Here is a 57,159-nt window from a genome sequence, read left to right as displayed (position 1 = left end):
GCCGTCGCCGGGTGGTCGACCCGCCAGGCGGCCGTGAAGAAGCCGCCGTGCTGCTGCGCGAGGCCCTCGACCAGGGCGTGCAGTTCCTCGGAGTCGCCCTCGGCGGCGAGCTGTGCGGCGAGGGTGTCGACGGTCAGCCAGAAGACCAGTTCCTCGGAGGGTGCGGGAACGTCCGGGAAACCGTGCTCGGTGAGCCAGACGCGGGCCAGTCCGCCGAGTTCGGGGTCGTCGAGCACCTCGCGCAGCGCCGGTTCGGCGTCGGGGCCGACCAGGGACAGGGCCTGCTGGCAGCGCAGCCGGCGCAGCGGGGCCCCGGCGTCCTGGCCGCGGGCGGCGGCGAGCAGTTCACGCGCCGCGGCGAGGCCCTCCCGGCGGGCCAGCCACTGCTCGGTCTCGGCCTGGGCGGCGCCCGGCGGGTATCCGGCCGTGCCGTCGAGCAGCGCGTCCGCGCCCTTGTCCGCGAGATCGCCGACCACGGGCGCCGTGAACCCGGCCTCCAGCAGCCGCGCCCGCAGCCCGTACAGGCCGAGCGGCGTGAGCCGGACCATGCCGTAGCGGGCGACGTCGGCGTCGTCCAGCGGCGCGGCGGGCTCCACCGGGTCGTCGTCGGCCGCGGCCTCGGCCAGCAGGGCCTCGTCCACCGGCCGGTACTCGACCAGGCCGATCGGTTCCAGCGTCCGGAACTGCTCGTCCAGCCGGACCATCGCCTCCGACACCTCACGGAGCACGGCGTCGGTGGGCTCGGCCATGTCGCCGGGCACGAGCACGGAGGCGGCGAGCGCGGGCAGCGGCACGGGGGCGGTGCCGGCGGGACCGTCCTCGCCCGCGGTCAGGGCGTAGAGGCTGCCGAGCACTCCGTCGAGGAACTCCGCCTCGGCCTGCGGGTTCCAGTCCAGGGCGGCCGGGTCGATCCGGCCGCCGTCGTCCAGCGCGTCGGCCAGGCCGTCCAGGTCGGGCACGCTCGCGTCGGCGAGGACCGCCTCCAGGGCGGCGAGCCAGACGCCGAGCACGTCGTGCGGTGAGCCACCGGTGACCAGGGCGAGGTCCTCGCCGGCCGCGACGGTGCCGGCGTCCGCGTCGGCGAGGTCGACCAGTCCGGCGTCCACCGCCACCCGCCAGGCCTCGCTCGCGAGCGCGGCGGCGTCGTCCCCGGCCAGCCCGAGCGCGCCGGCCGCGGCCGGCAGCTGCTCGTCGGCCAGCGCGCCCCCGGCGTCCACGCGGGTGTCCGGGCCGGCCCAGCGGGCGAGCCGGACGGCCCGGGACAGCAGGGGCGTGGACAGCGCGTCGCGCGCCAGCTCCGCTGCGGAGGTCAGCCGCACGGGCGGCAGGGAGGGGCTGTCTGACATCGGCGGGTTCTCCTAGGACGCCTGGAAGGCCGTACGAAGGGCTCGGCGGCTCAGCCTAGACGGATTTCCACCCATGCCGCCCGGTTCATCTCTCCTCCGCCGGACGTACATGGCCGAAACCCGGACAAGTGGCTGAACCTCATGCCGCCCGGCCCCGACCTCGACGTGACCTCACGTCCACCCTTTCGCTCTGCTTATCGATATCCCTAAGCAGAATTAAGTGGAGCTTCACGATCACTGCGCCGAGACTACCCGCATGACGAACCCCGCCTCCCCTCCCCTCGGCCGCGTCCTGTGCGCCATGGTCACGCCCTTCACCCCCTCCGGCGCGCTGGACGCGGAGGGCGCGCAGCGGCTCGCCGTTCGGCTGGTGGAGGAGGGCTGCGACGGTCTGGTGCTCAACGGCACCACGGGCGAGTCGCCGACCACGTCCGACGCGGAGAAGTCGGCGCTGATCGCGGCGGTGGCGGAGGCGGTCGGCGGCCGGGCCCCGGTGATCGCGGGCGTGGGCACCGCCGACACCCGGCACACCCTCGAACTGGCCCGGGCCGCGCGGAAGTCCGGCGCGGACGCGGTGCTGGTGGTGGCGCCGTACTACAGCAGGCCCCCGCAGGACGCGGTGGAGGCGCACTTCCGGGCGGTCGCGGACGGCTGCGGGCTGCCGGTGATGCTGTACGACATCCCGGCCCGCACCGGGGTGCGCATCGAGCCGGAGACGCTGCTCCGGCTCGCCGGGCATCCGGGGATCGTGGCGGTGAAGGACTGCTCCAACGACTTCCTGGCCGCCCAGAAGGTGCTCGCCCGCACGGACCTCGCGTACTACGCGGGCTGCGACGAGCACAACCTCGCCCTGTACGCGGTGGGGGCGACGGGTTGCGTCAGCACGGTCGCCAACGTTCTCCCGCGCCGGACGCGGGAGGTGCTGGACGCCTTCGACGCGGGCGACACCCGGCGGGCGGCGCGACTCCAGCAGGGGGCCACCGCTCTGATCGAGGCGATGATGGCGGCGGGCCTGCCCGGCAGCGTGACGGCGAAGGCCCTGCTGGGAGCGCTGGACCTGCCCGCGGGCCCGGTCCGCGCCCCCCTGCGGCCCGCCGACCGCGCGACGGTCGACGGGCTGCTGACGGCGTACGAGAGCGTCCCGGCCTGACGCCGGGGACCGCTCAGCCCGTCACGTCGCCGAGACCCAGGACGCGGACGTGCTGGAGCACGTCCTCCATCGGGTCGTCGACCTGCCCGAAGTTGATCAGGCCGATGCGGGGGCCGTTGTGCGAGTCCGCGTTGGTCTCGTCGGCGTGCGCGGCGCCCGCCGGGAGCCAGCACACCGTCACCACCCCGGCCGTCACGCCCAGCCGGCGTACGGCGGTCCTCGCCCACTCGTTCTTCATCACTGCTCAGCCCTCGTCCTCGCGTTCCGGCGCCCGGTCGGACGCCGTGTTCACCCGTTCATCGCCGAAACGGGCCCGAGGACACGGCGGGTCATCCCTTCAAGTGATCAGTTGTGGCTGTGCAGGACGTCGTTCAGCCCGCCCCACTCGGCGTTGTTCGGCCGGGCCTCGACCGTGCCGGTGACCGAGTTGCGGCGGAAGAGGATGTTGGACGCGCCGGACAGCTCGCGCGCCTTGACGATCTGGCCGTCGGGCAGCGTGACGCGGGTCCCGGCGGTGAGGTAGAGGCCCGCCTCGACCACGCAGTCGTCACCGAGGGCGATGCCGATGCCGGCCTCGGCGCCGACCAGGGAGCGCTCGCCGATGGCCACCCGCTCCTTGCCGCCGCCGGACAGGGTGCCCATGGTGGAGGCGCCGCCGCCGATGTCGGAGCCGTCGCCGACGACGACGCCCTGCGAGATGCGGCCCTCGACCATGGAGGTGCCGAGGGTGCCGGCGTTGAAGTTGACGAAGCCCTCGTGCATGACCGTGGTGCCCGCGGCGAGATGGGCGCCGAGGCGGACGCGGTCGGCGTCGGCGATGCGCACGCCCGCCGGGGCGACGTAGTCGGTCATGCGCGGGAACTTGTCGACGCCGAAGACGCTCAGGTGCAGTCCCCGGGCGCGGGCGGCCAGGCGCACGGTCTCCAGGGTGTCGACGGCGACCGGGCCCAGCGAGGTCCAGGCGACGTTGGGCAGCAGGCCGAAGATGCCGTCGAGGTTCTGCCCGTTCGGCCTGACCAGCCGGTGCGAGAGCAGGTGCAGGCGCAGATACGCGTCGTGCGTGTCGAGCGGCTTGTCCTCCAGGGAGGAGATGACCGTGCGGACCGCGACGATCTCCACGCCGCGCACCTCGTCCTTGCCGAGGGCGGCCGCGCCGTGCTCGCCCAGCAGCTCGGCGGTGCGGCCGGCGTCCAGGCGCTCGGTGCCGGCCGGGCCGGGCTCGCCGGTCAGCTCGGGGGCGGGGAACCAGGTGTCGAGAACGGTGCCGTCGGCGGCGATCGTGGCGAGGCCGGCGGCCACGGCGCCGGTGGTGCGGGGAGCAGTCGTGTCGGTCATGAGGGCAACCTAACGTGACCGGCCCCGCCCGGGCGAACCGGTGTCGGGGCCGTCTCAGGAAACGGAAAACGGCGCCGCCCGCGGGCGTCGCCGTTCCCCTCGTCCTGCCGTGACCCGGCTGCTCGAACCGGTCGGCCGGGGCTGCTCAGACGTTGAAGCCGAGCGCCCGGAGCTGGTCGCGGCCGTCGTCCGTGATCTTGTCGGGGCCCCACGGCGGCATCCAGACCCAGTTGATCCGCAGCTCGCTGACGAGGCCGTCCGTGGCGGACCTGGCCTGGTCCTCGATGACGTCCGTCAGCGGGCAGGCCGCGGAGGTCAGGGTCATGTCGACGGTCGCCACATTGGAGTCGTCGATGTGGATGCCGTAGATCAGTCCGAGGTTGACGACGTCGATGCCCAGCTCGGGGTCGACGACGTCCATCAGGGCCTCGCGGAGCTCTTCCTCCGAGGCCGGTTGCATCTCCACGGTCTCGCTCATGCCGTCTTCCTTTCGGCGTCGGCGCCCAGCGCCTGGGCCGTCGCGTCCTTCCACGCCATCCAGCTCAGGAGGGCGCACTTGACCCGGGCGGGGTACTTGGAGACCCCGGCGAACGCCACGGCGTCCTCCAGGACCTCCTCCATCGCGTCGTCCGGCTCGATCCGGCCCTTGGACTGCATCAGTTCCAGGAAGGTCTCCTGGATCCGCTGCGCGTCGGCCAGGTCCCTGCCGACCAGCAGTTCGTTCAGCACGGAGGCGCTGGCCTGGCTGATCGAGCAGCCCTGGCCCTCGTACGAGACGTCGCTGACGGTCGTGCCGTCGTACTTCACGCGCAGCGTGATCTCGTCGCCGCACGTGGGGTTCACGTGGTGCACCTCGGCGTCACCGTCCCGCAAGCCCCGTCCGTGCGGGTTCTTGTAGTGGTCCAGGATGACGTCCTGGTACATCGAATCCAGCTTCACGTCTGTGCACGCCCCTCAGCCGAAGAAGTTCCGTACGTGCTCCAGGCCGTCGACCAGAGCGTCGATCTCGGCCGGCGTGGAGTACAGATAGAACGACGCTCGCGTGGTCGCGGGAATTCCGTACCGCAGGCAGACCGGCCGCGCGCAGTGGTGGCCGACGCGGACGGCGATGCCCTGCTCGTCGAGGACCTGGCCCACGTCGTGCGGGTGGACGTCGCCGAGCGTGAAGGAGATCGCGGCGCCGCGGTCCTCGGCCGTGGTGGGGCCGATGATCCGCAGGTCGGGGACCTCGGCCAGCCGGCGCACCGCGTACTCGGTGAGCGCGTGCTCGTGGGCGAGGATCTTGTCCATGCCGATCGAGTTGAGGTAGTCGATCGCCGCGCCGAGACCGACCGCCTGGGCGATCGGCGGGGTGCCCGCCTCGAACTTGTGCGGGGCGGGGGCGTACGTCGACGAGTGCATCGACACGGTCTCGATCATCTCGCCGCCGCCGAGGAACGGAGGCAGGTCCTCCAGCAGTTCCTGGCGGCCCCACAGGACGCCGATGCCGGTCGGGCCGCACATCTTGTGGCCGGTGAAGGCCACGAAGTCGGCCTGGAGGGCCTGTACGTCCAGCGGCATGTGCGGCGCGGCCTGGGAGGCGTCGACGCAGACCAGCGCGCCGACCTCCTGGGCGCGGCGGACGATCGCCTCGACCGGGTTGACGGTGCCGAGGATGTTGGAGACCAGCACGAAGGAGACGATCTTCGTCTTCTCGGTGATGATCTCCTCGATGTTCGACAGGTCGAGGCGGCCGTCGTCGGTGAGGCCGAACCACTTCAGCTTCGCGCCGGTGCGCTGCGCGAGCAGCTGCCACGGCACGATGTTGGAGTGGTGCTCCATCTCCGTGATGACGATCTCGGTGTCGGCGTCCACCCGGTAGGGCTCGTCGGCCCAGCCGAGCATGTTCGCCACGAGGTTGAGCGACTCGGAGGCGTTCTTGGTGAAGATCACCTCGTCGCGGCTGGGCGCGTTGACGAACTCGGCGACCTTGTCGCGCGCGCCCTCGTACAGCGCCGTGGCCTCCTCGGCGAGCACATGCACACCGCGGTGGACGTTGGCGTTGTAGCGCTCGTAGTACTCACTCAGGGCGTCCAGCACCTGCCGCGGCTTCTGCGAGGTCGCCGCGTTGTCCAGGTACACGAGCTTCCGGTCGTCGTGGACCAGACGGTCCAGGATCGGGAAGTCCTTACGGATCGCCTCGGTGTCGAGGAGGCCCGGCAGCTGTGTCACGCGGATGCCCCACCCTTCGTGTATGCCTCGTAGCCCTCGTTCTCCAGCTTGTCGGCCAGCTCGGGGCCGCCCGACTCGACGATCCGGCCGCCCGCGAAGACGTGGACGTGGTCGGGCTTGATGTAGCGCAGGATCCGCGTGTAGTGCGTGATCAGCAGGGTGCCGGACTCGCCGGACTCGCGGACGCGGTTGACGCCCTCGGAGACGACGCGCAGGGCGTCGACGTCGAGGCCGGAGTCGGTCTCGTCGAGGATCGCGACCTTCGGCTTGAGCAGCTCCAGCTGAAGGATCTCGTGGCGCTTCTTCTCACCGCCGGAGAAGCCCTCGTTGACGTTGCGCTCGGCGAAGGCGGGGTCCATGTTGAGGCGCTCCATGGCCTCCTTGACCTCCTTCACCCAGGTGCGCAGCTTGGGGGCCTCGCCGCGGATGGCGGTGGCGGAGGTGCGCAGGAAGTTGGAGACGGACACGCCGGGGACCTCGACCGGGTACTGCATGGCGAGGAACAGGCCGGCGCGGGCGCGCTCGTCGACGGACATCTCCAGGACGTCCTCGCCGTCGAGGGTGACGGTGCCGCCGGTGATCGTGTACTTCGGGTGACCCGCGAGGGAGTAGGCGAGGGTCGACTTGCCGGAGCCGTTGGGGCCCATGATGGCGTGCGTCTCGCCCTGCTTCACGGTGAGGTCGACACCCTTGAGGATTTCCTTCGTGCCGTTCTCGACCTCGACGGTGACGTGCAGGTCTCGGATTTCAAGCGTTGCCATGGGTGCCTCAGGACTCCTGGGTGAGGGAGACGAGAACGTCGTCCCCTTCGATCTTTACGGGATATACGGGGACGGGGCGCGTCGCGGGGAGGCCGGACGGCTTGCCGGTGCGGAGGTCGAACGCGGAGCCGTGCAGCCAGCACTCGATCTGGCAGTCCTCCACCTCGCCCTCGGACAGCGAGACGTTCGCGTGGGAGCAGATGTCGTGGATGGCGAACACCTCTCCCCCGGTACGGACGACCGAGACCGGCGTGCCGTCGAGTTCCACCCGTTTGGGGGTGTCCTCCGCCAGCTCGCTCAGCCCACAGGCGCGTACGTAGGTCATGCGACCGACGCCTCCAGCTCCTCGTCGATCTTGGTGAGGAGGCGCTCCTCGATGTCGTCGACGCCGATCTGCTGGACCAGCTCGGCGAAGAAGCCGCGGACCACCAGACGGCGGGCCTCGTACTCCGGGATGCCGCGGGCCATCAGGTAGAACAGCTGCTCGTCGTCGAAGCGGCCGGTGGCGGAGGCGTGGCCGGCGCCGACGATCTCGCCGGTCTCGATCTCCAGGTTCGGCACCGAGTCGACCCGCGCGCCGTCCGTGAGGACGAGGTTGCGGTTCATCTCGTAGGTGTCGGTGCCCTCGGCCTTGGCCTCGATCAGCACGTCGCCGATCCACACGGCGTGCGCGTCGTTGCCCTGGAGCGCGCCCTTGTAGACGACGTTCGACTTGCAGTGCGGGGTGTTGTGGTCGACCAGCAGGCGGTGCTCCTGGTGCTGGCCGGCGTCGGTGAAGTACAGACCGAACAGCTCGGCCTCGCCGCCGGTGCCGGCGTAGGCGACGCGCGGGTGCAGCCGGACGACGTCGCCGCCGAAGGTGACGACGACCGACTTGAAGGTGGCGTCGCGGCCGACGAGGGCGTTGTGCTGGGCCACGTGCACGGCCTTGTCGTCCCAGTCCTGGACGGAGACGACGGTCAGCTTGGCGCCGTCGCCGAGGACGTAGTCGACGTTGGCGGCGAGCACCGCGTCACCGGAGTGGTCGATGACGACGACGGCCTCGGCGAAGGCTCCGAGCTCCACGACCTGGTGCCCGTAGGCGACCCCGCCCCGGCCCTGCACGGCGATGCGGATGGGCTCGGTGAGCGCCGTCTCCTTGGGGACGGTGATCACCGAGGCCTTCTCGAACGCCGAGTACGCCTGGGCGGCGACGCGGTCGACGGGCGTGCCGGCCCGGCCGAGCCGCGCGTCGTCGCGTCCGACGGTCTCGACGGTGACGCCCTCGGGGGCCTCCACCTCGATCCGGACGCCCTCGCCGGTGGCGACGGCGGTGCCGTCGTGCAGGCCGCGCAGGCGCTCCAGCGGGGTGAACCGCCACTCCTCCTCGCGGCCGTGGGGGACCGGGAAGTCCGCCACGTCGAAGGACGGGGGCGCGCTCATGCGCGTGGCGACGGTGGACTCGGCGGCCACCGCGATGGCGCCGGCGGTGGTGGAGGAGCCCACCGGGGAGTTCTGAGCCTCAGCCATGGCTGTCGTAGTGCTCGCTTTCCTGTGCGTGAGTGGCTTGGCGGGGCGGCGGGGACGGTCAGCCGACCGCGCCCTCCATCTGCAGCTCGATCAGCCGGTTGAGCTCCAGCGCGTACTCCATGGGCAGTTCCTTGGCGATCGGCTCGACGAAGCCGCGCACGATCATCGCCATCGCCTCGTCCTCGGACAGACCGCGGCTCATCAGGTAGAAGAGCTGGTCGTCGGAGACCTTGGAGACGGTCGCCTCGTGGCCCATGGAGACGTCGTCCTCGCGGACGTCCACGTACGGGTAGGTGTCCGAGCGGGAGATGGTGTCGACGAGCAGCGCGTCGCACAGCACGTTCGACTTGGAGCCCGGGGCGCCCTCGCCGATCTCGATGAGACCGCGGTAGGAGGTGCGGCCGCCGCCTCGCGCCACCGACTTGGAGACGATGTTGGAGGAGGTGTTGGGCGCCATGTGGACCATCTTCGCGCCGGCGTCCTGGTGCTGGCCCTCGCCCGCGAAGGCGATGGAGAGCGTCTCGCCCTTGGCGTGCTCGCCCATCAGGTAGACGGCCGGGTACTTCATCGTCACCTTGGAGCCGATGTTGCCGTCGATCCACTCCATGGTCGCGCCCTCGTAGGCGACGGCGCGCTTGGTGACCAGGTTGTAGACGTTGTTCGACCAGTTCTGGATGGTCGTGTAGCGGCAGCGGGCGTTCTTCTTGACGATGATCTCGACGACCGCGGAGTGCAGCGAGTCCGACTTGTAGATCGGCGCCGTGCAGCCCTCGACGTAGTGCACGTAGGCGCCCTCGTCGACGATGATCAGGGTCCGCTCGAACTGGCCCATGTTCTCCGTGTTGATGCGGAAGTAGGCCTGGAGCGGGATCTCGACGTGCACGCCCGGCGGGACGTAGATGAAGGAGCCGCCGGACCACACGGCGGTGTTCAGCGCGGCGAACTTGTTGTCGCCGGCCGGGATCACCGTGCCGAAGTACTCCTTGAACAGCTCCGGGTGCTGCTTGAGCGCGGTGTCCGTGTCGAGGAAGATGACGCCCTGCTCCTCCAGGTCCTCGCGGATCTGGTGGTAGACGACCTCCGACTCGTACTGCGCGGCGACGCCCGCGACGAGGCGCTGCTTCTCCGCCTCGGGGATGCCGAGCTTGTCGTAGGTGTTCTTGATGTCCTCGGGCAGGTCCTCCCAGGACTCCGCCTGCTTCTCCGTGGAGCGCACGAAGTACTTGATGTTGTCGAAGTCGATGCCCGACAGGTCCGAGCCCCAGTTGGGCATGGGCTTCTTCTCGAACAGCTTCAGGCCCTTGAGGCGGAGCTTGGTCATCCACTCCGGCTCGGACTTCTTCCCGGAGATGTCCTTGACGACGTCCTCGTTGATGCCGCGCCTGGCGGAGGCGCCGGCCGTGTCGGAGTCGGCCCAGCCGTATTCGTACTTGCCCAGGCCCTCGAGTTCGGGGTGGGCAGTCTCCGTGGGGAGCGTCATGCGGGGTTCCTCCCGGCCGTGCTTGCAGATGCGGTGTGGGAAATCTTGGGGATGAACGTCGTGCAGACGCCGTCGCCGTGCGCGATGGTCGCCAGCCGCTGTACGTGCGTACCGAGAATCTCGGCGAAAAATTCCGTCTCGGCCTCGCACAGCTGGGGGAACTGCTCGGCGACGTGGGCGACCGGGCAGTGGTGCTGGCACAGCTGCTCGCCGGTGGGCGCGCTGCGCGCGGTAGCAGCGTACCCGTCCGCGCTGAGGGCCTTGGCGAGGGCTTCCGTGCGCTCCTCGGGGGTCGCCGTCTCGACGGCCCGGCGGTACGCGCCGCTCTGGGCGGCGATCCGGGCGCGGGCGAAGGCGGCGATCGCCTCCGACCCGCCCTCGCGGTCGGCGATCCAGCGCAGCGCGTCGGCGGCCAGCTTGTCGTACGACTGGTCGAACGCCTCGCGGCCGTGGTCGGTCAGCGCGAAGACCTTGGCGGGGCGCCCGCGCGTGCGCGCGCCGTACACCCGCTGCTCGCGCGCCTCGACCACGTCGTCGGCGACCAGGGCGTCCAGGTGCCGGCGGACGGCGGCCTGGGTGAGACCCAGCCGCCCGGCCAGTTCGGCGACGGTCGACGGGCCGTGGTCCAGGACGGACCGCGCGACGCGGTTGCGGGTGGACCGCTCACCGGTCGCGAGTTCCTCGTGGGGGACCTCGCCGACGTTTTTCACAACACCATTGTTGCGTAATTCGCGAGAGGGTGACAAGCCGCGCCCGGTCCGGCGAATGGTGCGCTGCGTCACTTAGGCATACCTAATGACCTGCGGAAACGATCATTGGCCGATCGTACGGCGATCCTCCCGCACCCCTGGCGCCGGGGAGGGCCGCGGCGAACCTAGACTCTGGACCCATGCGAAGCGAGCCCGTGGTCCAGGTGCAGGCCCTGGTGAAGCGGTACGGCGACAAGACCGCGGTGAACGGCCTGGACCTGGTGGCCCGAACGGGTGTCACCGCGGTCCTCGGTCCCAACGGCGCCGGCAAGACGACCACGGTCGAGACGTGCGAGGGGTACCGCAGGCCCGACTCCGGGACCGTGCGGGTACTGGGCCTGGACCCGGTGCGCCAGTCGCGCGAGCTGCGGCCCCGGATCGGGGTGATGCTCCAGTCGGGCGGCGTCTACTCCGGCGCCCGTGCGGACGAGATGCTGCGCCACGTGGCCCGGCTGCACGCCCACCCCCTCGACGTCGACGCCCTGATCGAGCGCCTCGGCCTCGGCTCCTGCGGCCGGACGGCGTACCGGCGGCTGTCCGGCGGCCAGCAGCAGCGGCTCGCGCTGGCCATGGCCGTGGTGGGCCGGCCCGAGCTGGTGTTCCTGGACGAGCCGACGGCCGGCCTCGACCCGCAGGCCCGCCGCGCCACCTGGGACCTGGTCCGCGACCTGCGCGCCGACGGCGTCGCCGTGATCCTCACCACCCACTTCATGGACGAGGCCGAGCAGCTCGCCGACGACGTGGCCATCATCGACGCCGGACGGGTCGTCGCCCAGGGCTCCCCCGAGGAGCTGTGCCGCGGCGGCGCCGAGAACACCCTGCGCTTCACCGGCCGCCCCGGACTCGACGTCGGCTCGCTGCTCAAGGCGCTGCCCGCGGACTGCACGGCGGCCGAGCCGACGCCGGGCTCGTACCGGGTCGTCGGCAAGATCGACCCGCAGCTGCTGGCCACGGTGACGTCGTGGTGCGCGCAGCACGGCGTGATGCCGGACCGCATCTCGGTGGAACGGCACACGCTGGAGGACGTCTTCCTGGAACTGACGGGGAAGGAGCTGCGCTCGTGACCGCGGCCCGCACGACGAACGGCAGGGGATCCGGGGGTCGTCCTCCGGGGGGGCACGGCCCGGAACCGACGGGGAAGGAGCCGCGCCCGTGACCACCGGCGCCTACGCACCGAGGCCGGGCGCGGCCCCGCTGCCCCGCATGATCGCCGCGCAGGCCGTCCTGGAGACGCGGATGCTGCTGCGCAACGGCGAGCAGCTGCTGCTGACGGTGGTCATCCCGACGCTGCTGCTGGTCCTCTTCAGCACCGTGGACGTCGTCGACACCGGCGAGGGCGAGGCCGTCGACTTCCTCGCCCCCGGCGTCCTCGCGCTCGCCGTGATGTCGACCGCGTTCACCGGCCAGGCCATCGCGACGGGCTTCGAGCGCCGCTACGGCGTGCTGAAGAGGCTCGCCTCCTCACCGCTGCCGCGCTGGGGCCTGATGACCGCCAAGACGGTGTCGGTGCTGGTCACCGAGGTCCTCCAGGTGCTGCTCGTCACCGTGATCGCCCTGGCGCTCGGCTGGGACCCGCACGGCAACCCGCTGACCGTGCTGCTCCTGCTGGTCCTCGGCACGGCCGCCTTCTCCGGGCTCGGCCTGCTCATGGCGGGCACCCTGAAGGCCGAGGCGACGCTCGCCGCGGCCAACCTCGTCTTCCTGCTGCTGCTCGTGGGCGGCGGGGTGATCGTGCCGCTGGAGAAGTTCCCGGACGCCGCCCAGCAGGTGCTGGGGCTGCTGCCGATCGCGGCGCTGTCGGACGGTCTGCGGGACGTGCTCCGGCACGGCGCGGGCGTGCCCTGGGGGGACCTCGGCATTCTCGCCGCCTGGTCGGTGGCGGGCCTGGCCGCGGCCGGACGGTTCTTCCGCTGGGAGTGAGACCGGCCGGGCCGACCCCTCGTGAAAGCGTGCACAAACCCCGGCCTACGATGGTTCCCGTGCTGAACGTGACCCGTGCCGATGCGGCAGCCGCCGTGCGCAACCCCCTCGCCTTCGTCGCCGCGCGCTGGACCCCCGACCCCCGGACGGTCCAGCGGGCGGCCCTCGCCGCGCTCGTCATGTCGGTGGTCATCGTGGGCACCGGCGGCGCCGTACGGCTGACCGGCTCCGGTCTCGGCTGCCCGACCTGGCCGAAGTGCACCGACGAGTCCCTCACCGCGACCAGCGCGATGGGGCTGCACGGCGCCATCGAGTTCGGCAACCGGATGCTGACCTACGTGCTGTGCGCGGCGGTCGGCTGGGCCATCGTCGCCGCCCGCTCGCAGAAGCCGTTCCGGCGCGGGCTGACCCGGCTGGGCTGGGCCCAGTTCTGGGTGGTGATGGGCAACGCGGTCCTCGGCGGCATCGTCGTCCTGGTGGGCCTGAACCCGTACACGGTCGCGGCGCACTTCCTGCTCTCCTCCGCGCTGATCGCCGTCGCCACGGTCATGTGGCAGCGCACTCGCGAGGGCGACGGCGCCCCGCGTCCGCTGGTCGGCGCGGTGGTGCGGCAGCTGGTCCGGATCCTGGTCGGGGTCACGGTCGCGCTGATCGCGGTCGGCACGGTCGTCACCGGCATGGGCCCGCACGCGGGCGACTCCAGCGACGTGCCGCGCATGGAGATGCCGCTGGGCATCCTGTGGGAGGACGTGACCCGGCTGCACGCCGTCCTCGCGTGGATCGTGGTGACGCTGGTCTTCGCCCTGTGGTTCGTGCTGCGGGCGGTCGACGCCCCGAGCGGGCCGCTGCGCCGGACGCGTGACCTGTTCCTGGTACTGCTGGCGCAGGGCGGCATCGGCTACGTCCAGTACTTCACGGATCTGCCCGAGGTCCTGGTCGGCCTGCACATGGTGGGGTCCTGCCTGGTGTGGATCGCGACGCTGCGGGTGCTGCTGTCGCTGCGCGAGCGGGCCGGCGGCAAGCCGCCCGTCCCGGAGGTTCAGCCGGCCGGCGCGTACGAGGCGACCACCGCGTCGATGGCCGGGCCGAGGTAGCCGCTCACCGGCTCGGGGCGCCGGCGCGTCCACCCTTGCGTGGCCGGGGCGTGATCGCCGTGGCGCCGGACGCGGACGTCCTCGACGACCTCGGCGGGCGCCCCGAGCCGCCCCGGTTCGTCCAGCGCCTCCCGCTTGGTGATCAGACGGCCGTCCCGGAGGACGCCCTGCGCGGCCGAACGCGTGCGGCTCGCGCCCGGCGACCGGGGTGACCGGCCGCCGGAACAGCTGCCGGTGCGCCCAGGCGGGGTGCGGGCGCCCGGGGTCGGCCAGTGCACCGGCCGTCGCCGTCGCTCAGTCGTTGGAAGGGCCGCCGACCTGGATGCCCGCCATGCGCGACCACTCGTACGGTCCGGTTTTCACCTTGGCGGCGAACTCGCCGTCGAAGGATTCGTGAGTGGTGATGCCGGCCTTCTCGACCGCCTTCTCGGCGACGGCGACCGAGGGGGCCACCAGGTCGCCCCAGCCGCCGTCCTCGCCGACGAGGACGATCCGCGCGCCGAGCTGCCCGAGGTGGGCGACGTGACCCTCGGCCCCGCCGTGCTGCTTGGCGAAGGCGCCGATCTGCCGGGCGAGCCGGGCGGCCTTGTGCTCGGCCCTGCGCTCGGCCTTCGCGTCAACCTGCTGCGTGTCTGCCATGCCAGGATGCTACCGACGGGTAGATCGAACGGCGACGGGCGGGGTGCGTGGCCTTGACCACGCACCCCGCCCGCTACGGCCGGAAAAGTCCCGCTGCGCGGGAGGTCAGCGCAGGAAGGGGTCCACCGCGATCGCCACGAACAGCAGCGACACATAGGTGATGGACCAGTGGAACAGCCGCATCTCCTTCAGCTTCGCGCCCGTGGCCTCGGCCTTCGCCCGGTTCATCAGGGCGTGCGCCTCCCACAGCCACCAGCCGCCGGAGGCCAGCGCGACCAGCGTGTAGAACCAGCCGGTGTAGCCGAGCGGGGTCAGCAGCAGCGAGACCGCGACCATCACCCAGCTGTACACGACGATCTGCTTCGCGACCGTCTTGTTGGAGGCGATGACCGGCAGCATCGGCACGCCCACGCGCGCGTAGTCCTCCTTGACCTTCATGGACAGCGGCCAGTAGTGCGGCGGCGTCCAGAAGAAGATGACCAGGAAGAGGATGAGCGGCGCCCACGACAGCGAGTTCGTCACCGCGGACCAGCCGATCAGCACCGGCATGCAGCCCGCGATGCCGCCCCAGACGATGTTCTGCGAGGTGCGGCGCTTGAGGATCATCGTGTAGACGACGACGTAGAACAGCAGCGCGCCGAGCGCGAGCCAGGCCGACAGCCAGTTCACGGCGAGGCCGAACAGCAGCGTGGAGGCGACCGCGAGGGCGATGCCGAAGGCGAGGCACTCGCGCGGGCTCACCATCCCGGTGACCAGCGGCCGCTGCGAGGTGCGGTCCATCAGCGCGTCGATGTCGCGGTCGATGTACATGTTCAGCGCGTTCGCGCCGCCCGCGGACAGATAGCCCGCGAGGCAGGTGACGAGCACCAGCCCGAGGTCCGGGACACCCTGCTCGGCGAGGAACATCACCGGAACGGTGGTGATGAGCAGCAGTTCGATGATCCGCGGCTTGGTCAGAGCCACGAACGCCCCGACACGGGCTCCGAACGGCCGGCGGGCCGGGCTTTGGTTCGTCCCGAGGACCCCCGCAGGACGGGATTCAACGGCCGTCACGCACACCCCTGACAGAGACATCCCAGCAAGCCCCGCCGTGTGAAGTCCGGGTAAAGGCTCGCGCGTACCACGCCACTGTAGACGTTGCCCAGAGCGCGGCATTCGCGGGGGTCGGCTCGTGTTGGACGGAGCGCTCCGAGGTGCGGCCGGACCCTCATCTGAACGGTCAGATGAGCAAGCCCGTATTCACTTGCCCGAGTGGGAAAAGCGCCGGTCGGGGGCATGATGCGCGGGAGCGACCCGCACTGTGGAACGGCTCGGAAAAAGGCGCGTTGCTGGGGGTAGGCTCGGCAGCGTCCGGTGGGCTTTCCAGGTGCACCGGCAGCCGGTGTACGCCCCAGGACACCGGCCTTCGACTTGTGGAGAGGAGCCCTGACTCAGGGTGAGCACCAAGCCGACCACCACAGACCTCGAGTGGACCGAGCTGGACCAGCGGGCCGTCGACACCGCCCGCGTCCTTGCCGCCGATGCCGTACAGAAGGTCGGCAACGGCCATCCGGGCACGGCGATGAGCCTGGCGCCCGCCGCGTACACCCTCTTCCAGAAGGTGATGCGGCACGACCCGGCGGATCCCGACTGGGTCGCCCGCGACCGCTTCGTGCTGTCCGCGGGGCATTCGTCCCTGACCCTCTACACCCAGCTCTACCTGGCCGGCTTCGGCCTGGAGCTGGACGACCTGAAGGCCTTCCGGACCTGGGGCTCCAAGACCCCGGGCCACCCGGAGTACGGGCACACCAAGGGCGTGGAGACGACGACCGGGCCGCTCGGCCAGGGTGTCGCCAACGCCGTGGGCATGGCGATGGCCGCCCGCTACGAGCGCGGCCTGTTCGACCCCGAGGCCCCGGTGGGCGAGTCGCCCTTCGACCACTTCGTCTACTGCATCGCCGGCGACGGCTGCCTCCAGGAGGGCATCTCCGCCGAGGCGTCCTCGCTGGCCGGTCACCAGAAGCTCGGCAACCTGATCCTGCTGTGGGACGACAACCACATCTCGATCGAGGGCGACACCGAGACGGCCGTCTCCGAGGACACCGTCAAGCGGTACGAGTCCTACGGCTGGCACGTGCAGCGCGTTGAGCCGCAGGCCAACGGCGACCTGGACCCGGCCGCGATCTTCGCCGCGATCGAGGAGGCCAAGGCCGTCACCGACCGGCCGTCGTTCATCGCGATGCGCTCCATCATCGCCTGGCCGGCCCCGAACGCGCAGAACACCGAGGCCGCCCACGGCTCGGCGCTCGGCGACGAGGAGGTCGCGGCCACCAAGCGCGTCCTCGGCTTCGACCCGGAGCAGTCCTTCGAGGTCGCCGACGAGGTCATCGCCCACACGCGCAAGGCGCTGGAGCGCGGGCGCGAGGCGAAGGCCGCCTGGGAGAAGTCGTTCCAGCAGTGGCGCGACGCCAACCCGGAGCGGGCCGCCGAGTTCGACCGCATCGCGGCGGGCGAGCTGCCCGCGGGCTGGGAGGAGAAGCTCCCCGTCTTCGAGCCGGGCAAGGCGGTCGCCACCCGTGCCGCGTCCGGCAAGGTGCTCCAGGCGCTCGGCCCGGTCGTCCCCGAGCTGTGGGGCGGCTCCGCCGACCTGGCGGGCTCCAACAACACGACGATCGACAAGACGTCGTCGTTCCTGCCCGAGGGCAACCCGCTGCCGGAGGCCGACCCATACGGCCGCACGATCCACTTCGGCATCCGCGAGCACTCCATGGCCGCGGAGATGAACGGCATCGCGCTGCACGGCAACACCCGTGTCTACGGCGGCACCTTCCTGGTGTTCTCCGACTACATGCGCAACGCGGTGCGCCTGTCCGCGCTGATGCACCTGCCGGTGACCTACGTGTGGACGCACGACTCCATCGGCCTCGGCGAGGACGGCCCGACCCACCAGCCGGTGGAGCACCTGGCCTCGCTGCGCGCGATCCCGGGCCTGAACGTGGTCCGTCCGGCCGACGCCAACGAGACGGCGATCGCCTGGCGCGAGATCCTGCGCCGGTGGACCAAGGAGTTCGGCAAGGGCCAGCCGCACGGCCTGGCGCTCACCCGTCAGGGCGTGCCGACGTACGAGCCCAACGAGGACGCGGCCAAGGGCGGCTACGTGCTGTTCGAGGCCGAGGGCGGCGAGCCGCAGGTCGTGCTGATCGCGACCGGTTCCGAGGTTCACGTGGCCGTCGAGGCGCGCGAGCGGCTCCAGGCGGACGGCGTGCCGACCCGCGTGGTGTCGATGCCGTCCGTGGAGTGGTTCGAGCAGCAGGACCAGGGGTACCGGGACAGCGTCCTGCCTCCGTCCGTGAAGGCTCGGGTCGCGGTCGAGGCCGGCATCGGTCTGACCTGGCACAAGTACGTCGGGGACGCCGGCCGCATCGTCTCGCTGGAGCACTTCGGCGCTTCCGCGGACGGCAAGGTCCTCTTCCGCGAGTTCGGCTTCACCGCCGAGAACGTGGCCGCCGTGGCGCGGGAATCCCTCGCCGCGACCCAGCGCTGACGCTCACACACGACACGTAGGAGATGCAATTTCCATGACAGACGCACTCAAGCGCCTCTCCGAAGAAGGCGTCGCGATCTGGCTGGACGACCTGTCGCGCAAGCGGATCACGTCCGGCAACCTCGCCGAGCTGATCGACCAGCAGCACGTCGTGGGCGTCACCACCAATCCGACGATCTTCCAGAAGGCGATCTCCGAGGGCGACGGCTACGACCAGCAGCTGTCGGACCTGGCCGCCCGCAAGGTCACCGTCGAGGAGGCCATCCGGATGATCACCACGGCGGACGTCCGCGACGCCGCCGACATCCTGCGCCCGGTCTACGACGCGACGAACGGCCAGGACGGCCGGGTGTCCATCGAGGTCGACCCGCGCCTCGCGCACGACACCCGGGCCACCGTCGCCGAGGCCAAGCAGCTGGCCTGGCTGGTGGACCGTCCCAACACGCTGATCAAGATCCCGGCGACCGAGGCGGGCATCCCGGCCATCGCCGAGGTCATCGGCCTGGGCATCAGCGTCAACGTCACGCTGATCTTCTCCCTGGAGCGCTACCGCAAGGTCATGGACGCGTTCCTGACCGGCCTGGAGAAGGCCAAGGAGCGGGGCCTGGACCTCTCGCAGATCCACTCGGTGGCGTCCTTCTTCGTCTCCCGCGTCGACACCGAGATCGACAAGCGGATCGACGCGCTGGGCACCGACGAGGCCAAGGCGCTGCGCGGCAAGGCCGCCGTCGCCAACGCGCGCCTCGCCTACCAGGCGTACGAGGAGGTCTTCTCCTCGGACCGCTGGGCCGCGCTGGAGCGGGCGGGCGCCAACAAGCAGCGTCCGCTGTGGGCGTCGACGGGCGTCAAGGACAAGGCGTACAGCGACACCATGTACGTCACCGACCTGGTCGCGCCGAACACGGTCAACACCATGCCGGAGGCCACGCTGCTGGCCACCGAGGACCACGGCGAGATCACCGGCGACACCGTCGCCGGGACGTACGAGCAGGCCCGCGCCGACCTGGACGCGGTCGAGCGGCTCGGCATCAAGTACGACGACGTGGTGCAGCTGCTCGAGGACGAGGGCGTCGAGAAGTTCGAGGCGTCCTGGAACGACCTGCTGGCGTCGACCGAGGCCGAGCTGAAGCGTCTCGCCCCCTCGGAGGGCTGAGACCTTGGCTCCCCTTCCCGGTTCCGGAGCGAACCCGCTCCGTGATCCCGCGGACCGACGGCTCCCGCGCATCGCGGGGCCGTCGGGCCTGGTCATCTTCGGCGTCACGGGCGACCTGTCGCGCAAGAAGCTGATGCCCGCGGTGTACGACCTCGCCAACCGGGGTCTGCTGCCGCCGGGCTTCTCGCTCGTCGGGTTCGCCCGCCGCGAGTGGGCCGACGAGGACTTCGCCCAGGAGGTCCACGACGCCGTCAAGGAGCACGCCCGCACCCCCTTCCGTGAGGAGGTCTGGCAGCAGCTCGTCCAGGGCATGCGCTTCGTCCAGGGCACCTTCGACGACGACTCCGCCTTCGAGCGGCTGCGGGCCACCATCGAGGAGCTGGACAAGGCGCAGGGCACGGGCGGCAACTTCGCCTTCTACCTGTCGGTGCCGCCGCGGTCCTTCCCGGTGGTCATCCAGCAGCTGAAGAAGCACGGCCTCGCCGACCAGACGGGCGGCTCCTGGCGCCGCGCGGTCATCGAGAAGCCGTTCGGGCACGACCTGAAGTCGGCCGAGGAACTCAACGCGATCGTGCACGAGGTCTTCGCCCCCGACCAGGTCTTCCGCATCGACCACTACCTCGGCAAGGAGACGGTCCAGAACATCCTGGCGCTGCGCTTCGCCAACACGATGTTCGAGCCGATCTGGAACCGGTCGTTCGTGGACCACGTGCAGATCACGATGGCCGAGGACATCGGCATCGGCGGCCGGGCCGGCTACTACGACGGCATCGGCGCCGCCCGTGACGTCATCCAGAACCACCTGCTCCAGCTGCTCGCGCTGACCGCGATGGAGGAGCCCGCCTCCTTCGACGCCGACGCGCTGGCCGCGGAGAAGACCAAGGTGCTCGGCGCGGTCAGACTGCCCCGGGACCTGGGCCGGGACACCGTGCGCGGTCAGTACGCGGCCGGCTGGCAGGGCGGCGCCAAGGTGATCGGCTACCTCCAGGAGGAGGGCATCGACGGCGCGTCGAAGACCGACACCTACGCCGCGATCAAGCTGGGCATCGACAACCGCCGCTGGGCGGGCGTCCCCTTCTACCTGCGCACCGGCAAGCGGCTCGGCCGGCGCGTGACGGAGATCGCGGTCGTCTTCCAGCGCGCCCCGCACTCCCCCTTCGACACGACGGCCACCGAGGAGCTGGGCTCCAACGCGATCGTCATCAGGGTCCAGCCCGACGAGGGCGTGACCGTCCGCTTCGGCTCGAAGGTGCCGGGCACGTCGATGGAGATCCGGGACGTGTCGATGGACTTCGCGTACGGCGAGTCCTTCACGGAGTCGAGCCCGGAGGCGTACGAGCGGCTGATCCTGGACGTGCTGCTCGGGGACTCCAACCTGTTCCCGCGCACCGAGGAGGTCGAGCTGTCCTGGAAGATCCTCGACCCGATCGAGGAGTACTGGGACACGCACGGCAGGCCCGCGCAGTACCCGGCCGGGACGTGGGGACCCGTCGAGGCGGACGAGATGCTCGAACGAGACGGACGGAGCTGGCGCCGGCCATGAAGATAGACCTCACCGACACCACGGCCGGCAAGGTCAACAAGGCGCTCGTGCAGGGCCGCCGGGCCATCGGCACGCCGGCCGTCGGCATGGTCCTCACCCTCGTCATCGTCACCGACGAGGAGAACGCCTACGACGCCCTGAAGGCCGCCAACGCCGCCTCGCACGAGCACCCCTCGCGCACCCTGGTCGTCATCAAGCGCGTCTCGCGCACCCCCCGGGACCGCACCCAGTCCCGGCTCGACGCCGAGGTGCGGGTGGGCGCCGACGCGGGCACCGGCGAGACGGTGGTGCTGCGGCTTTACGGCGACGTGGCGGAGCACGCCCAGTCGGTGGTGCTGCCGCTGCTGCTGCCGGACGCCCCCGTGGTCGTCTGGTGGCCGGTGGACGCGCCGCTCGACGCGGCCGGCGACCCGCTGGGCGCGCTGGGCCAGCGCCGGGTCACCGACACGTACGCCTGCGAGCAGCCGGTGTCGGCGCTGGCCGAGCGGGCCGCCGCCTACACGCCGGGCGACACGGACCTGTCGTGGACCCGCATCACGCCCTGGCGCTCGATGCTGGCCGCGGCCCTGGACCAGGTCGCCTGCGAGGTGCGGTCGGTGGACGTGGAGGGCGAGGAGTTCAACCCGAGCTGCGAGCTGCTGGCGATGTGGCTCGCGGACCGGCTGGGCGTCCCCGTCCGGCGCTCGCCGTCGACCGGTCCGGGCCTGACGGCGGTGCGGATGGAGACCGACTGCGGGCCGATCGTGCTGGACCGGGCCGACGGTTCGCTGGCCACGCTGTCGATCGAGGGGCAGCCGGACCGTGCGGTGGCGCTCAAGCGCCGGGACACCGCCGAGCTGCTCGCGGAGGAGCTGCGGCGGCTGGACCCGGACGACACCTACGCGTCGGCGCTGCGCTACGGCGTGGACCGGCTCCAGGCGGCGGACGCCGCGCCCGCCAAAGGGGGCGGCGAGGGCGAGGGGCCGGTCGCGGTCCGCACCCCCGTCGAGGACGCCGCGAAGGCTCCCGCCAAGGACGCGGCGGCGCCGGCGCCGGTGAAGAGGGCGGCGGCGAAGTGAGCACTCCCCAGCTGGTCGTGCACCGCGACAAGGAGCTGATGGCGCAGGCCGCCGCGGCCCGGCTGATCACGAGGATCGTGGACGCGCAGGCCTCGCGCGGCTCCGCGTCGATCGTGCTGACGGGCGGCCGCAACGGCAACGGGCTGCTCGCCGCGCTGGCCGCGGCGCCGGCCCGGGACGCGGTCGACTGGTCGCGCCTGGACCTGTGGTGGGGCGACGAGCGCTTCGTGCCCGAGGGCGACCCCGAGCGCAACGTCACCCAGGCCCGGAAGGCGCTGCTGGACTCGGTGCCGGTGGATCCGGAGCGGGTGCACGCGATGCCCGCGTCGGACGGCCCGCACGGCTCCGACGTGGACGCGGCGGCCGCCGCCTACGCCGAGGAGCTGGCCCGCGCGGCCGGCCCCGGCGACCACGGCGGCGTCCCGGCGTTCGACGTGCTGATGCTGGGCGTCGGCCCGGACACCCACGTGGCCTCGCTCTTCCCGGAGCTGCCGGCCGTACGGGAGACCGAGCGCACGGTCGTCGGCGTTCACGGCGCGCCCAAGCCGCCGCCGACCCGGATCACCCTGACCCTCCCGGCGATCCGGTCGGCCCGGGAGGTCTGGCTGCTGGCGGCCGGCGAGGACAAGGCGACGGCGGCAAGGATCGCCCTGTCCGGCGCGGGCGAGATCCAGGCCCCGGCGTCCGGCGCGAAGGGCCTCTCCCGCACCCTGTGGCTCCTGGACTCCGCGGCAGCGTCCCGGCTGCCGCGGTCGCTGTATCCTCCGGCGACGTCCTGAACAGGAGCGTCGGGCCCCGGGCCCCGCTGCCGCCGCAGCGGGGCCCGACGCGTTCAAGGGGGGCCTACTTGACCGACCCCGCCATCACCCCCTGCACGAAGTGCCGCTGGAAGGCGAAGAAGACCACCACCGGCACCACCAGGGACAGGAACGCGCCCGGGGCGAGGACGTCGATGTTGCTGCCGAACTGGCGGATCTGGGACTGGAGTTCCACGGTCAGCGGCTGGGAGGCGCTGTCGGCGAAGAGGAGGGCCACCAGCATGTCGTTCCACACCCACAGGAACTGGAAGATGGCGAGCGAGGCGATCGCCGGCCGGCCCACGGGCAGGACGAGGCTGACGAAGACGCGCCATTCGCTGCCGCCGTCCATGCGAGCGGCCTCCAGCATCTCCTTGGGCATCTCGGCGAAGTAGTTCCGCAGCAGGAACACCGCGAACGGCAGCCCGTACGCGACGTGGAAGAGGACCACGCCCGGAATCGTGCCGAACAGGCCGAGCTGGCCGAAGAGTTTGGCGACGGGGAGCAGGCCGATCTGGACGGGGACGACCAGCAGGGCCACGACCACGAGGAAGACGGCGTCGCGGCCGGGGAAGTCCAGCCAGGCGAAGGCGTATCCGGCGAGCGCGGCGATGACGACGACCAGGACCGTGGTGGGCACCGAGATCAGGACGGTGTTCCAGAACGCCTGGGTCATGCCGGAGTTCTCCAGCAGGGCCGAGTAGTTGTCGAAGGACAGCTGGCCGGGGCTGGTGAACACGGTCCACCAGCCGCCCTTCGCGGTGTCCTCGGCGGACCGCAGCGACGACAGGAACAGACCGGCCAGCGGTGTCACCCACACCAGGGCGACGACCACGAGGAATGCCTGCACGACCCCGCTGCCCAGGTGGCGCCGGACGGCGTTCATCGCTGACTCCTTTTGAAGCGGCGGACGTTGAACACCATCGCGGGGACGACGAGCAGGAGCAGCAGCACGCCGAGGGCGCTGCCGAGGCCCTGGTTGTTGCCGCCGCCGAACGACACCAGCCACATCTGCGTCGCCAGCACGGTCGCGTCCTCCTGCACGGGTCCGGGCGCGATGATGTAGACGAGGTCGAAGACCTTCATCACGTTGATCACCAGGGTCACGAAGACCACGGTCAGCACGGGCGCCAGCAGCGGGACGGTGATCCGCCGGAAGATCTGCCACTCGTTGGCTCCGTCCATGCGCGCCGCCTCCAGCGCGTCCCGGGGCAGCGTGGACAGCCCGGCGCCGATGAGGACCATGGCGAACCCGGTCCAGATCCACAGGTACGCCCCGATGATCGCGGGCGTGACCAGCGCCGGCCCGAGCCAGGAGACGCCCTCGTAGGGCGGCGCGAAGTTCGCGGCGGGGAGCTTCACGGTGTACGGGCCCGGGTCGAGGCCGGGGAAGCGGAAGGAGCCGTCGGCGGCGGTGGTCGTGGAGGCGACCTTCTTGCCGTCGCGCAGCGCCTCGACCGTCATCTCGGGCAGCCCGCTCTCCTTCGGGTCGACCCTGCCCTGCTCCCCTCCCCCGCCGGGGGTGAAGTCGAGGTAGACGACGCCGCTCAGTTCGTCGGGTCCCGTCTGGCGCCCGGCCGCGGGGAGGGCAGGCCGGGCGCCGTCGGGCAGGTCGGCGGGGAGGACGCCGACCATGCCGAGCGTCAGCGCGTCCCCGGGGGCCGCGCTCGCGCTCGTCCGGTAGGAGCCGTCCGGCTCCTTGGTGAGGCCGTGGCCGTCGCGGGCCCGGGCCGTCGGATAGGTGGAGGTGCCCTCGAAGGCGTCGTGCACGGCGACGACGGCCGCGTTCAGCACGCCCTTGTCGGGGTCCTCGTCGTAGGCGAGGCGGAAGATGATGCCGGCGGCGAGGAAGGACACCGCCATGGGCATGAACAGCAGCAGCTTGAAGGCGGTGGCCCAGCGGACCTTCTCCACCAGCACGGCGAGGATCAGGCCGAGGCCGGTGAGCAGGGTCGGCGCGACGACGACCCAGATCGCGGTGTTGCGGATGGCCTTCACGGTGGCCGGGTCGCGGAACATCTCGGTGTAGTTCTCGCCGCCCACGAACTCGGTGCCGGAGGCGTCGAAGAAGCTGCGGCCGACGGAGTACAGCACCGGGTAGACGACGAGCGCGCCGAGCAGGAGCAGTGCGGGCAGTACGAAGAGCGCGGCGACGATCCGCCCGCGCCGCCGCGGGCGCCGGACGGGACCGGCGCCGGCGGCGGACGGGGGGCTCGCCTCTTTGACGAGCGTGGCGGTCACGGCCGTCAGCCCTTGTAGGCCTTGGCCGCGGCGGCCTCGAGCTTGGCGGCGGTGCCCTCGGGGTCGGACGGGTCGCGCAGGAAGTCCTGGAGCAGCTTCCATTCGCCGGCGCCCTTGGTGCCGCCGAACGCGGCCGGGGCCTGGTCGGACATGTCGAAGCGGACCGAGTCGCCGGCGTTGACGAGCGACTCGGCGGTGGCGCGGGTGACGTCGTCGCCGTAGGCGGCGAGGTCGAGCTTCTTGTTCGGGGACAGGAAGCCGCCGGCCTCCGCCCACACGGCCGCGGCCTCCGGCGTGGCCAGGTACTCCACGAGCGCCTGGCCGGCCTTGCGGTTCTTGCCGTCCTTGAGCACCACGGCCGCGTCGCCGCCGCTGACCACGGGCGCCTCGCCGTCGCCGACGGGCGGGAAGGGGAAGAAGTCGGCGTCCTTGCCGATGGTCCGGCCGAACTGGTCCTTGGCGACGCCGGCGACGAAGTCGCCCTCGTAGACCATGCCGGCCTCGGGCTCGGGTCCGAAGACCTTCTCCACGGAGCCGGGGAAGTCGGTGTTCAGGGCCTCCTGCTGCCCGCCCGAGATCAGCTGCTTGTCCTTGAACAGCTTGCCGAGGGTGGTGAGCGCCTCGACCACGCTGTCGTCGGTCCACTTCAGCTCGTGCGCGGCGAGGGCGTCGTACTTCTCGGGGCCGGCCTGGGACAGGTAGATGTTCTCGAACCAGTCGGTGAGGGTCCAGCCGTCCTGACCGGCGACCGAGAAGGCGGCGAGCCCGGAGTCGGAGATGGTCTGCCCGGCCTCCAGCATCTCGTCGTACGTCTTCGGCGGCTCGACGCCGGCCTGCGCGAGGGCGTCGGGGCTGTACCAGACGGTGGACTTGTGGGCGGCCTTGAAGTAGAGGCCGTACAGGGTGCCGTCGACGCTGCCGTAGTCCTTCCAGACGCCGGCGAAGTTGGCGGCCACGGACTGCTGGGCCGTCTTCGACAGCGGCTCCAGCCAGCCGCTCTTGGCGAACTGCTGGAGGACGCCGACCTGCGGGACCATCACGACGTCGGGGGCGTTGCCGCCCTCGATCTTGCTGCCGACGACGGTGGAGACGTTGTCGCCGGTGGAGACGAACTGCGTCTTGGCGCCGGTCTTCTCGGTGAAGGCGTCCAGCACCTTCTGGAAGTTCTTCTGCTCGGTGCCGGACCACACGCCGGCGACGGTGACCGTCTGGCCGCTGAACGCCTGGTCGCCGCCGCCGGCGGAGACGGGCTCGCTGTCGCCGCAGGCGGTCGCGCCGAGCGCGAGGACGAGGGCGGTGCAGCCGGCGAGCAGGGTGGTACGTCGTCGCATCATCGTCGATGTCCCTTCGGAGGTGGGGCGGTTCGGGTCTGGTGGGGCCGGGCGGCTCACAGGTCGGTGATCCACCAGGCGGCCGTGGAGCCGGGGAGCACGCCGGGCGGGCAGGGGGCGCTGGCGAGCAGCGGGGTGCCGGGGACCGGGGCGGGGGTGGGGGCGGTGCCGAAGTTGACGGCGCAGACCAGGCCGTCGCCGCGGGTGAAGGCGAGCACGCCGGGCGGGGTGTCCATCCAGCGCAGCGTTCCGTCGCCCAACTGCGGGAGCTGGGCACGCAGTTGCAGGCCGTCGCGGTAGAGGTGCCAGAAGGAGCGGGTGTCGGCGAGGGCGCGTTCGGTGACGTACTCGGCGAAGTACGAGGGCTGCGGCAGCCACGGCTTGGCGCTGTCGGTTCCGGAGGTGAAGCCGAACGGGGAGGCCTGTCCCGACCAGGGCAGCGGGACCCGGCAGCCGTCGCGGATGCGGGCGCGGCTGCCGGTGCGGCGGTAGATCGGGTCGGTGAGGACGTCGTCGGGCAGGTCGACGACCTCGGGCAGGCCCAGTTCCTCGCCCTGGTAGATGTACGCCGAGCCGGGCAGCGCCAGCATCAGCAGGGCGGCGGCGCGGGCACGGGCGGCGCCGAGGCCGCTGCCGTGCGGGGCGGGTTCGCCGTAGCGGGTGACGGTGCGGACCTGGTCGTGGTTGTTGAGCACCCAGGTGACCGTGGAGCCGGTGCCCGCGATGTCCTGCATGGCCTCGGAGATGACCTTGCGGAAGGCGTCGGGGTCCCAGGGGGCGCCGAGCAGGTCGAAGAAGAAGGCCTGGTGGAGTTCGTCGGGGCGGACGTAGTGGGCGTGTTCGCGGGCGGTGGGCACGGACACCTCGCCGACGAGGAGGCGTTCGCGGCCGTCGCGCGCCGTGTACTCCTCGCACACCGCCCGCCAGTGCCGCCACACGTCGTGCACCTCGGGCCGGTTCCAGGCGAGCGGGTTGACCGAGTCGCGGGTGCGGGCGTCGGCCTCCGGGTCGGGCGAGTCGGGCAGCTGAGGGTGCTTGAAGAGGCCGGCGGCGACGTCGATGCGGAAGCCGTCGACGCCCCGGTCGAGCCAGAACCGCAGGACGCGGTCGAACTCGGCGGCGACCTGCGGCTCGCGCCAGTTCCAGTCGGGCTGTTCGGGCGTGAACATGTGCAGGTACCACTGGCCGGGGCGGCCGTCCGGCTCGGTGATCCGGGTCCAGGCGGGGCCGCCGAACATGGCGTGCCAGTTGTTGGGCGGCTCGTCGCCGCCGGGGCCGCGTCCGTCGGCGAAGTGGAAGCGGGCACGGGCCGGGCTGCCGGGCGGCGAGGCCAGCGCCTCGCGGAACCAGGGATGCTCGCTGGAGCAGTGGTTGGGGACGATGTCGAGCAGCACCTTCACGCCGAGCCGCCGGGCGGCGGTGACCAGCCGGTCGAACTCGTCGAGGTCGCCGAAGAGCGGGTCCACGTCGCAGTAGTCGGCCACGTCGTAGCCGTGGTCGTGCTGCGGGGACGGATAGAAGGGGCTCAGCCAGATGCCGTCCACCCCGAGCTTCTTGAGGTACGGCAGCCCGGCCCGGACGCCGGCGAGATCGCCGACCCCGTCCCCGGTGCTGTCCAGGAAGCTGCGGACGTACACCTGGTAGATCACCGCGTCCCGCCACCAGTGGTGCTGCTTGCTCGACATGCATGCATGTTAGGTAGCGACGCTGGGAGGGTGTCAACGAAGTGAACAGAACATCCCGGCCAGTTGACCGAATAAAGCGGGCATTATCCGGACACGCCGAGGGCAGTTGGAATATCGCCGTTACCTAACGAGTAACTATCCGCTGCTGTCAGCGGGAGACGGCCGCCAGCTCACGCGCCAGCCGGCGCACCGCGTCCTCGGGCGTCTGGCGCCCGTTCATCGCGTCGTGCACGACCGCCTGCACGGCCAGGCTCACCTGGTCGTAGCGCGGGCTCTTGGGCCGCGGCGCGGCGGCGAGCACGCTCGCCCGCAGGGTCGGCAGGTAGGGGAACGACCGGATCAGCGCCGGGTCCTCGTACAGCTCGGCGCGCACCGGCGGCAGCGCGCCGCGCGTGAGGACCTGCCGCTGGACCCGTTCCCCGGTGAGGTACGCGATCAGCCGCGCGGCCGAGTCGGGGTGCCGGGCATGGGTGCTGACGGCCAGGTTGGAGCCGCCGAGGACACTCGTCCCCGGCCCGTCCGGACCGGGCAGCGGCACGGCGCCGACCTTCCCGGCGACCCGGGAGCCCTCGGCGGACGCGGCGACGTACGCGTAGGGCCAGTTGCGCAGGAAGAGGAGCCGGCCGTCCTGGAAGGCCTGCTTGGACTCCTCCTCCTTGTACGTCAGCGCCTCCTCGGGGATCCATCCCTCGCGCACGCCCCGGGCGAGGAAGCCGACGCCCTCGCGGGCCGCCGCGGAGTCCACGGTGACCCGCGCGCCCTCGTCGCCGAGGATCGTCCCGCCCGCGGAGTACACGGCCTCCGCCACGTTGACGGTGAGGCCCTCGTAGGGCAGGAACTGGCCCGCGTAACCGTCGAGTCCGTGCCGCGGCGCGAGGGTGCGCGCGTACCGCTCGAGCTCGGCCCAGGTGCGCGGCGGCGGAACGCCCTCCGCTTCGAGGACGTCCTTGCGGTAGAGCAGCAGCCCGGCGTTGGTGACGTACGGGACGGCGTACAGCCGGCCGTCGTAGGTCGCGGTGTCCACGACCGGCGGCAGGAACGTCCGCAGCGGGAAGCGGTCGGGCGGCAGCGGGCGGATCCAGCCGGCTGCGGCGAACTCCGAGGTCCAGTTGACGTCGATGTTGAGCACGTCGAACCGGCTGCGGTCGCCGGAGCGCAGGTCGGTCGCCATCTGCGCGCGGGTCTCGTCGGCGGAGTCGGGCAGCTCGACCAGGGTGACCCGCTCGCCCGGGTGGGTGCGGTTCCAGCCCTCCAGCAGGGGGCCGAGATAACCGGTGAGGTCCCCGGCGGTGGCCAGGGTGAGCGGGCCGCGCCCGCCGTCCGCCGCGTCCTGGGCCCGCGCCCCGGAGGCGGCGTAGCCGGTCAGGACCACGAGGAGGACGAGGAGGCCCCTACCGGCGGCACGCATCCACCGCATAGGTTCCTCCCTGTACCACCGGCGCCGGGCCCCGTCGCCCGGCGTCAGAGGCATGTATACCTGTTAGGCAATGGGCGATACTAGGGCCTTGGCACACCTCACGCGGCGGACAGGAGGACTGCACGAGTGCGCCTCCCCCTCCTGGCACTCCTCGCACGCGGCCCGGCCCACGGCTACGAACTGAAGCAGGACCTTGAGCAACTGCTGGGCTCCGCGTACCCTCAGCCGAACGTCGGCCAGATCTACGTCACCCTCGGCCGCCTCGAGAAGTCCGGACTGATCGAGGGCGAGGACGTCGAGCAGTCGAGCCGGCCCAACAAGAAGGTCTACCACCTCACCGACGCCGGGCGGGAGGAACTGCGCGCCTGGTACGCGGAGCCCTCGGACGAGCCCCGGGTGCGGGACGAGTTCTTCATGAAGCTGGCGCTCGCCCCGCAGACCGGTCTCGCCGACCAGATCGCCCTGATCAACAAGCAGCGGCGCCAGTACCTCAACACCATGCGCAGTCTCTCCAAGCTCGCCGCCGCCGAGGACCGCGACAACCGCATCGCGCATCTTCTGATCGAGGGCGCGATGCTGCATCTGCAGGCCGACCTCGACTGGCTGGAGCGGTGCCAGGAAGAGCTGGAGGAGCTGGAGTGAGCGAGGGTTCCGCTCCCGCGCCGCGCGCCGGGACGCCCGTGGTCCGCGCCGGAGCGCCCGAGGCGCGCGCCGGGACGCCGGCGGCGCATGCCGAGGCGCCCGTGCTGCGCGCCGAAGGGCTGGCCAAGACGCACCACGGGGAGGGCGCCCCGGCGCACGCCGTGCGCGGCGTCGACCTGAGCGTGCGCCGCGGCGAGTTCGTGGCGATCACCGGCCCGTCCGGCGCCGGCAAGTCGACGCTGCTGCATCTGCTCGGCGGCCTGCAGCGGCCGGACGCCGGCAGCATCTGGCTGGACGGCGAGTGCACCGACTCCTACGGCGAGGCCCGCTGGGCGGTGGAGCGCAGGAAGCGCATCGGCATCGTCTTCCAGTTCTTCAACCTGGTGTCGAACCTGTCCGTCGCCGACAACGTCGAACTGCCCGCGCTGCTCGCGGGCGCCTCCCCGAAGCGGGCACGCGCCGAGCGGGAACGGCTGCTGGCCGAGCTGGGCCTCGCGGGCAAGGGGCGCAGCATGCCGGGCGAGCTGTCCGGCGGCGAGCAGCAGCGGGTGGCGCTGGCCCGGGCGCTGGTCAACCATCCGCCGCTGCTGCTCGCCGACGAACCCGCGGGCAGCCTGGACAGCCGGGGCACCCGCGAGGTGATGCGGCTGCTGTCCCGTTTCCACCAGCGCGGGCAGACCATCCTGCTCGTCACGCACGACGCCCGGCTGGCCAGTGCGGCGGACCGGGTGATCAGCTTCTTCGACGGGCGGATCGTGGACGACGCCGAGCTGGACGCCGCCCCGCCGCCGCGCCGCCGCGGCATATCCGGGGTGCTGGAGCTCAAGGACTGAGATGCGCGAGAAGGACTGACATGCGCGAGTACGACGTCCGCGGCCGGGAGGGCTGACCGTGCGAGCCACCCTGCGCTGGGCGCACTCCGATCTGCGCGCGCACCGCGGCGAGGCGCTGTTCCTGGTGCTCGCCACCGCGGGCATCGTCGCCTCCCTGCTGCTGGCCGCCGCGCTCTTCGGCTATGCCACCAACCCCTGGCAGCGGGTCTTCAGCCAGTCCCGCGGCGCCCATGTCTGGCTGCACACCGACGCCGCCGCCGACACCGGGAAGCTGGCCTCGCTGGACGGCGTGGAGTCCGTCGCCGGGCCCTACCCGACCGCCTCCGCCACCGTCGCCGCCCGGGGCACCCGCGCCTCCGTGCAGCTGCGGGGCACCGCCGACCGGCCGGACGCCGTCCGCCCGCCGCTCGTGGCCGGCGACTGGCTCGACCCGGCCCGGCCCGACGGGGTGGTCCTGGAGAGCCGTCTCGCCCGCGCCCTGCTCGCCGAGCCCGGCGACACCCTCGCGCTGACCGCCGAGGGCCGCCGGCTGACCGTGCTGGGCATCGCCGACAGCGCCGAGCCGGGGTACCGGCCGGGCGAGCGGCCGGGTCTGGTGTGGGCGCCGCCGGCCGCCGTGGGCGACCCGGACGGGCAGGTGGTCGGACTGCGGCTGACGGATCCGCAGGACACGGACTACGCCGTCCAGCGGGCGGTGACCGTGCTGGGCGCCGGGGCGATCGGCGAGGTCTCCACCTGGCGGCAGGCGCGGGCCGAGGCGCAGGGCGACGACCGGCTGCTCGGCCAGGTGCTCGGGCTGTTCGGGCTCGGGGCGCTGGTCGCCGCCGGGTTCGCCGTGCACGGGGCGATCGGCACCCGTATCCGCGGTCATCTGCGGGACATCTCCGTGCTGAAGGCGATCGGCTTCACGCCGGCCCAGGTCGTCCGGGTCTTCCTGCTCCAGCACCTGGCCTACGCGCTGCTGGGCGCGGTGGCCGCGGCGGCGCTGACCGAGGCGCTGGGGAGCCGGGTGCCGGGGCGGCTCGGGGACGCGGTCGGGGTGTGGCAGGGCCTGCCGGGACACACCCTGGCGCTGTCCGGGGTGCCGGTGGCCGCGGTGCTGTTCATCGGCGCGACGACGGGGCTGGCGGCGTGGCGGGCGGGGCGGGTGCCGCCGGTGCCGGTGCCGCGGCCGGCGGCGCCGCTGGGCGGGCGGCTGTCCGGGGTGGCCCGGCGGGCGCTCGGGGTGCGGGTGCCGCCCGCGCTGGTGCTGGGCCTGCACCGGGCCTTCGCCCGGCGTCCGCGATCCCTGGCGGCGGTGGCCCGGCTGGGGCTGCCGCTGCTGCTGATCGTGGTGGCGATGAGCGCGTGGACCACGCTGGACCGGGTGCACCACAGCCCCGAGCGGATCGGCCTGCCGGCCGCGCTCACCGTCCGCGCCGACGCCGGCCTCGGCGACCGGGACGCCCGCGCCCTGCTGGCCCGCGACCCGGGGGTCGCCGCCGCCTACCCGGGCGTGGAGGTGGCGGCGCTGGTGCCGGGCCAGACGGCGACCATCGCCCTGCGGGGCCTCGGCACCCACCGTGAGCCCTACCCTTACGCCCTCGCCGAGGGCCGCCCGGCCCACGGCCCGGACGAGGCGGTGGCCGGGCAGGGCCTGCTGGACCTCCTGGACGTGCGGGTGGGCGACTGGGTGCGGATGACCGTCGGCGACCAGCCGCAGATCCTGCACATCGTCGGCCGCAGCATCGAGCCGGAGAACGCCGGCCGGGTCATCTCGACCTCGCTGGACACCCTGCGCGCCAACGACCCGGGCCTGCGCCCGACCCTGTACCAGCTGCGCCTGAAGCCGGACGCCTCCCCCGAGGAGGTCACCGCCCGCCTGACCGGTGCGGGCGAGGGCCGGCTGGACGTGCACGCCGTGACCAACCCGGCGGACGGCCTGTCCCCGCTGCGCGGGGTGGTGCTGGGGCTGATCGCCGTGCTGGCCCTGATCGGGCTGATCGAGTTGCTCACCGCGATCAGCGGCACGGTCCGCGAGGGCGAACGGGACCTGCTGGCGCTGAAGGCCATCGGTCTGTCACCGCGCCAGATCACCGCGATCACGGTCACGGCCACCGCCTGCACGACCCTGACCGCCGTCGCCCTCGCCACGGCCCTGGGCCTGCCGCTCGCCCGCTGGCTGATCGACGCCCAGGGCAGATCGAGCGGCATCGGCGCGGGCATCGCCCAACTCCCCTCCCCCGCGCTCCTGTTGGCCCTGGCGGCGGCGGCCGTGGCGGGAGCGGCGGCCCTGGCGGCGGTCCCGGCGACCCGGGCGGCCCAGCGCCGCCTGGCGGACACCCTCAGCGCGGTGGCCTGACGGGGAGACGACGTGCGCCCCGGCGGCGTGGAGCACGCCGCCGGGGCGGAAGGTCAGCCGCGTCCCCGAAGCTCCCGGTACTTCGCCACCAGCGCCTTGGTGGAGGCGTCCAGGCCCGGGACGTCCGTGCCCTCCGTCAGGGCGGGCTCGACGCGCTTGGCGAGGACCTTGCCCAGCTCCACGCCCCACTGGTCGAAGGAGTCGATGTTCCACACCGCGCCCTGCACGAACACCTTGTGCTCGTACAGCGCGACCAGCTGGCCGAGCACCGACGGCGTCAGCTCGCGCGCCAGGATCGTCGTCGTCGGGTGGTCGCCCTTGAACGTCTTGTGCGCGACCAGTTCCTCCGGGACCCCCTCGGCCCGCACCTCGTCCGGCGTCTTGCCGAAGGCCAGCGCCTGCGTCTGGGCGAAGAAGTTGGCCATCAGCAGGTCGTGCTGGGCCTTCAGCTCCTCGCTCAGCTCGGCGACCGGCTCGGCGAAGCCGATGAAGTCGGCCGGGATCAGCTTGGTGCCCTGGTGGATCAACTGGTAATAGGCGTGCTGCCCGTTGGTGCCGGGCGTGCCCCACACCACGGGCCCGGTCTCCCACTCGACCTCGCGCCCGTCCCGGTCCACGTACTTGCCGTTGGACTCCATGTCGAGCTGCTGGAGGTACGCCGTGAACCTGGACAGGTAGTGGCTGTACGGCAGTACGGCGTGCGACTGGGCGTCGTGGAAGTTGCCGTACCAGATGCCCAGCAGGCCCAGCAGCAGCGGCACGTTGGACTCGGCGGGCGCGGTGCGGAAGTGCTCGTCGACCAGGTGGAAGCCGTCGAGCATCTCGCGGAACCGGTCGGGGCCGATGGCGATCATCAGGGACAGGCCGATGGCGGAGTCGTACGAGTAGCGCCCGCCGACCCAGTCCCAGAACTCGAACATGTTCTCGACGTCGATGCCGAACTCGGCGACCTTCTCCGCGTTCGTCGACAGGGCGACGAAGTGCTTGGCCACCGCCGCGTCGTCGCCCAGCGCGTCCAGCAGCCACTTGCGCGCCGACGTGGCGTTGGTGACCGTCTCGATGGTGGTGAAGGTCTTGGACGCGATGATGAACAGCGTTTCCGCCGGCTCCAGGTCCCGCACCGCCTCGTGCAGGTCGGCGCCGTCGACGTTGGAGACGAAACGAAGCGTCAAGTCCCGTGCGCTGTAGGGCCGCAGCACCTCGTACGCCATCGCCGGGCCCAGGTCGGAGCCGCCGATGCCGACGTTGACGACGTTGCGGATCGGCCTGCCGGTGTGGCCGGTCCACTCGCCGGAGCGCACCCGCTCCGCGAAGCCGGCCATCTTGTCGAGGACCGCGTGCACCTTCGGCACGACGTTCTCGCCGTCGACCTCGATCACCGCGTCGCGCGGGGCGCGCAGTGCGGTGTGCAGGACGGCGCGGTCCTCGGTGGTGTTGATCTTCTCGCCGCGGAACATGGCGTCCCGCAGGCCGAACACGTCGGTCGCGGCGGCCAGCTCGCGCAGCAGCCGCAGCGTCTCGTCGGTGACCAGGTGCTTGGAGTAGTCGACGTACAGGTCCCCGACCTGCACGGTGTAGCCGCTGCCGCGCCCGGGATCGGCGTCGAACAGCTCCCGAAGCCGCACCTCGCCCAGCTCCTCACGGTGCTTGGCCAGCGCGGACCACTCGGGCATCTGGTTGAGCCTGATACGGCCGTCTGCGTTCATCTGGGACTCCAGCCTTCTTCCTGCCTGTGCACCCTGGTGCGTAGCTGCCCCGCTGCCGGACCCAACCTAATGGATCAAAGTGAAGCCGGCCCGCTGCGGTCCAGGTGCCAGACAGGTCCGGCCGGGCGCCCACGGGCGTCCGGCCGGATGTCGACTGTCAGATCTCGCCCCGCAGTTTGGCGAGCGCCTCGGCGAGGATCGCCTCGCCGTCCGCGTCGCTGCGCCGCTCCCGGACGTACGCCAGGTGCGTCTTGTAGGGCTCGGTGCGCGGCGGGGCCGGTGGGTTGTCCTGGTCCTGGCCGGCCGGGAAGCCGCAGCGCGGGCAGTCCCAGGTGTCGGGAACCTGCGCGTCGCTGGCGAAGCTCGGCTGGGTCTCGTGTCCGTTGGAGCACCAGAAGGAGATGCGCAGACGCGGCGCGGACTCGCCGCGCTCGGCCTCGCCCATCGGCCCCGCCCCGACCCGGCTTCCTCGGATCGCGTTGCCACTTGCCACGGTCGTAACTCCCTGCGTGATGGTGCCGCAAAGCGACTCGGCGTTTCGCTTCGCTGCGAGCGCCTCAGTCTACGTAAGGCCCAACGCGCGTCCAGTGATTGGAGTGACAAGCCCCCCATCAAGACGCAAGCCCCATGATAGGCCGCGCTCAGCTGCGCGTACCCATCATGGGGCCTTACGTGCGGAAGTGCGTGGTGCGGTGCGGCTGCGATCCGATCAGCTGTCGATCTTCATCAGGATGCCCAGCACGACAATGCACGCGAACCACAGCAGACCGACCACCACGGTGATGCGGTCGAGGTTGCGCTCGGCGACGGAGGAGCCGCCGACGGACGTCTGCATACCGCCACCGAACATGTCGGAGAGGCCGCCGCCCTTTCCCTTGTGCATCAGCACCAGCAGCATCAGCAGCAGGCTGAAGACGATCAGGGCGATCGAGAACCCCAAAACCACGGCTGGACCAACTTCCTCGGATACGGATGGACGACGGGGGCACGACGGCCTGAAGCCACCGCGCCCCCGCAAGGGTACGACGTATCGTCGTCAGCGCATACTCACTGGTCGCGGAAGCGCACGATCCTGACGAACTCGTCCGCGTCCAGCGAGGCGCCGCCCACCAGGGCGCCGTCGATGTCGGCCTGCGCCATGATCTCTGCGACGTTGCCGGCCTTGACGGAGCCGCCGTACTGGACGCGGACCTTGTCGGCCACGTCCTGGGAGTACAGCTCGGCGACCTTCGCGCGGATCGCGGCGCAGACCTCCTGGGCGTCCTCGGCGCCGCAGACCTTGCCGGTGCCGATGGCCCAGACGGGCTCGTAGGCGATCACGATGCTCTCGGCCTGCTCGGCCGGCAGGCCCTTGAGGCCGCCCTCGACCTGGGCGAGCGTGTGGGAGACGTGGTTGCCCGCCTCGCGGACCTCCAGCTCCTCGCCGACGCACATGATCGGGGTCAGTCCGTGCTTGTAGGCGGCCTTGACCTTGGCGTTCACCAGCTCGTCGGTCTCGCCGTGGTACTGGCGGCGCTCGGAGTGGCCGATCGCCACGAACGTGCACTTCAGCTTGGCCAGCATGGCGCCGGAGATCTCGCCGGTGTAGGCGCCGGAGTCGTGCGCGGAGATGTCCTGGGCGCCGTACTTGATCTTCAGCTTGTCGCCGTCGACCAGGGTCTGCACGGAGCGCAGGTCGGTGAAGGGCGGCAGGACGGCGACCTCGACGGCCTCGTAGTCCTTGTCGGCCAGGGCGAAGGCGAGCTTCTGGACGTGGGCGATGGCCTCGAGGTGGTTGAGGTTCATCTTCCAGTTGCCCGCCATCAGCGGCGTGCGAGTGGTCATGCGGGGTCAGTCCTCCAGTGCGGCGAGGCCGGGGAGCGTCTTGCCCTCGAGGTATTCGAGGGAGGCGCCGCCACCGGTCGAGATGTGGCCGAATGCGTTCTCGTCGAAGCCCAGGGTGCGCACGGCGGCGGCGGAGTCGCCGCCGCCGACCACGGTGAAGCCCGGGGCGTCGATGAGGGCCTGGGCGACCGCCTTGGTGCCCTCGGCGTAGTCGGGGTGCTCGAAGACGCCCATGGGGCCGTTCCAGAAGACGGTGGCGGCGTCGGCGAGCTTCGAGGCGTACAGCTTGCGGGTCTCGGGACCGATGTCCAGGCCCAGCTTGTCGGCGGGCATGGCGTCCGCGGCGACGGTGGCCGGGTTGCCGGGGGCCTTGGTCTTCAGGTCCGGGAAGGCGGCGTCGACCACGACGTCGACCGGCAGCACCAGCTCGACGCCGTTCTTCTCGGCGCGCTCCATGTACTCCTTGACGGCCGGGAGCTGGTCCTCCTGGAGGAGGGAGACGCCGACCTCGTGGCCCTTGGCCTTGAGGAAGGTGAACACCATGCCGCCGCCGATCAGCAGCCGGTCGGCCTTGCCGAGGAGCTGGTCGATCACGGCGAGCTTGTCGGAGACCTTGGAGCCGCCGAGCACGACGACGTACGGGCGCCGCACGTCGTCGGTGAGCTTCTTCAGGACGCCGACCTCGGTGGCGATGAGGAAGCCGGCGTAGTGCGGCAGCCGGGCCGGCAGGTCGTAGACGGAGGCGTGCTTGCGGTGCACGGCGCCGAAGCCGTCGCCCACGTACACGTCCGCGAGGGCGGCCAGCTGCTCGGCGAAGGCGGCGCGCTCGGCGTCGTCCTTGGCCGTCTCGCCCGCGTTGAAGCGCAGGTTCTCCACGACCGCGACGCCGCCGTCGGCGAGGCCGGCGACCGTGGACGTGGCGGAGTCGCCGACGGTGTCCGTCGCGAACGCCACGTCGGCGCCGAGGAGTTCGCCGAGCCGAGCGGCGGCCGGGGCGAGCGAGAAGGCGGGGTCCGGGGCGCCCTTGGGGCGGCCCAGGTGAGAGGCGACGACCACGCGGGCGCCCGCCTCGGCGAGGGCCTTGACGGTGGGCACCACGGCGCGGATGCGTCCGTCGTCGGTGATGACGGAGCCGTCCAGCGGCACGTTGAGGTCGGCGCGGACGAAGACCCGCCGGCCGGCGACGCCTTCGGCGAGCAGTTCGTCGATGGTCTTCATGAGGGGACTCCTGTGTGGCTCGTGATCGCTCGTGATCGGAAGTGATGGATCCGTTGCGGGCCGATCCGTACGCGAGTCAGGGCTCGGACGGCGCGCGCCGCGCCGCCCGAGCCCTGCTCTCACACCGAAGTGCCCGCTTCAGCCGATCAGAGCTGGTTGCCGACGAATTCCGTCAGGTCGACAAGGCGGTTGGAGTAGCCCCACTCGTTGTCGTACCAGCCGATGACCTTCACGTTCTTGCCCTCCTGGACCATGGTCAGGGAGGAGTCGAAGGTGCAGGACGCCGGGGCGTTGACGATGTCGGAGGAGACGATCGGGTCCTCGGTGTACTCGAGGATGCCCTTCAGCTCGCCCTCGGCGGCCTTCTGGAAGGCGGCGTTGACCTCTTCCTTGGTGACCTCGCGGCCGAGTTCCAGGACCAGGTCGGTGACCGAGCCGGTGGGGACCGGGACGCGCATCGCGATGCCGTCGAGCTTGCCCTTGAGCTGCGGCAGGACCAGCGCGGTCGCCTTGGCGGCGCCCGTGGTGGTCGGGATGATGTTCTCGGCGGCGGCGCGGGCGCGGCGCAGGTCCTTGTGCGGGAAGTCCAGGATGCGCTGGTCGTTGGTGTACGCGTGCACCGTGGTCATCAGGCCCCGGACGATGCCGAAGTTCTCGTCCAGGATCTTCGCCATCGGCGCCACGCAGTTGGTGGTGCAGGAGGCGTTGGAGATGACGTGGTGGTTCGCCGGGTCGTACTTGTCCTGGTTGACGCCCATCACGATGGTGATGTCCTCGTCGGAGGCCGGAGCCGAGATGAGGACCTTCTTGGCGCCGCCGGCCAGGTGCTTCTCGGCGTCCGCCTTCTTCGTGAAGATGCCGGTCGACTCGATGACGATGTCGACGCCCAGCTCGCCCCACGGGATGTCGGCGGGGTTGCGCTCGGAGAGGACCTTGATGGTGTGGCCGTCGACGGTGATCGTGTCGGCGGTGTGCGACACCTCGGCCTTGAGGCGGCCCAGGATGGTGTCGTACTTGAGCAGGTGCGCGGTGGTCGCGGTGTCACCCAGGTCGTTGACAGCCACGATCTCGATGTCTGCACCCTGCTCCAGCAGCGCGCGGAAGTAGTTACGACCGATGCGGCCAAAGCCGTTGATGCCTACGCGGATCGTCACGAACCGATCTCCTCGTTGGTACGCCGGTTGTGAGACCGGCGAGCTGTATGGGATGTCCCCGACCGCCTACGACCCTACCTCCCTGAGGGCCCCGGGGTGACATCGAGACGCCCATACAAGGCGGGGTGGCCCGTACCCGCGAGTAGGGGTACGGGCCACCCGCCCGGATCAGCTCTCAAGTGCCGTGAGAGCCCTTCGGATGAGCGCTTCACGGCTCGTCTCGGAGGCCACGTGCTCCAGGCCGAAGCCCAGCAGCACGGTGTCGTCCGTGGCGACCGCCCCGTAGGTCCGGAACAGCTCGCCGGCCAGGCCCCAGTCCTTGATGACCGCGGGGCTGCCCGCGGGCGGACCGGGCGTGCTCCACGCGCCGAGAGACGTCTCGAAACCGTCGGCCGGGCCCGCCGCGCCGCCGATGACGACGGTGGCGTTGTCGGCCAGGACGCCGTGGCCGCCGGAGCCGGGGTCGGTGATGTAGCTCAGCGCGACCTCGACCGTCTTCCCGGCGTACGCCGACAGGTCGAACTCGACCTGCTGCCAGCCGTCCGAGGCCCCGGTGAAGCTGTTCCACGCCCCGCTCGTGCCGGTCGGCGTGCAGCCGGCGTCGCCCGGGGTGAGGTAGCGCTTCAGCGCGGGGTGCGCCTGGATGAAGTAGCCGGCCTCGCACTCGGCCGGTACGGCGGTGCCGGTCGCGCCGCCCGCCTCCGGGAGCGTGGTCCAGTCGTCCGCGCCCGCGGTGTGCGCCTCCAGTACGGCGTGGTCGTAGCCCTCCTCGGTGTCCCACAGCAGCCGGGTGCGCAGGGTGGGCCGGTCGGCCGCGCTCACGCCGGTGAGGTCGATGGTGCGGGTCAGCCGGTTCCAGGCGTAGTCGGAGTGCGTGACCGCCGCCATGGATTCGCCCTCGTAGGGGCCGTACGGGTTCACCGTGCCCGGGTACCGGCCCGCGCCCGCGCTCTCGAACTGCGGGAACGTCTCCACCGGCAGGGTGTCGGAGGTGACGCCGAAGGACCCGGCCGTGTTCAGCGGGTTGCCGGGCGCGTCGCCGAGCGGCGCGACGACGCCGTCCAGCGCCCCGACGCCGTCGAAGCCGGTGACGCCCGGGAGGGACGTGCGGCTGTGGGCGCCCAGGTAGTACTGGCTGAAGTCGTTCGACAGGGTGCCGTCGCCGAGGTCGACCGAGCCGCCGGCCGTCTCGCCCGCCTCGATCAGCTTGCCGCCCTCGTTCAGGTAGGCGCGCAGCTCCATCTGAGTGGCGTTGCCGGGGCGCACGGCGCCCGTGTAGTGGACGACCGTGCCGAAGTGCTTCAGGACGCCGAGCGCGTCGGGCGCGCCCTTCTCGGCGACGTCCCACACCAGCGCCCGGTGACCGTTCGCGCGCAGCGCGTCGACGTAGGTCTGCGCGTGGGTCGCGCTCTGGCCCTCCTCGGCGACGACGAGCACGTCGGCGCGCCGCCGCTCGGCCACCGTGTAGGTGAAGCTCTCGCTGCGGGTGGGCCTGCCCTCGCGGGTCTCGCCGCTGAACCACACCTCGACCTCGTCGCCGGGCGAGCCGTCGAGGACCTTGGCACGGTACTCGTCGAAGTACAGGTTGTCCTCGCCGCCGAAGGTCTCGCCGCCGCGCCAGGGCCGCAGGGCCACGTCGTGGACGCGCCCGCCGTTGACGCGGTACTTCAGCTCCTTGTCGCGCACCGACTTGCGCACGACGACGGAGACCTCCTGGTCGGCGCCGCGCGAGTAGGAGGTGGTGAAGGGCGCCGGGGTGAAGTCGGGGGCCTCCACGCCGACCGAGGACTTGGGCCGGTCGGGCCGGGCCGCCGACTCGGCGACGGACAGCGCGAACGGGACGTTCTTCTCGAACTCGTCCTGGATCAGCTTCTCGTCGTCCGGGAAGTTGAAGCCGGAGGCGCAGTCCGCGGCGTTCCAGGGGTCGTCCGGGTAGAGGTTGGAGATCGTCTGGCAGGTCGACATCTCGGGCGTGAACATCGCCGTGCCGTTGACGTTGGCCGCGTGGCCGTCCGCCTCGCCGTTGGTGGTGTACAGCTCGGAGGAGAGCTGCGGGAGGTAGCCGGGGATGGCGGAGTTGCCGGGGGTGCCGGCGAGGGACTTGTAGAGCACGTCGTCCGGGGTGTGCGTCGCGACCTGCCAGCCGACGCCGTACAGCAGCAGCTCGGCGGCGGAGTGGTAGTTGATGCCGAGTTCGAAGCCGATGCGCTTCTGGAGGGCGTCCAGGGCCTTGGTCTCGGGCTCGGAGTTCGGGCCGGGGCCGCGGTAGGTCTGGTTGGTGGGATACGGGGAGGAGCCCTCGTCGTCGTAGCCCCACTTGTAGGCGAAGTTGCGGTTGAGGTCGACGCCGTCCCCGATGGTGTACGCGCCGTCGCCGTTGTTGTCGCGCATGTTCTTGCGCCACAGCCGGTCGCCGTCGGCGGCGTGCGTGAAGTCGTAGCCGTCGGGGTTGGCGGAGATGACGAACCACAGCTCGGTGGTGTCCACGATCCGCTTGATGCGCCGGTCGGTCCGGTAGTTGTCCAGGTAGTGGTGCATCAGCCGGCGGGTCATCTCCGGCGTGATCCACTCGCGCGCGTGCTGGTTGGACAGGTACAGCACCGAGGGCCTGGCGCCGTCCTTGGTCTTCCTGGCGTTCTTGGTGAGCTTGACGGCCAGGATGTCCTGCCCCCGGACGGTCTTGCCGATGGAGACGACCTTGGTGAGGGACGGATGCTCCTGCCCCGTCCGCAGGATCTCCTCCTTGAGGTTGCCGGGCCCGCTGTACGGCCGGAAGACCCCGTCCGCCGCGGCCTCGACGCGGGCCTCGGCGCGCGCGGAGAGGGTGTGCTCGGCGAGCTCGACGCCCTGCTCGCGCAGTTGCTCGGCCTGCTTGTCGGTGAGGAAGGCCTCGACGGTGGCGGTGCCCTTCTCGGGGACGCGCTCGCTGAGTTCGTGGCCGTCCTGTCCGGCGGCGAGCAGCAGGGGCACCTGCCGCTTCGTCACCTCGGCGCGGAAGACCTTGACTTCCTCGGCCTCGGCCTCGGCCGGGTTCGAGGGCTGTGCCTGGGCGATGGGTGCGGTGCCCGCTCCTGCGAGGAGGAGCGCGCCGACAGCGAGGATCAATCCCGCTCTGTGTCTCATGTACCCCCCTGGTACTGGTTCGCCACAGCGGCGAATAGGTGCCAGGCTCATGACACTTCTTGATCGAGTCAAGAGTGCGACGGGAACGGGGGACGCCGGGGCCGATCGCCCAAGGGGGCGTCGGCTCCGGCGGTTTGACGGGGTGTCGGGATTCGCCGACGAGGTCGGCCGGCGGCCGACGGCGAGGCGGGTCGCCCGGTGAGGCCGGCCGGTCGGGCCGGCGGTTCGGCCGGTCGGCGGTCGGACGGCGAGTTCGGCAGCGGTCGGCCCGTGAGGGCCGGAGTCAGCCCGCGAGGTTGTCGGCGAGTTCCTCGCTGAGGTTGGCCTCGGTGCCGGGGATGCCGAGGTCGGCGGCGCGCTTGTCGGCCATGGCCAGCAGTCTGCGGATGCGGCCGGCGACGGCGTCCTTGGTCAGCGGCGGGTCGGCGAGGGCGCCCAGCTCCTCCAGGGAGGCCTGCTTGTGCTCCATGCGCAGCCGGCCGGCGGCGGCGAGGTGCTCGGGCACGTCGTCGCCGAGGATCTCCAGCGCGCGGGCGACGCGGGCGCCGGCGGCGACGGCCGCACGGGCGGAGCGGCGCAGGTTGGCGTCGTCGAAGTTGGCGAGCCGGTTGGCGGTGGCGCGGACCTCGCGGCGCATCCGGCGCTCCTCCCAGGCCAGCACCGACTCGTGGGCGCCGAGCCGGGTGAGCAGCGCGCCGATCGCGTCGCCGTCGCGGACGACCACCCGGTCCACGCCGCGCACCTCGCGGGCCTTCGCCGCGATGGACAGCCGACGGGCGGCGCCGACGAGGGCGAGGGCGGCCTCGGGGCCGGGGCAGGTCACCTCCAGGGAGGAGGAGCGGCCGGGCTCGGTGAGCGAGCCGTGGGCCAGGAAGGCGCCGCGCCAGGCCGCCTCGGCGTCGCAGGTGGCCCCGGAGACCACCTGCGGGGGCAGACCCCGGATGGGGCGTCCGCGACCGTCCACGAGGCCGGTCTGCCGGGCCAGCTGGTCGCCGCCCGCTACCACCCGGACGACGTAGCGCGAGCTGCGGCGCAGCCCGCCGGGCGCCATCACGATCAGTTCCGAGCTGTGGCCGAAGATCTCCAGGATGTCCCGCTTGAGGCGGCGGGCCGCCATCGCGGTGTCCAGCTCCGCCTCGATCACGATGCGCCCGCTGACCAGGTGGAGGCCGCCGGCGAACCGCAGAATGGCGGAGACCTCCGCCTTCCTGCAGCAGGTCCGGGTGACGGGGAGCCGGGAGATCTCGTCCTTCACCGCTGCCGTCATCGCCATGGGCCGATCCTTCCATGCATCCGAAAAATACGGTCGTACGCGGCGGCCAAGAGCTCCGGGTCGTGCCGCGGGGTTCCGTCGGTACGGGCCACCGGGGCCAGCTCGACCGCGGCCCCCAGACGCCGGGCGGCGTCGGTCAGCGAGTCGCGGTCGGGCACGGCCGCCTCGTCGGCCAGCACCACGTCCAGGGCGAGTTTAGGGGCGTGTCGTCCCAAAACCTCCACATGACGCTGCGGGGAGAAGCCCTCGGTTTCTCCCGGCTGCGGGGCGAGGTTCAGGGAGAGGACCCGGCGGGCCTTGGTCTCGGTGAGGGCGTCCAGCAGCTCGGGCACGAGCAGATGCGGGATCACCGAGGAGAACCAGGAGCCGGGGCCGAGCACCACCCAGTCGGCGTCCAGGACGGCCTCGACGGCCTCGGGGACGGCGGGAGGGGCGCCCGGCACCAGGTGCACGGACTGCACCTCGCCCGGGGTGAGGGCGACGTTGGCCTGGCCGCGGACGGTGTCGACGGCGTCGGGCCGCTCGGGGTCGTGCCCCCTGACCAGGGCCTGGAGTTCCAGCGGCACGGCCGACATGGGCAGCACCCTGCCCTGCGCGCCGAGCAGCCTGCCGACCAGGTCGAGGGCCTGGACATGGTCGCCGAGCTGTTCCCACAGGGCGACGATCAGCAGGTTGCCGACCGCGTGGCCGTGCATCTCGCCGCCGGACTGGAAGCGGTGCTGGATGACGCGGGCCCAGGTCTGGCCCCAGTCGTCGTCCCCGCACAGCGCGGCCAGGGCCTTGCGCAGGTCGCCGGGCGGCAGCACCCCCAGCTCGTCGCGGAGCCGGCCGCTGGAGCCGCCGTCGTCGGCGACGGTGACGACGGCGGTGAGGTCGCCGGTGATCCGGCGCAGCGCGGCGAGCGAGGCGGACAGGCCCATGCCGCCGCCGAGGGCGACGACCTTGGGCTGGGCGCCCCGGCGGCGCGCCCGGCCCCCGCGGGGCTCGGCGGGCCGGCCGCCGCGCCCCTCGGGGACGGCCCGGCGCAGCCTGCTGAGCCGCAACGTACGTTTGGTCATTCGCGTCCCATGTCCCGGTGCACGACCACCGTCTCCACGCCCTCGGCCGCGAGGCGCGCGGCGAGCTTCTCCGACATCGCGACCGAGCGGTGCTTGCCGCCGGTGCAGCCGACGGCGACGGTCACGTACCGCTTGCCCTCACGGCGGTAGCCGGCGGCGATGAGCTGGAGCAGCTCGGAGTAGCGGTCGAGGAACTCCTTGGCGCCGGGCTGGTTGAAGACGTACCCGGACACCTCCTCGTTGAGGCCGGTGAAGGGGCGCAGCTCCGGGACCCAGTGCGGGTTGGGCAGGAAGCGGCAGTCTACGACGAGGTCGGCGTCGACCGGGAGGCCGTACTTGTAGCCGAACGACATCACGGTGGCCCGCAGCTCGGGCTCCTCCTCGCCGGCGAACTGGGCGTTCATCTTGGCGCGCAGTTCGTGCACGTTGAGGCTGGAGGTGTCGATCACCAGGTCGGCGTCGCCGCGCAGCTCGCGCAGCAGCTCGCGCTCGGCGGCGATGCCGTCCACGATGCGGCCGTCGCCCTGGAGGGGGTGGGGGCGGCGCACCGACTCGAAACGGCGGACCAGGGCATCGTCGGAGGACTCCAGGAAAACGATCCTCCGGGTGACGTTCCTGGCCTCCAGGTCGGCGAGGGACTCGCGCAGGTTGTCGAAGAACCGGCGGCCCCGCACGTCGACCACGACGGCGATCCGCGCGACGTTGCCCTGCGAGCGGGCGCCCAGCTCCACCATGGTGGGGATCAGGGCGGGCGGCAGGTTGTCCACGACGAACCAGCCGAGGTCCTCCAGGCACTTGGCGGCCGTGGACCGCCCGGCCCCGGACATCCCCGAGATGATCACCAGCTCGGGGATCGCGGCCTCGGGCACCCCGCCGGCCTCACCAGCCGTACTCATCTGCTCTCCGTCCACCTGTCCCGCGTCCTGCACTCCGTCACCGGGCAGCCCGGCGTCATGCCCGCCCGCGTCCTGCGCGGTCGCGCCGTGGGCGCTCGCACCCTGCTCGGCCGGCCGGGCCGAGGCCGGGTCGGCAACCTCCGATCCGGCAGCCCCCTCCCGGGCCTGGCCCTGTGCCGTCGGCCGGGCCGCGGCCAGTCCAGCAGCCCTCGATCCCGCAGCCCCCGATCCGGCAGCATTCGATCCGGCCGGAGCCGGCCGGGCCGGGTCCTGCCCGGCCGGGCCGGGCCCGTCGGCGGCCCGAGCCGCGGCCATGGGCCGCCCGTCGTCGTCCGGCCGCTCCGCGGCCCGGTCGGCGGACGGCCGGTCGTCCGCCGGGCGTGGACCCGCGGCGCCGGACGTCGGCCCCCCGGTTCCGGCCGCCGCCTCGTGGGTCGGGTTGCGTTCCGCAGCGGGCTGCGTCTCGTGCTCGGTCATGTCTCCTGCCCCCGTCGCTCGTCCGGGGCGCCCGCGGTCACGGGCTCCCCCGAGGAGCCCGCCGTCGTTTCGGGCTCCTCGTCCTCAATGATCTCTCCGGTAGCCGTGTTCACGGCGGGTGCGGCCGGGGCCGCCCGGGCGAACGCCACGGCGATGGCCTCCGCCGTCTTGCGGCCTATGCCGGGAACCTCGCAGATCTGGTCGATTGTCGCGGACCGCAGCTTCTTCACCGAACCGAAATGCTTGATCAACGCCTGTTTGCGCGTGTCGCCGAGCCCGGGCACCTCGTCGAGCGGGCCGGACTTGAAGCGCTGGGAGCGCTTGGCGCGCTGGTAGGTGATCGCGAACCGGTGGGCCTCGTCACGGACGCGCTGGAGCAGGTAGAGGCCCTCGCTGGTGCGGGGCAGGATCACGGGGTCGTCGTCGTCCGGCAGCCAGACCTCCTCCAGCCGCTTGGCCAGCCCGCACACGGCGATGTCGTCGATGCCCAGCTCGTCCAGGGCCCGCCGCGCCGCCGCGACCTGTGGCCTGCCGCCGTCCACGACGACGAGCTGCGGCGGATAGGCGAAGCGCTTGGGGCGGCCGTCGTCCTCGGTGAGGGTGTTCTCGACGGCGGCCGGCAGGTCGCCGTCGGCGCCGGCGGCGACGGTCTCCTCACCGTCGGTCCACTCGCCCGTGCGCTCCTTCTCCGCCAGATAGCGACGGAAGCGGCGCGTGATCACCTCGTGCATGGACCGGACGTCGTCCTGCCCCCGAAAGCCCTTGATCTGGAAGCGCCGGTACTCGCTCTTGCGCTGGAGGCCGTCTTCGAAGACGACCATCGACGCCACCACGTCGTCGCCCTGGAGGTGGGAGACGTCGAAGCACTCGATGCGCAGCGGGGCGCTGTCCAGGCCGAGCGCGTCGGCGATCTCCTCCAGCGCGCGCGAACGCGTGGTCAGGTCGGAGGCGCGCTTGGTCTTGTGCAGCGCGAGCGACTGCTGGGCGTTGCGCTGCACCGTCTCCATCAGCGCCTTCTTGTCCCCGCGCTGCGGAATGCGCAGCGAGACGTTCGCCCCCCGCCGCCCGGTCAGCCACTCCTGCACCGGCTCGACCGGATCGGGCAGCGCGGGGACCAGCACCTCCTTGGGGACGGCGTCGCCGGTCTCCTCGCCGTACAGCTGCTGGAGGGCGTGCTCGACCAGGGCGCCGGTGGTGATCTCCTCCACCTTGTCGGTGATCCAGCCGCGCTGGCCGCGCACGCGTCCGCCGCGGACGTGGAAGATCTGCACGGCCGCCTCCAGTTCGTCCTCGGCGACCGCGATCAGGTCGGCGTCGGTGGCGTCGGCGAGCACGACGGCGTTCTTCTCCATCGCCTTCTTCAGGGCCCCGATGTCGTCGCGCAGCCGCGCCGCCCGCTCGTACTCCAGTTCCTCGGCGGCCTGGGCCATCTGCCGCTCCAGGCGGCGCAGATAGGTCCCGGTGCGGCCGGCCATGAAGTCGCAGAACTCCTCCGCGAGGTCGCGGTGGTCCTCGGCGGAGATCTTGTCGACGCAGGGGGCGGAGCACTTGCCGATGTAGCCGAGCAGACAGGGGCGGCCGGTGCCGGCGGCGTTCTTGAAGACGCCGGCCGAGCAGGTGCGCACCGGGAAGACCCGCAGCAGCAGGTCGACGGTGTCGCGGATGGCCCACGCGTGCCCGTAGGGCCCGAAGTAGCGCACGCCCTTCTTCTTGTGCCCGCGCATGACCTGCACGCGCGGGAACTCCTCGCCCATCGTGACGGCGAGGTAGGGGTAGCTCTTGTCGTCGCGGTACTTGACGTTGAACCGCGGGTCGTACTCCTTGATCCAGGAGTACTCCAGCTGGAGCGCCTCGACCTCCGTGGACACCACCGTCCACTCCACGGACGCGGCCGTGGTGACCATGGTGCGCGTGCGCGGGTGCAGGCCCGCCAGGTCCTGGAAGTAGTTGGCCAGGCGCTGGCGCAGGCTCTTCGCCTTCCCGACGTAGATCACCCGGCGGTGCTCGTCACGGAACCTGTACACCCCGGGGGAGTCCGGGATCTCACCCGGCCTGGGGCGGTAGCTGGAGGGGTCGGCCATGTCTCACACCCTACTGGCGGGTGCCGACACCGCGGTGGGGCCGCGGTTCGGCGCCAGGTGTTGTCGAGCCATGGTCGACACGCTTCAATGCGGTGGAACTCGGGACCGTGCACGGCGACGCGCGACACGACGGGGCGCCGGCGCCGGTGGGAGGTGGGCCCGAGGACCCGCGTCGACCGGCCCGACCAGCCGGTGAACCGTCACAGAGAGGCCGCCTCACATGCCGCACGCCACACAGCACGCGGACGCCGCCGCGGCGGAACTGGACACCGCCCTGCGGGGCGGCCCGTTCCATGTCGCGCTGCGCGCCGCGATCGCCGCCCGCGGCCTGCCGTTGCAGCGCGTGCAGCACCATCTGTCGCGGTACGGCGTGAAGGTCGGCGTCACCAGTTTGAGCTACTGGCAGCAGGGCGCCCGCCGGCCGCAGCGCCCGGAGTCGCTGCGGGCCGTTCGGGCACTGGAGGAGATACTCCAGCTGCCCGAGGAGTCGCTGATCCGGCTGCTCGCGGAGGCCGACGAGGAGACGGTCGTCCGGCACCCGGGCACCCGCTCCTACCGCTCCCGGGTGGAGGCCTCCGACGTTCTGGAACGGCTGCTGGCCGAGCTGGACGCGCCGCTCGACGGCGGCCTGCACATGCTCGGCCACCATGAACAGGTGCGCATCGGGGCGCGCCGGGAGCTTGTGGGGCGTGAGTCGCACCACATCGTGCGCGCCCACCGGGACGGGGTGGACCGTTTCGTGGCCGTGCACCACGGCGACCCGGGCTGCGCCCCGGACAGGATGGCGGTGCTGGCCCTGGAGAACTGCCGCACGGGACGCGTCCGGCGGCACCGGGAGACCGGCGTCGTCGTCGCCGAGCTGATGTTCGACACGCGGCTGCGGGCGGGCGACACGTTCCTCTTCCGCTACGGCGTCGAGGACGGAACGGCCGGCGTGTCACGCGAGTACGTGCGCGGTTTCGGCCCCGCCGGCGGCCAGTACGCCCTTCAGGTCCGCTTCGACGCACAGGCCCTCCCGGTGCGCTGCCACCGCTTCACCCAGCACTCTACGGCGGCCCCCCGCAGCGGCCGCCAGGAGCTGCCGCTCACCGGCCGCCACCGCTCGGTGCACATCGTGGAGCCGCGGGTGCGCTCGGGGATCGTGGGCATCGCCTGGGAGTGGGAGTGAGCGCAGGGGCCGACCGGGCTTCTGCAGTCAGCGCAGAGGTCACGGGCCTCGGCAGTCAGCGCAAGGGGCCACGGCCTCGTCGGTCGGCGCAGGGCCGACGGGACCTCGGGGGTCAGGCTGCCGGGCCCGCGACGATCCTGCCGTTCTCGGCCCGGACCGGGAGTTCCTTCAGCGGCACCGTCGCCGGGCGGTGCAGCACCTCGCCGGTCAGGGCGTCGAACTCGCTTCCGTGACACGGGCAGATCAGTTTCGTGCCCTCCAGCTTGTTGATGGGGCACGCCGCGTGCGTGCAGACCGAGCTGTACGCGCGCAGGGAGCCGTCCTCGGTGCGGCCGACCACCACGTTGTGATCGCGGTACAGCACCGCGCCGCCCTCGGCGACCTCGCTCTCCTCGCCGAGGTCGACCGGCGCCGTGGGCAGGGCCGCCGTACGGCTCTCGCCCGGAGAGCAGGCGGCGAGGCCGAGACCGGCGGCCGGTACGAGGGCCGCGGTGCGCAGGACGGTACGGCGGCTCGCGGAGGGACGGGCGGGCATGACGGGCTCCAGGGATCGCGGGGCGGTGCACGGCGACGATAGCGGGGGGCGGCCGGTGGCCCGGCAGGCGGGTTTCTGCTACGAGTGACCCGACCAACGCCCCATGACGTAAGGAACCCTTCGTGATCGTCGTCGCCGGTGAGGCCCTGATCGACCTGGTACCGGAGGCTCCGGACGCCCTCGCGCCGCTGCGGCCGGCGCTCGGGGGCGGCCCGTACAACACCGCCGTCGCCCTGGGCCGGCTCGGCTCCCCGACCGCCTTCTGCTCCCGCACCTCCCGCGACGCCTTCGGCGAGACCCTGCTCGACGGGCTGCGCAAGGCGGGGGTGGACGTCTCCGCGGTGCAGCGCGGAGACGAGCCGACCACCCTCGCGGTGGCCACGATCGACGCCGGCGGCTCGGCCGGGTACTCGTTCTACGTCGACGGCACCGCCGACCGCCTGTTCGCCGCCCCGGACCGGCTGCCGCCCGGCACGCGCGCGGTGTCCTTCGGGACCTGCTCGCTGGTGCTGGAGCCGGGCGCGAGCGCGTACGAGGACCTGATGCGGCGCGCCGCCGCGCAGGGCGTCTTCACGGCGCTCGATCCCAACGTGCGCGCGGGCCTGATCCCCGACGCGGACGCCTACCGGGCCCGGTTCGAGGGCTGGCTGCCGTCCGTCGCGCTGCTCAAGCTCTCCGAGGAGGACGCGCACTGGCTGGGCGGCGCCCCGCGCGAGTGGCTCGCGGCCGGTCCGTCGGCCGTCGTGATCACCCGGGGCGGCGACGGGCTGACGGTGTTCACGCGGGACGGCTCGGAGCACTCGGTGCCGGGCGAGCGGGTCGACGTGGTGGACACCATCGGCGCCGGCGACACGGTGAACGCGGCCCTGCTGCACGGACTGTCCACCTGGGACGCCCTCTCCCCCGAGGCCCTCGCCTCCCTCGGCGCGGACGGCTGGACGCGGCTGCTGCGGTTCGCGGCGCGGGCGGCGGCGGTCACCTGTTCCCGGGCCGGCGCGGAGCCGCCGTACGCCTCGGAGGTGGGCGAGCTGGGCCGGCCGTAGAGGGCGGGGCGGCGGTCGGCCGACGGGCAGGACCGCCAGTCGGCCGCAGACGGACGAGGCGGTCGGCCCGCCGCCGACGGACAAGGCGTCAGCCGACCGCGGAAGAGCTGGGCGGTCGGCCGCCCACGGCGCGCAGCGCGCCCGGTCTGCGGCCGTTGAGCCGGTCCAGCGCGGTGGCCGTGGCCTCGTCCGCCGGGAGATGGACGACCAGCCGCTGGCCTTCGTCAGGCAGCGCGAGTATCTCGTACGACAGTCGCAGCAGCCCCGCCTCGGGATGCTCCACGACATCGGTGCCGAACCGGGCGGGCAGCGTGGGCACGGCCGCGAGCCGCTCGCTGAACGCTCCCCCCGCGGTGACCGTCAGCTCCTCCGCGAGGGTGACGAGATGCGGGTCGTGCAGGGCTGCCTCGTGGCGCAGATGGGCGATCTGCTCGTCCACGAGCCGGTCCCAGGCCGGAAAGGCGGCGCGGGCCCGGTCGTCGGTGAACAGATAGCGCAGGATGTTCGGCTGCCGTCCGTCGAGCAGGCCGAGGGGGCGGGCGAGCCGTTCGTAGCCGTCGGTGTGGGCGACGACGTCGCCGATCCAGTTGAGCAGCACGGCCGGTGTCGGCTCCAGCCGGTCGAGCAGAGCCCGCACGGTCGGACGGACCGTGCGTAAGGGCGGGGTCGCCGCGGCGCACAGCGCCTTGTCGCCGCCGTGCGCCTTGGCGAGGCGGTGCAGCAGGATCCGGTCGGGCACGGACAGCCGCAGGGCGTCGCCGAGGGCGCCCAGGACCTGGGCGGAGGGGTTGCGGTCGCGGCCCTGTTCCAGCCGGGTGAGGTACTCGACGCTGATGCCGGCGAGCGTGGCCAGTTCGGCGCGGCGCAGGCCGGGGGTGCGACGGCGGGGGCCGGTGGGGAGCCCGGCCTCGGCCGGAGTGACGGCCTCGCGTCGCATCCGCAGAAAGGCGCCCAGCTCGTTGTCGCTCACGCCCCCGAACGTACCGCGCGGACCGCTGCGGAGGGTGGCCCTGTCACTACCACTCTCCGCCCGGTCTCCCTGCCGTGCGCGAACGACGTCAGAGTGGCGGCATGACGAACAACGACACCGCTTCCCCCACCGTCTCCCCCCTTCCGCTCCGGTCCGGCGACTGGGAGCTCGACCCCCTGCACTCGGCCGTCAACTTCACCATCCGCCACCTGGGGATCTCCAAGGTCCGGGGACGGTTCTCCGAGGTGCGGGCGGGGCTGCGGGTCGGGGACACCCTCGACGACGTCGAGGTGACCGCCGAGATCGCGCTGGCCTCCATCGACACCGGCAACCCCGACCGGGACGCGCACACCCGCAGTGCCGATCTGCTCGACGTGGAGAAGCGCCCGACGATGACGTTCCGCTCGACCCGGATCACCGGCGGCGGCGAGGACTGGACGATGGAAGGGGAGCTGACCATCGGGGAGGTGACCCGTCCGGTCACGCTCTCCGTGGAGTTCGGCGGGGTCGTGGGGACCCCCGCGGACGGGCGCAACCACGCCGGGTTCGAGGCGACGGGCGAGATCCGGCGCAGCGACTTCGGGCTGGACTTCGGGGCCGGGCTGCTGGGCGACGCGGTCAAGATCCAGCTGGACATGCAGTTCGTGGAGCCCCGCGCGGAGTCCGCCGAGGGCTGAGCGACCGCGGGTACACGGCCGACGGCGCCGGGGTCCGCTGGGGACTCCGGCGCCGTCGCGTGTCGCCGCGCGGGACGCGGCCCGTGCGGCCGTCAGTCCTTGCGGGCCCGGGCCGTCGACTTCTTCGCCGCGGTCTTGCCGGCCGCGGTCTTCGCGGCGGCGGTCGTCCTGGCGGTGACGGTCCTGGCCGCGGTGGTCCTGGCCGCGGTGGTCTTGGCGGGGGCCGCCTTCCTGGCGGCGGTCGCCGTCTTGCGGGCCGTCCCGCGCGGGGCCTGCACCGGCTCGGCGTCGCTGATCCGGTCGGCGCCGAGAATCTCCCGCAGGAACTTCCCGGTGTGGCTGGCCGGGACCCCGGCGACCTGCTCGGGCGTGCCCTCGGCGACCACCAGACCGCCGCCGGCGCCGCCCTCGGGGCCCATGTCGACGACCCAGTCCGCCGTCTTGATCACGTCGAGATTGTGCTCGATGACGATGACCGTGTTGCCCTTGTCGACCAGTCCGGACAGGACCTTCAGCAGCTTGCTGATGTCCTCGAAGTGCAGACCGGTGGTCGGCTCGTCCAGGACGTAGACCGTGCGGCCGGTGGAGCGCTTCTGCAGCTCGCTGGCGAGCTTCACGCGCTGCGCCTCGCCACCGGACAGGGTGGTCGCGGCCTGGCCGAGCCGGACGTAGCCGAGGCCGACGTCGTGCAGCGTCTTGAGGTGACGGGAGATCGCGGGGACGGCCTCGAAGAAGTTCATCGCCTCCTCGATCGGCATGTTCAGGACCTCGGCGATGGACTTGCCCTTGTAGTGGACCTCCAGGGTCTCCCGGTTGTACCGGGCGCCGTGGCAGACCTCGCACGGGACGTACACGTCCGGGAGGAAGTTCATCTCGATCTTGATCGTGCCGTCGCCCGCGCAGTTCTCGCAGCGGCCGCCCTTGACGTTGAAGGAGAAGCGGCCGGGCAGATAGCCGCGGACCTTCGCCTCGGTGGTCTCGGCGAACAGCTTGCGGATGTGGTCGAAGACTCCGGTGTACGTCGCGGGGTTCGACCGCGGGGTGCGGCCGATGGGCGACTGGTCGACGTGCACGACCTTGTCCACGAGGTCGTCGCCGGCCACCCGCGTGTGCCGTCCGGGCACGCTGCGGGCGCCGTTCAGCTCGCGCGCCAGGTGGGTGTACAGGATGTCGTTGACCAGCGTCGACTTGCCGGAGCCGGACACACCGGTGACCGCGGTGAACACGCCCAGCGGGAAGGACACGTCGATGTCCCGCAGGTTGTTCTCGCGGGCGCCGTGCACGGTGAGCTGCCGGGACGGGTCGCGCGGGCGCCGGACGTCGGGCACCGGGATGGCCTTCTTGCCGGACAGGTACTGCCCGGTCTGCGACTCGGCGTTGGCAAGCAGCTCCTTCAGGGAGCCGCTGTGCACCACCTTGCCGCCGTGCTCGCCGGCGCCGGGGCCGATGTCCACGATCCAGTCGGCGACCTTGATGGTGTCCTCGTCGTGCTCCACGACGATGAGCGTGTTGCCCATGTCGCGGAGTCTGACCAGGGTCTCGATCAGCCGGTGGTTGTCGCGCTGGTGCAGGCCGATGGACGGCTCGTCCAGGACGTACAGCACGCCGACGAGGCCGGAACCGATCTGGGTGGCCAGACGGATGCGCTGGGCCTCGCCGCCGGAGAGGGTGCCGGCCGCGCGGTTGAGCGAGAGGTAGTCCAGGCCGACGTCGACCAGGAACCGGAGGCGTTCGTTGACCTCCTTGAGCACCCGCTCGGCGATCTTCTTGTCGCGGGCGTCCAGCTTGAGCCGGCCCAAGAAGTCGGCGCAGTCGCTGATCGACATGCCGGAGACCTCGGCGATCGACTTCCCCATGATCGTGACCGCGAGGACGATCGGCTTGAGGCGGGTGCCCTCACAGGTGGGGCAGGGCACCTCGCGCATGTAGCCCTCGAAGCGCTCGCGGCCGGCGTCGCTCTCGGCCTCGCTGTGCCGGCGCTTGACGAACGGCACGGCGCCCTCGAAGGCCGTGGTGTACCGGCGCTCGCGCCCGTACCGGTTGCGGTAGCGCACCTCGACCTGCGTCTTGTGGCCGTGCAGCAGGGCCTTCTTGGCGCGCTGGGGCAGCCCCGCGAAGGGGATGTCGGTGCGGAAGCCCAGGGCGTCCGCGAGGGCGCCGACGAGCCGGCCGAAGTAGTCCTTGGTGTGCCCGTGCGACCAGGGGTGGATGGCGCCCTCGTCGAGCGACTTGTCCGGGTCGGGGACGATCAGCTCCGGGTCGACCTCCATGCGCGTGCCGATGCCGGTGCAGTCGGGACAGGCGCCGAAGGGCGAGTTGAAGGAGAAGGAGCGCGGCTCCAGCTCCTCGAAGGACAGGTCGTCGTACGGGCAGTACAGGTGCTCGGAGAACATGCGCTCGCGCTCGGGGTCGTCCTCCGGCAGGTCGACGAAGTCGAGCACGACCATGCCGCCGGACAGGCCGAGGGCCGTCTCCACGGAGTCGGTCAGGCGGCGCTTGGCGGAGTCCTTCACCGTGAGGCGGTCGACGACCACCTCGATGGTGTGCTTCTCCTGCTTCTTCAGCGTCGGCGGGTTGGACAGCTGGACGGTCTCGCCGTCCACCCGCGCGCGGGAGTAGCCCTTGGTCTGGAGGTCGGCGAACAGGTCGACGAACTCGCCCTTGCGCTCGCGCACCAGCGGGGACAGCACCTGGAAACGGCTGCCCTCGGGCAGCTCGAGCACCCGGTCCACGATGGCCTGCGGCGACTGGCGCGAGATCGGCCGGCGGCACTCGGGGCAGTGCGGCTTGCCGATGCGCGCGAAGAGCAGGCGCAGGTAGTCGTAGACCTCGGTGATGGTGCCGACCGTGGAGCGCGGGTTGCGCGAGGTCGACTTCTGGTCGATGGAGACCGCCGGCGAGAGGCCCTCGATGAAGTCGACGTCCGGCTTGTCCATCTGGCCGAGGAACTGGCGGGCGTACGAGGAGAGCGACTCGACGTAGCGGCGCTGGCCCTCGGCGAAGATGGTGTCGAAGGCCAGGGAGGACTTGCCCGACCCGGAGAGGCCCGTGAAGACGATGAGCGAGTCGCGCGGCAGGTCGAGCGAGACGTTCTTCAGATTGTGCTCGCGCGCGCCACGGACGATGAGACGGTCGGCCACGCCGGTCCGCACCTTTCTTGAGAGAAGTGACAGGGGCGGGGCCCCCGTGCTTCTTCAGACTAGGGGGAGCCACTGACAACGCCGGACGGATTCACGGGTTGTCAACAAACCCCGACTCTCCAGGATGCCCGACGCCGCGTCCGACCATATAGCACGCGCATTCGATTACCGGCGGGAGTCGGCCATCTTCACCCGAAGGTGTGGCGCGGACTAGGGTCGGACCATGATTGATCACGCGCATGACCTGGCGTCTGTACGTGACGCCACCGAGCGGCTGCTCACCGCGGTCGGCAAACTGGACGACGCCGCTGTGACGCAGCCGTCACGACTGCCCGGCTGGACCCGTGGCCATGTCCTCGCCCACATCGCCCGCAACGCCGACGCCATGGTGAACGTCCTCGAGGGCCGTCCGATGTACGTCTCCGCCGAGGCCCGCGACGCCGACATCGAGGCGGGCGCCCCCCGCCCCCTCGACGCACAGCTCGCCGACGTGCGGGAGAGCGCCGAGCGCCTCCAGCAGGTGGCGGCGGTCCCGGCCGACTGGTCGCGCACGCTGGAGCTGCGGGGCGGCGTGCGGGACTCCGCGTCCCGGCTGCCGTTCCGGCGGTGGGCGGAGATCGAGCTGCACCACGTGGACCTGGGGATCGGCTACGAGCTGGAGGACATGCCGGCCGAGTTCACCGAGCGGTACGTCGACTTCCTGGCGCAGCGGTTCGCCGGGCACCCGGAGGTGCCCGCGACCCGTCTGACGGACGGCACGCGCGCGTGGAGCACGGGAGGGGACGCGCAGGAGCCCGCGGTCACCGTCACGGGCGGCCGGGCCGACCTGCTGGGCTGGCTGGCCGGCCGCCGCGAGGGCTCGGGGCTGACGGTGACGGGCGGCCCGCTGCCGGCGCTGCCCCCGCTCTAGCCGACGGACGACCGCCTCTCGGCAGGGCCCTGCCGGGACTAGGCTGGCGTCCATGACCTACAGCGGAGAGGTGCACGTCGGTGGCCCCGCCGACGTGCACGAGCTCAAGGACCTGATGATCACCAAGATCGCGGTCGGCCCGATGAACAACAACGCCTATCTGCTGCGCTGCCGGGCCACGGACGAGCAGCTGCTGATCGACGCCGCGAACGACGCGGACGCCCTGCTGGGCACGATCGGCGACGACGGCATCGCGTCGGTGGTCACCACGCACCGGCACGCCGACCACTGGCAGGCCCTCGCGCAGGTCGTCGCCGCCACCCGCGCACGCACGTACGCCGGCCGGGAGGACGCCGAGGGCATCCCCGTGCCGACCGACGTCCTCGTGGACGACGGGGACGTGATCCGCGTGGGCCGTGTGGAACTCACCGCCCGCCACCTCGTCGGACACACGCCGGGCTCGATCGCCCTGGTCTACGACGACCCGCACGGCCATCCGCACGTGTTCACCGGCGATTGCCTGTTCCCCGGCGGCGTGGGCAACACGCACAAGGACCCGAAGGCGTTCGCCAGCCTGATCCACGACGTCGAGACCAAGATCTTCGACGTGCTGCCGGACGAGACCTGGGTCTACCCCGGGCACGGCGACGACACCACGCTCGGCGCGGAGCGCCCGCATCTGCCGGAGTGGCACGCTCGCGGGTGGTGATCCGGACGCGGGGCCGGCGACCGGACGCACCGGGGGCCCTGACCGCACGGGCGGGGGGCGAACCGCACGGGCGGGGGTGGTGAACGCGTGCACGTCGGGGCGCGGCGGAGTGCGCCGGAACGCCGAAGGGTGTGAAGAGAACGGACCGCGGGGCGTGAGCCGTCGGACGCGCGCCCCGTGTGCACACTTCGCACGCACCCGTCTTCGACGCGCGCTCCCCTTGCCCACGGCGGCGCGGTCCACTGGAGGCAGCCCCGCGCGGAACGACGGCGCCCGCGCGGAACGGGCCGCCGGTCCCATCATCCCCGCCCTCGGCCGGCGGCCCGGGCGACATGCTCCGTGACTCCGTGACGCGGAGGCCCGGCAAGACGCAGAGAGTCGACGGCTCGGCGACTCGGCGACTCGGCGACTCGGCGACTCGCGCCGGGCCGGTCGGGGC

49 protein-coding genes and 1 pseudogene (1 of these 50 only partly in view) are annotated in these 57,159 nt (G+C 72.0%); 17 read left to right on the top strand and 33 right to left on the bottom strand.

Translation table 11 applies throughout. From position 1 onward, the window contains the following. Nucleotides 1–1,346, bottom strand: the 5' portion of a protein-coding gene (locus ABZY13_RS28265) for a hypothetical protein (RefSeq protein ID WP_356635617.1). 100 nt of this gene lie to the left of the window's left edge; only the first 1,346 of its 1,446 coding nucleotides appear in the window; the start codon lies at nucleotides 1,344–1,346; its stop codon lies off the left edge, out of view. A gap of 256 nt (nucleotides 1,347–1,602) precedes the next feature. Here ABZY13_RS28265 and dapA point away from each other — a divergent pair, with 256 nt between their 5' ends. Further along, nucleotides 1,603–2,496 carry a 4-hydroxy-tetrahydrodipicolinate synthase gene (gene dapA, locus ABZY13_RS28260; protein WP_356635615.1) on the top strand — a complete coding sequence of 298 codons (894 nt, stop codon included), beginning with the start codon at nucleotides 1,603–1,605 and terminating at the stop codon, nucleotides 2,494–2,496. A 13-nt stretch (nucleotides 2,497–2,509) separates the two neighbouring features. On the opposite strand, the gene ABZY13_RS28255 is transcribed toward dapA, so the two are convergent. From ABZY13_RS28255 to ABZY13_RS28210, 10 genes are all read right to left on the bottom strand, one after another. Continuing rightward, nucleotides 2,510–2,734: a hypothetical protein gene (locus tag ABZY13_RS28255; protein WP_356635639.1), complete on the bottom strand. Its 225-nt coding sequence runs from the start codon at nucleotides 2,732–2,734 to the stop codon at nucleotides 2,510–2,512. A gap of 107 nt (nucleotides 2,735–2,841) precedes the next feature. Beyond that, nucleotides 2,842–3,831 (bottom strand): 2,3,4,5-tetrahydropyridine-2,6-dicarboxylate N-succinyltransferase, encoded by a 990-nt coding sequence (dapD, locus tag ABZY13_RS28250; protein ID WP_356635613.1) that lies wholly within the window; start codon nucleotides 3,829–3,831, stop codon nucleotides 2,842–2,844. Nucleotides 3,832–3,976: 145 nt separating this feature from the next. Further along, the gene (locus ABZY13_RS28245; RefSeq protein ID WP_356635611.1) at nucleotides 3,977–4,309 is read right to left on the bottom strand and encodes a metal-sulfur cluster assembly factor; all 333 of its coding nucleotides are present in this window, start codon (nucleotides 4,307–4,309) and stop codon (nucleotides 3,977–3,979) included. Then, nucleotides 4,306–4,770 (bottom strand): Fe-S cluster assembly sulfur transfer protein SufU, encoded by a 465-nt coding sequence (gene sufU, locus ABZY13_RS28240; protein WP_356635609.1) that lies wholly within the window; start codon nucleotides 4,768–4,770, stop codon nucleotides 4,306–4,308. Before sufU ends, ABZY13_RS28245 begins: the two co-directional genes overlap by 4 nt. 15 nt (nucleotides 4,771–4,785) lie before the next feature. Continuing rightward, on the bottom strand, nucleotides 4,786–6,042 hold the full coding sequence (locus ABZY13_RS28235) for a cysteine desulfurase (RefSeq protein WP_356635607.1): 1,257 nt from the start codon (nucleotides 6,040–6,042) through the stop codon (nucleotides 4,786–4,788). Then, the gene (sufC, locus tag ABZY13_RS28230; protein ID WP_356635605.1) at nucleotides 6,039–6,803 is read right to left on the bottom strand and encodes a Fe-S cluster assembly ATPase SufC; all 765 of its coding nucleotides are present in this window, start codon (nucleotides 6,801–6,803) and stop codon (nucleotides 6,039–6,041) included. The genes ABZY13_RS28235 and sufC overlap by 4 nt, the downstream gene beginning before the upstream one ends. Nucleotides 6,804–6,810: 7 nt before the next feature. Further along, entirely contained in the window at nucleotides 6,811–7,128 is a 318-nt protein-coding gene (locus ABZY13_RS28225; protein ID WP_356635603.1) for a non-heme iron oxygenase ferredoxin subunit, read from the bottom strand. Then, entirely contained in the window at nucleotides 7,125–8,312 is a 1,188-nt protein-coding gene (gene sufD, locus ABZY13_RS28220) for a Fe-S cluster assembly protein SufD (protein ID WP_356635601.1), read from the bottom strand. Before sufD ends, ABZY13_RS28225 begins: the two co-directional genes overlap by 4 nt. A gap of 58 nt (nucleotides 8,313–8,370) precedes the next feature. Next, nucleotides 8,371–9,792, bottom strand: a complete 1,422-nt coding sequence (gene sufB, locus ABZY13_RS28215) for a Fe-S cluster assembly protein SufB (RefSeq protein WP_356635599.1) — start codon at nucleotides 9,790–9,792, stop codon at nucleotides 8,371–8,373. Next, entirely contained in the window at nucleotides 9,789–10,502 is a 714-nt protein-coding gene (locus tag ABZY13_RS28210; protein WP_356635597.1) for a metalloregulator ArsR/SmtB family transcription factor, read from the bottom strand. Before ABZY13_RS28210 ends, sufB begins: the two co-directional genes overlap by 4 nt. 179 nt (nucleotides 10,503–10,681) lie before the next feature. On the opposite strand from ABZY13_RS28210, the gene ABZY13_RS28205 reads away from it, so the two are divergent. From ABZY13_RS28205 to ABZY13_RS28195, 3 genes are all read left to right on the top strand, one after another. Continuing rightward, nucleotides 10,682–11,605: an ABC transporter ATP-binding protein gene (locus ABZY13_RS28205; RefSeq protein WP_356635595.1), complete on the top strand. Its 924-nt coding sequence runs from the start codon at nucleotides 10,682–10,684 to the stop codon at nucleotides 11,603–11,605. Nucleotides 11,606–11,744: 139 nt separating this feature from the next. Then, nucleotides 11,745–12,461, top strand: coding sequence for an ABC transporter permease (locus ABZY13_RS28200; RefSeq protein ID WP_356635637.1), 717 nt, complete (start codon nucleotides 11,745–11,747; stop codon nucleotides 12,459–12,461). 50 nt (nucleotides 12,462–12,511) lie between these two features. Further along, a complete protein-coding gene (locus ABZY13_RS28195) occupies nucleotides 12,512–13,555 on the top strand; it encodes a COX15/CtaA family protein (protein ID WP_356635593.1) in 1,044 nt (347 codons plus the stop codon). Here ABZY13_RS28195 and ABZY13_RS28190 read toward each other — a convergent pair. The 3 genes and pseudogenes from ABZY13_RS28190 to ABZY13_RS28180 form a co-directional block, all read right to left on the bottom strand. After that, nucleotides 13,501–13,825, bottom strand: a pseudogene (locus tag ABZY13_RS28190) (nucleotidyltransferase); the annotation flags it as partial. The gene ABZY13_RS28195 and the pseudogene ABZY13_RS28190 overlap by 55 nt on opposite strands. Before the next feature lie 24 nt (nucleotides 13,826–13,849). Beyond that, nucleotides 13,850–14,194 carry a hypothetical protein gene (locus tag ABZY13_RS28185; RefSeq protein ID WP_356635591.1) on the bottom strand — a complete coding sequence of 115 codons (345 nt, stop codon included), beginning with the start codon at nucleotides 14,192–14,194 and terminating at the stop codon, nucleotides 13,850–13,852. Nucleotides 14,195–14,299: 105 nt separating this feature from the next. Then, nucleotides 14,300–15,253 (bottom strand): heme o synthase, encoded by a 954-nt coding sequence (locus tag ABZY13_RS28180; protein WP_356635635.1) that lies wholly within the window; start codon nucleotides 15,251–15,253, stop codon nucleotides 14,300–14,302. 376 nt (nucleotides 15,254–15,629) lie between these two features. On the opposite strand from ABZY13_RS28180, the gene tkt reads away from it, so the two are divergent. Genes tkt through pgl form a run of 5 tightly spaced genes read left to right on the top strand, consistent with a single transcriptional unit; the run spans nucleotide 15,630 to nucleotide 22,250 of the window. Beyond that, nucleotides 15,630–17,717, top strand: coding sequence for a transketolase (gene tkt, locus ABZY13_RS28175; protein ID WP_356635589.1), 2,088 nt, complete (start codon nucleotides 15,630–15,632; stop codon nucleotides 17,715–17,717). Between the two features lie 34 nt (nucleotides 17,718–17,751). Further along, complete coding sequence (gene tal / locus ABZY13_RS28170) at nucleotides 17,752–18,870, top strand: transaldolase (RefSeq protein WP_356635587.1); 1,119 nt, start codon at nucleotides 17,752–17,754, stop codon at nucleotides 18,868–18,870. 4 nt (nucleotides 18,871–18,874) lie between these two features. After that, entirely contained in the window at nucleotides 18,875–20,413 is a 1,539-nt protein-coding gene (zwf, locus tag ABZY13_RS28165; RefSeq protein WP_356635585.1) for a glucose-6-phosphate dehydrogenase, read from the top strand. Continuing rightward, nucleotides 20,410–21,471 (top strand): glucose-6-phosphate dehydrogenase assembly protein OpcA, encoded by a 1,062-nt coding sequence (gene opcA, locus ABZY13_RS28160; RefSeq protein WP_356635583.1) that lies wholly within the window; start codon nucleotides 20,410–20,412, stop codon nucleotides 21,469–21,471. Before zwf ends, opcA begins: the two co-directional genes overlap by 4 nt. After that, on the top strand, nucleotides 21,468–22,250 hold the full coding sequence (gene pgl / locus ABZY13_RS28155) for a 6-phosphogluconolactonase (RefSeq protein WP_356635581.1): 783 nt from the start codon (nucleotides 21,468–21,470) through the stop codon (nucleotides 22,248–22,250). The genes opcA and pgl overlap by 4 nt, the downstream gene beginning before the upstream one ends. A gap of 64 nt (nucleotides 22,251–22,314) precedes the next feature. On the opposite strand, the gene ABZY13_RS28150 is transcribed toward pgl, so the two are convergent. The 5 genes from ABZY13_RS28150 to ABZY13_RS28130 all read right to left on the bottom strand — a co-directional run bounded on the left by ABZY13_RS28150 (nucleotide 22,315) and on the right by ABZY13_RS28130 (nucleotide 28,942). Next, nucleotides 22,315–23,154 (bottom strand): carbohydrate ABC transporter permease, encoded by an 840-nt coding sequence (locus ABZY13_RS28150; protein ID WP_356635579.1) that lies wholly within the window; start codon nucleotides 23,152–23,154, stop codon nucleotides 22,315–22,317. Continuing rightward, nucleotides 23,151–24,509 carry an ABC transporter permease subunit gene (locus ABZY13_RS28145; protein WP_356635577.1) on the bottom strand — a complete coding sequence of 453 codons (1,359 nt, stop codon included), beginning with the start codon at nucleotides 24,507–24,509 and terminating at the stop codon, nucleotides 23,151–23,153. Before ABZY13_RS28145 ends, ABZY13_RS28150 begins: the two co-directional genes overlap by 4 nt. Nucleotides 24,510–24,514: 5 nt before the next feature. Further along, nucleotides 24,515–25,843: an ABC transporter substrate-binding protein gene (locus ABZY13_RS28140; protein ID WP_356635575.1), complete on the bottom strand. Its 1,329-nt coding sequence runs from the start codon at nucleotides 25,841–25,843 to the stop codon at nucleotides 24,515–24,517. A 53-nt stretch (nucleotides 25,844–25,896) separates the two neighbouring features. Beyond that, on the bottom strand, nucleotides 25,897–27,525 hold the full coding sequence (locus ABZY13_RS28135; protein WP_356635573.1) for a glycoside hydrolase family 13 protein: 1,629 nt from the start codon (nucleotides 27,523–27,525) through the stop codon (nucleotides 25,897–25,899). Nucleotides 27,526–27,673: 148 nt separating this feature from the next. Then, the gene (locus ABZY13_RS28130) at nucleotides 27,674–28,942 is read right to left on the bottom strand and encodes an ABC transporter substrate-binding protein (protein ID WP_356635571.1); all 1,269 of its coding nucleotides are present in this window, start codon (nucleotides 28,940–28,942) and stop codon (nucleotides 27,674–27,676) included. Nucleotides 28,943–29,068: 126 nt separating this feature from the next. On the opposite strand from ABZY13_RS28130, the gene ABZY13_RS28125 reads away from it, so the two are divergent. From ABZY13_RS28125 to ABZY13_RS28115, 3 genes are all read left to right on the top strand, one after another. Beyond that, nucleotides 29,069–29,584 (top strand): PadR family transcriptional regulator, encoded by a 516-nt coding sequence (locus tag ABZY13_RS28125; RefSeq protein ID WP_356635569.1) that lies wholly within the window; start codon nucleotides 29,069–29,071, stop codon nucleotides 29,582–29,584. A 101-nt stretch (nucleotides 29,585–29,685) separates the two neighbouring features. Further along, the gene (locus ABZY13_RS28120; protein ID WP_356635633.1) at nucleotides 29,686–30,417 is read left to right on the top strand and encodes an ABC transporter ATP-binding protein; all 732 of its coding nucleotides are present in this window, start codon (nucleotides 29,686–29,688) and stop codon (nucleotides 30,415–30,417) included. A gap of 58 nt (nucleotides 30,418–30,475) precedes the next feature. Further along, nucleotides 30,476–32,758 (top strand): FtsX-like permease family protein, encoded by a 2,283-nt coding sequence (locus ABZY13_RS28115; RefSeq protein ID WP_356635567.1) that lies wholly within the window; start codon nucleotides 30,476–30,478, stop codon nucleotides 32,756–32,758. A gap of 53 nt (nucleotides 32,759–32,811) precedes the next feature. On the opposite strand, the gene pgi is transcribed toward ABZY13_RS28115, so the two are convergent. From pgi to uvrC, 11 genes are all read right to left on the bottom strand, one after another. Continuing rightward, nucleotides 32,812–34,464, bottom strand: a complete 1,653-nt coding sequence (gene pgi / locus ABZY13_RS28110; RefSeq protein ID WP_356635565.1) for a glucose-6-phosphate isomerase — start codon at nucleotides 34,462–34,464, stop codon at nucleotides 32,812–32,814. Between the two features lie 157 nt (nucleotides 34,465–34,621). Beyond that, entirely contained in the window at nucleotides 34,622–34,957 is a 336-nt protein-coding gene (locus ABZY13_RS28105) for an RNA polymerase-binding protein RbpA (protein WP_073952427.1), read from the bottom strand. 216 nt (nucleotides 34,958–35,173) lie between these two features. After that, nucleotides 35,174–35,410: a preprotein translocase subunit SecG gene (secG, locus tag ABZY13_RS28100; protein WP_356635562.1), complete on the bottom strand. Its 237-nt coding sequence runs from the start codon at nucleotides 35,408–35,410 to the stop codon at nucleotides 35,174–35,176. A gap of 101 nt (nucleotides 35,411–35,511) precedes the next feature. Continuing rightward, nucleotides 35,512–36,288 (bottom strand): triose-phosphate isomerase, encoded by a 777-nt coding sequence (tpiA, locus tag ABZY13_RS28095; RefSeq protein ID WP_356635560.1) that lies wholly within the window; start codon nucleotides 36,286–36,288, stop codon nucleotides 35,512–35,514. A 6-nt stretch (nucleotides 36,289–36,294) separates the two neighbouring features. Next, on the bottom strand, nucleotides 36,295–37,506 hold the full coding sequence (locus ABZY13_RS28090) for a phosphoglycerate kinase (RefSeq protein WP_356635558.1): 1,212 nt from the start codon (nucleotides 37,504–37,506) through the stop codon (nucleotides 36,295–36,297). Between the two features lie 146 nt (nucleotides 37,507–37,652). Further along, entirely contained in the window at nucleotides 37,653–38,660 is a 1,008-nt protein-coding gene (gene gap / locus ABZY13_RS28085) for a type I glyceraldehyde-3-phosphate dehydrogenase (RefSeq protein ID WP_356635556.1), read from the bottom strand. 168 nt (nucleotides 38,661–38,828) lie between these two features. Then, on the bottom strand, nucleotides 38,829–41,783 hold the full coding sequence (locus ABZY13_RS28080; protein ID WP_356635554.1) for a M14 family zinc carboxypeptidase: 2,955 nt from the start codon (nucleotides 41,781–41,783) through the stop codon (nucleotides 38,829–38,831). Between the two features lie 283 nt (nucleotides 41,784–42,066). Further along, nucleotides 42,067–43,056, bottom strand: coding sequence for a DNA-binding protein WhiA (gene whiA, locus ABZY13_RS28075; RefSeq protein ID WP_356635552.1), 990 nt, complete (start codon nucleotides 43,054–43,056; stop codon nucleotides 42,067–42,069). Beyond that, the gene (gene yvcK / locus ABZY13_RS28070; protein ID WP_356635550.1) at nucleotides 43,047–44,114 is read right to left on the bottom strand and encodes a uridine diphosphate-N-acetylglucosamine-binding protein YvcK; all 1,068 of its coding nucleotides are present in this window, start codon (nucleotides 44,112–44,114) and stop codon (nucleotides 43,047–43,049) included. Before yvcK ends, whiA begins: the two co-directional genes overlap by 10 nt. Beyond that, entirely contained in the window at nucleotides 44,111–45,010 is a 900-nt protein-coding gene (gene rapZ, locus ABZY13_RS28065) for an RNase adapter RapZ (protein ID WP_356635631.1), read from the bottom strand. Before rapZ ends, yvcK begins: the two co-directional genes overlap by 4 nt. A gap of 473 nt (nucleotides 45,011–45,483) precedes the next feature. Then, nucleotides 45,484–47,568 carry an excinuclease ABC subunit UvrC gene (gene uvrC / locus ABZY13_RS28060; RefSeq protein WP_356635548.1) on the bottom strand — a complete coding sequence of 695 codons (2,085 nt, stop codon included), beginning with the start codon at nucleotides 47,566–47,568 and terminating at the stop codon, nucleotides 45,484–45,486. A 220-nt stretch (nucleotides 47,569–47,788) separates the two neighbouring features. Between uvrC and ABZY13_RS28055 the strand changes: the two genes are divergently transcribed. Further along, entirely contained in the window at nucleotides 47,789–48,736 is a 948-nt protein-coding gene (locus tag ABZY13_RS28055; protein WP_356635546.1) for a hypothetical protein, read from the top strand. A 112-nt stretch (nucleotides 48,737–48,848) separates the two neighbouring features. On the opposite strand, the gene ABZY13_RS28050 is transcribed toward ABZY13_RS28055, so the two are convergent. Continuing rightward, nucleotides 48,849–49,271, bottom strand: a complete 423-nt coding sequence (locus ABZY13_RS28050; RefSeq protein WP_356635544.1) for a Rieske 2Fe-2S domain-containing protein — start codon at nucleotides 49,269–49,271, stop codon at nucleotides 48,849–48,851. Between the two features lie 122 nt (nucleotides 49,272–49,393). On the opposite strand from ABZY13_RS28050, the gene ABZY13_RS28045 reads away from it, so the two are divergent. Then, nucleotides 49,394–50,314: a carbohydrate kinase gene (locus tag ABZY13_RS28045; RefSeq protein ID WP_356635542.1), complete on the top strand. Its 921-nt coding sequence runs from the start codon at nucleotides 49,394–49,396 to the stop codon at nucleotides 50,312–50,314. 88 nt (nucleotides 50,315–50,402) lie between these two features. On the opposite strand, the gene ABZY13_RS28040 is transcribed toward ABZY13_RS28045, so the two are convergent. Further along, nucleotides 50,403–51,284, bottom strand: a complete 882-nt coding sequence (locus ABZY13_RS28040; protein WP_356635540.1) for a helix-turn-helix transcriptional regulator — start codon at nucleotides 51,282–51,284, stop codon at nucleotides 50,403–50,405. Nucleotides 51,285–51,385: 101 nt separating this feature from the next. On the opposite strand from ABZY13_RS28040, the gene ABZY13_RS28035 reads away from it, so the two are divergent. Beyond that, entirely contained in the window at nucleotides 51,386–51,961 is a 576-nt protein-coding gene (locus ABZY13_RS28035; protein WP_356635538.1) for a YceI family protein, read from the top strand. 92 nt (nucleotides 51,962–52,053) lie between these two features. Here ABZY13_RS28035 and uvrA read toward each other — a convergent pair whose 3' ends face one another. Then, nucleotides 52,054–55,101: an excinuclease ABC subunit UvrA gene (gene uvrA / locus ABZY13_RS28030; RefSeq protein WP_356635536.1), complete on the bottom strand. Its 3,048-nt coding sequence runs from the start codon at nucleotides 55,099–55,101 to the stop codon at nucleotides 52,054–52,056. Nucleotides 55,102–55,324: 223 nt separating this feature from the next. On the opposite strand from uvrA, the gene ABZY13_RS28025 reads away from it, so the two are divergent. Beyond that, nucleotides 55,325–56,011 carry a maleylpyruvate isomerase family mycothiol-dependent enzyme gene (locus ABZY13_RS28025; protein WP_356635533.1) on the top strand — a complete coding sequence of 229 codons (687 nt, stop codon included), beginning with the start codon at nucleotides 55,325–55,327 and terminating at the stop codon, nucleotides 56,009–56,011. 52 nt (nucleotides 56,012–56,063) lie between these two features. Then, nucleotides 56,064–56,720: an MBL fold metallo-hydrolase gene (locus ABZY13_RS28020; protein WP_356635531.1), complete on the top strand. Its 657-nt coding sequence runs from the start codon at nucleotides 56,064–56,066 to the stop codon at nucleotides 56,718–56,720. Nucleotides 56,721–57,159 lie beyond the last annotated feature (439 nt).

This window comes from Streptomyces sp. NPDC006610 (genome assembly GCF_040611575.1).
GTDB lineage: Bacteria > Actinomycetota > Actinomycetes > Streptomycetales > Streptomycetaceae > Streptomyces.
This window is presented reverse-complemented; position numbering and strand designations above follow the sequence as displayed.

Coding starts and splice junctions, on each gene's coding strand:
- ABZY13_RS28130 (WP_356635571.1), bottom strand. CDS start 28,942: ATGCGGTGGATGCGTGCCGCCGGTAGGGGCCTCCTCGTCCTCCTCGTG.
- ABZY13_RS28020 (WP_356635531.1), top strand. CDS start 56,064: ATGACCTACAGCGGAGAGGTGCACGTCGGTGGCCCCGCCGACGTGCAC.
- ABZY13_RS28185 (WP_356635591.1), bottom strand. CDS start 14,194: ATGGCAGACACGCAGCAGGTTGACGCGAAGGCCGAGCGCAGGGCCGAG.
- ABZY13_RS28035 (WP_356635538.1), top strand. CDS start 51,386: ATGACGAACAACGACACCGCTTCCCCCACCGTCTCCCCCCTTCCGCTC.
- uvrC (WP_356635548.1), bottom strand. CDS start 47,568: ATGGCCGACCCCTCCAGCTACCGCCCCAGGCCGGGTGAGATCCCGGAC.
- sufC (WP_356635605.1), bottom strand. CDS start 6,803: ATGGCAACGCTTGAAATCCGAGACCTGCACGTCACCGTCGAGGTCGAG.
- ABZY13_RS28225 (WP_356635603.1), bottom strand. CDS start 7,128: ATGACCTACGTACGCGCCTGTGGGCTGAGCGAGCTGGCGGAGGACACC.
- rapZ (WP_356635631.1), bottom strand. CDS start 45,010: ATGAGTACGGCTGGTGAGGCCGGCGGGGTGCCCGAGGCCGCGATCCCC.
- opcA (WP_356635583.1), top strand. CDS start 20,410: ATGAAGATAGACCTCACCGACACCACGGCCGGCAAGGTCAACAAGGCG.
- ABZY13_RS28140 (WP_356635575.1), bottom strand. CDS start 25,843: ATGATGCGACGACGTACCACCCTGCTCGCCGGCTGCACCGCCCTCGTC.
- ABZY13_RS28055 (WP_356635546.1), top strand. CDS start 47,789: ATGCCGCACGCCACACAGCACGCGGACGCCGCCGCGGCGGAACTGGAC.
- ABZY13_RS28245 (WP_356635611.1), bottom strand. CDS start 4,309: ATGAGCGAGACCGTGGAGATGCAACCGGCCTCGGAGGAAGAGCTCCGC.
- ABZY13_RS28200 (WP_356635637.1), top strand. CDS start 11,745: ATGATCGCCGCGCAGGCCGTCCTGGAGACGCGGATGCTGCTGCGCAAC.
- ABZY13_RS28205 (WP_356635595.1), top strand. CDS start 10,682: ATGCGAAGCGAGCCCGTGGTCCAGGTGCAGGCCCTGGTGAAGCGGTAC.
- ABZY13_RS28255 (WP_356635639.1), bottom strand. CDS start 2,734: ATGAAGAACGAGTGGGCGAGGACCGCCGTACGCCGGCTGGGCGTGACG.
- ABZY13_RS28195 (WP_356635593.1), top strand. CDS start 12,512: ATGGTTCCCGTGCTGAACGTGACCCGTGCCGATGCGGCAGCCGCCGTG.
- tal (WP_356635587.1), top strand. CDS start 17,752: ATGACAGACGCACTCAAGCGCCTCTCCGAAGAAGGCGTCGCGATCTGG.
- dapD (WP_356635613.1), bottom strand. CDS start 3,831: ATGACCGACACGACTGCTCCCCGCACCACCGGCGCCGTGGCCGCCGGC.
- sufD (WP_356635601.1), bottom strand. CDS start 8,312: ATGGCTGAGGCTCAGAACTCCCCGGTGGGCTCCTCCACCACCGCCGGC.
- sufB (WP_356635599.1), bottom strand. CDS start 9,792: ATGACGCTCCCCACGGAGACTGCCCACCCCGAACTCGAGGGCCTGGGC.
- whiA (WP_356635552.1), bottom strand. CDS start 43,056: ATGGCGATGACGGCAGCGGTGAAGGACGAGATCTCCCGGCTCCCCGTC.
- ABZY13_RS28050 (WP_356635544.1), bottom strand. CDS start 49,271: ATGCCCGCCCGTCCCTCCGCGAGCCGCCGTACCGTCCTGCGCACCGCG.
- ABZY13_RS28135 (WP_356635573.1), bottom strand. CDS start 27,525: ATGTCGAGCAAGCAGCACCACTGGTGGCGGGACGCGGTGATCTACCAG.
- ABZY13_RS28090 (WP_356635558.1), bottom strand. CDS start 37,506: ATGAAGACCATCGACGAACTGCTCGCCGAAGGCGTCGCCGGCCGGCGG.
- dapA (WP_356635615.1), top strand. CDS start 1,603: ATGACGAACCCCGCCTCCCCTCCCCTCGGCCGCGTCCTGTGCGCCATG.
- pgi (WP_356635565.1), bottom strand. CDS start 34,464: ATGAACGCAGACGGCCGTATCAGGCTCAACCAGATGCCCGAGTGGTCC.
- yvcK (WP_356635550.1), bottom strand. CDS start 44,114: ATGACCAAACGTACGTTGCGGCTCAGCAGGCTGCGCCGGGCCGTCCCC.
- ABZY13_RS28025 (WP_356635533.1), top strand. CDS start 55,325: ATGATTGATCACGCGCATGACCTGGCGTCTGTACGTGACGCCACCGAG.
- tpiA (WP_356635560.1), bottom strand. CDS start 36,288: ATGACCACTCGCACGCCGCTGATGGCGGGCAACTGGAAGATGAACCTC.
- ABZY13_RS28150 (WP_356635579.1), bottom strand. CDS start 23,154: ATGAACGCCGTCCGGCGCCACCTGGGCAGCGGGGTCGTGCAGGCATTC.
- ABZY13_RS28080 (WP_356635554.1), bottom strand. CDS start 41,783: ATGAGACACAGAGCGGGATTGATCCTCGCTGTCGGCGCGCTCCTCCTC.